The organism is Paenibacillus elgii NBRC 100335 (genome assembly GCF_004000865.1).
Classification (GTDB): Bacteria; Bacillota; Bacilli; order Paenibacillales; family NBRC-103111; genus Paenibacillus_G; species Paenibacillus_G elgii.
In genome coordinates this window covers 1-56,922 of record NZ_BIMB01000022.1, presented here as the reverse complement: position 1 = coordinate 56,922, position 56,922 = coordinate 1, and the positions used below count along the sequence as shown (strand labels likewise).

General features: G+C 56.4%; 51 protein-coding genes. 26 read left to right on the top strand and 25 right to left on the bottom strand.

Annotated elements, in window-relative coordinates; translation table 11 throughout:
• Positions 1-83 precede the first annotated feature (83 nt).
• Entirely contained in the window at positions 84-1,094 is a 1,011-nt protein-coding gene (locus tag PEL01S_RS17740) for a LacI family DNA-binding transcriptional regulator (protein WP_063177544.1), read from the top strand.
• Between the two features lie 567 nt (positions 1,095-1,661).
• Here the strand turns inward: PEL01S_RS17740 and PEL01S_RS17735 are convergent.
• Together PEL01S_RS17735 and PEL01S_RS17730 are read right to left on the bottom strand one after the other, a co-directional pair.
• Entirely contained in the window at positions 1,662-3,317 is a 1,656-nt protein-coding gene (locus PEL01S_RS17735; protein ID WP_127461245.1) for a hypothetical protein, read from the bottom strand.
• A 3-nt stretch (positions 3,318-3,320) separates the two neighbouring features.
• A complete protein-coding gene (locus PEL01S_RS17730) occupies positions 3,321-4,109 on the bottom strand; it encodes an ABC transporter ATP-binding protein (RefSeq protein ID WP_127461244.1) in 789 nt (262 codons plus the stop codon).
• Positions 4,110-4,343: 234 nt separating this feature from the next.
• Here PEL01S_RS17730 and PEL01S_RS17725 point away from each other — a divergent pair, with 234 nt between their 5' ends.
• Positions 4,344-5,024: a class I SAM-dependent methyltransferase gene (locus tag PEL01S_RS17725; protein WP_127461243.1), complete on the top strand. Its 681-nt coding sequence runs from the start codon at positions 4,344-4,346 to the stop codon at positions 5,022-5,024.
• 45 nt (positions 5,025-5,069) lie between these two features.
• On the top strand, positions 5,070-6,164 hold the full coding sequence (locus PEL01S_RS17720; protein ID WP_127461278.1) for a glycosyltransferase family 61 protein: 1,095 nt from the start codon (positions 5,070-5,072) through the stop codon (positions 6,162-6,164).
• Between the two features lie 11 nt (positions 6,165-6,175).
• Here PEL01S_RS17720 and PEL01S_RS17715 read toward each other — a convergent pair whose 3' ends face one another.
• Positions 6,176-6,754 (bottom strand): CatB-related O-acetyltransferase, encoded by a 579-nt coding sequence (locus PEL01S_RS17715; RefSeq protein ID WP_127461242.1) that lies wholly within the window; start codon positions 6,752-6,754, stop codon positions 6,176-6,178.
• Positions 6,755-6,830: 76 nt separating this feature from the next.
• Complete coding sequence (locus PEL01S_RS17710; RefSeq protein ID WP_127461241.1) at positions 6,831-7,310, bottom strand: hypothetical protein; 480 nt, start codon at positions 7,308-7,310, stop codon at positions 6,831-6,833.
• Positions 7,311-7,488: 178 nt separating this feature from the next.
• On the opposite strand from PEL01S_RS17710, the gene PEL01S_RS17705 reads away from it, so the two are divergent.
• The 3 genes from PEL01S_RS17705 to PEL01S_RS17695 all read left to right on the top strand — a co-directional run bounded on the left by PEL01S_RS17705 (position 7,489) and on the right by PEL01S_RS17695 (position 12,547).
• Complete coding sequence (locus PEL01S_RS17705; protein ID WP_127461240.1) at positions 7,489-9,927, top strand: O-antigen ligase family protein; 2,439 nt, start codon at positions 7,489-7,491, stop codon at positions 9,925-9,927.
• A 53-nt stretch (positions 9,928-9,980) separates the two neighbouring features.
• Entirely contained in the window at positions 9,981-11,009 is a 1,029-nt protein-coding gene (locus PEL01S_RS17700) for a phosphotransferase family protein (protein WP_127461239.1), read from the top strand.
• 299 nt (positions 11,010-11,308) lie between these two features.
• Entirely contained in the window at positions 11,309-12,547 is a 1,239-nt protein-coding gene (locus PEL01S_RS17695; protein WP_127461238.1) for an aminopeptidase, read from the top strand.
• 45 nt (positions 12,548-12,592) lie between these two features.
• Here the strand turns inward: PEL01S_RS17695 and PEL01S_RS17690 are convergent, their stop codons facing one another.
• The gene (locus PEL01S_RS17690; RefSeq protein WP_063177534.1) at positions 12,593-13,177 is read right to left on the bottom strand and encodes a thymidine kinase; all 585 of its coding nucleotides are present in this window, start codon (positions 13,175-13,177) and stop codon (positions 12,593-12,595) included.
• Positions 13,178-13,310: 133 nt separating this feature from the next.
• Here PEL01S_RS17690 and PEL01S_RS17685 point away from each other — a divergent pair, with 133 nt between their 5' ends.
• The gene (locus PEL01S_RS17685; RefSeq protein ID WP_127461237.1) at positions 13,311-15,083 is read left to right on the top strand and encodes a M91 family zinc metallopeptidase; all 1,773 of its coding nucleotides are present in this window, start codon (positions 13,311-13,313) and stop codon (positions 15,081-15,083) included.
• A 129-nt stretch (positions 15,084-15,212) separates the two neighbouring features.
• Positions 15,213-15,671, top strand: a complete 459-nt coding sequence (locus PEL01S_RS17680) for a GNAT family N-acetyltransferase (RefSeq protein WP_127461236.1) — start codon at positions 15,213-15,215, stop codon at positions 15,669-15,671.
• A gap of 85 nt (positions 15,672-15,756) precedes the next feature.
• Here the strand turns inward: PEL01S_RS17680 and PEL01S_RS17675 are convergent, their stop codons facing one another.
• Positions 15,757-17,589: a PAS domain S-box protein gene (locus PEL01S_RS17675; RefSeq protein WP_127461235.1), complete on the bottom strand. Its 1,833-nt coding sequence runs from the start codon at positions 17,587-17,589 to the stop codon at positions 15,757-15,759.
• A gap of 529 nt (positions 17,590-18,118) precedes the next feature.
• On the opposite strand from PEL01S_RS17675, the gene PEL01S_RS17670 reads away from it, so the two are divergent.
• Entirely contained in the window at positions 18,119-18,511 is a 393-nt protein-coding gene (locus PEL01S_RS17670; RefSeq protein WP_127461234.1) for a hypothetical protein, read from the top strand.
• A gap of 44 nt (positions 18,512-18,555) precedes the next feature.
• Here PEL01S_RS17670 and PEL01S_RS17665 read toward each other — a convergent pair whose 3' ends face one another.
• The 3 genes from PEL01S_RS17665 to PEL01S_RS17655 all read right to left on the bottom strand — a co-directional run bounded on the left by PEL01S_RS17665 (position 18,556) and on the right by PEL01S_RS17655 (position 21,935).
• A complete protein-coding gene (locus tag PEL01S_RS17665; protein WP_127461233.1) occupies positions 18,556-19,296 on the bottom strand; it encodes a hypothetical protein in 741 nt (246 codons plus the stop codon).
• Positions 19,297-19,478: 182 nt separating this feature from the next.
• Positions 19,479-20,027: a hypothetical protein gene (locus PEL01S_RS17660; RefSeq protein ID WP_127461232.1), complete on the bottom strand. Its 549-nt coding sequence runs from the start codon at positions 20,025-20,027 to the stop codon at positions 19,479-19,481.
• Positions 20,028-20,138: 111 nt separating this feature from the next.
• Positions 20,139-21,935, bottom strand: a complete 1,797-nt coding sequence (locus tag PEL01S_RS17655; RefSeq protein ID WP_127461231.1) for an ABC transporter substrate-binding protein — start codon at positions 21,933-21,935, stop codon at positions 20,139-20,141.
• 154 nt (positions 21,936-22,089) lie between these two features.
• Here PEL01S_RS17655 and PEL01S_RS17650 point away from each other — a divergent pair, with 154 nt between their 5' ends.
• From PEL01S_RS17650 to PEL01S_RS17630, 5 genes are all read left to right on the top strand, one after another.
• Positions 22,090-22,443: a hypothetical protein gene (locus PEL01S_RS17650; protein WP_010496009.1), complete on the top strand. Its 354-nt coding sequence runs from the start codon at positions 22,090-22,092 to the stop codon at positions 22,441-22,443.
• Between the two features lie 24 nt (positions 22,444-22,467).
• Positions 22,468-24,015, top strand: a complete 1,548-nt coding sequence (locus PEL01S_RS17645) for a DUF4153 domain-containing protein (RefSeq protein WP_127461230.1) — start codon at positions 22,468-22,470, stop codon at positions 24,013-24,015.
• A gap of 77 nt (positions 24,016-24,092) precedes the next feature.
• Complete coding sequence (locus PEL01S_RS17640) at positions 24,093-27,218, top strand: ATP-binding protein (RefSeq protein WP_371860714.1); 3,126 nt, start codon at positions 24,093-24,095, stop codon at positions 27,216-27,218.
• Positions 27,219-27,361: 143 nt separating this feature from the next.
• A complete protein-coding gene (locus PEL01S_RS17635; RefSeq protein WP_127461228.1) occupies positions 27,362-28,039 on the top strand; it encodes a stalk domain-containing protein in 678 nt (225 codons plus the stop codon).
• Between the two features lie 158 nt (positions 28,040-28,197).
• On the top strand, positions 28,198-29,397 hold the full coding sequence (locus PEL01S_RS17630) for a DUF418 domain-containing protein (protein WP_127461227.1): 1,200 nt from the start codon (positions 28,198-28,200) through the stop codon (positions 29,395-29,397).
• 24 nt (positions 29,398-29,421) lie between these two features.
• On the opposite strand, the gene PEL01S_RS17625 is transcribed toward PEL01S_RS17630, so the two are convergent.
• The 6 genes from PEL01S_RS17625 to PEL01S_RS17600 form a co-directional block, all read right to left on the bottom strand.
• The gene (locus PEL01S_RS17625; protein WP_127461226.1) at positions 29,422-30,864 is read right to left on the bottom strand and encodes a sensor histidine kinase; all 1,443 of its coding nucleotides are present in this window, start codon (positions 30,862-30,864) and stop codon (positions 29,422-29,424) included.
• On the bottom strand, positions 30,861-31,550 hold the full coding sequence (locus tag PEL01S_RS17620; protein ID WP_063177521.1) for a response regulator transcription factor: 690 nt from the start codon (positions 31,548-31,550) through the stop codon (positions 30,861-30,863). The genes PEL01S_RS17625 and PEL01S_RS17620 overlap by 4 nt, the downstream gene beginning before the upstream one ends.
• A 34-nt stretch (positions 31,551-31,584) precedes the next feature.
• Positions 31,585-33,495: a squalene--hopene cyclase gene (gene shc, locus PEL01S_RS17615; RefSeq protein WP_127461277.1), complete on the bottom strand. Its 1,911-nt coding sequence runs from the start codon at positions 33,493-33,495 to the stop codon at positions 31,585-31,587.
• A 108-nt stretch (positions 33,496-33,603) separates the two neighbouring features.
• Positions 33,604-34,362, bottom strand: coding sequence for an HAD family hydrolase (locus tag PEL01S_RS17610; protein ID WP_063177519.1), 759 nt, complete (start codon positions 34,360-34,362; stop codon positions 33,604-33,606).
• A 244-nt stretch (positions 34,363-34,606) separates the two neighbouring features.
• Positions 34,607-35,008 carry a bactofilin family protein gene (locus PEL01S_RS17605; protein ID WP_174806969.1) on the bottom strand — a complete coding sequence of 134 codons (402 nt, stop codon included), beginning with the start codon at positions 35,006-35,008 and terminating at the stop codon, positions 34,607-34,609.
• Entirely contained in the window at positions 35,008-36,018 is a 1,011-nt protein-coding gene (locus PEL01S_RS17600) for a M23 family metallopeptidase (protein WP_127461224.1), read from the bottom strand. The genes PEL01S_RS17605 and PEL01S_RS17600 overlap by 1 nt, the downstream gene beginning before the upstream one ends.
• 126 nt (positions 36,019-36,144) lie before the next feature.
• Here PEL01S_RS17600 and PEL01S_RS17595 point away from each other — a divergent pair, with 126 nt between their 5' ends.
• Complete coding sequence (locus tag PEL01S_RS17595; RefSeq protein WP_174806967.1) at positions 36,145-36,525, top strand: hypothetical protein; 381 nt, start codon at positions 36,145-36,147, stop codon at positions 36,523-36,525.
• On the opposite strand, the gene PEL01S_RS17590 is transcribed toward PEL01S_RS17595, so the two are convergent.
• From PEL01S_RS17590 to PEL01S_RS17575, 4 genes are read right to left on the bottom strand one after another with little or no spacing between them, the layout of a single operon-like run.
• Complete coding sequence (locus PEL01S_RS17590; RefSeq protein WP_063177516.1) at positions 36,520-37,950, bottom strand: GerAB/ArcD/ProY family transporter; 1,431 nt, start codon at positions 37,948-37,950, stop codon at positions 36,520-36,522. The genes PEL01S_RS17595 and PEL01S_RS17590 overlap by 6 nt on opposite strands.
• 30 nt (positions 37,951-37,980) lie before the next feature.
• Positions 37,981-38,214, bottom strand: coding sequence for a hypothetical protein (locus tag PEL01S_RS17585; protein WP_063177515.1), 234 nt, complete (start codon positions 38,212-38,214; stop codon positions 37,981-37,983).
• Positions 38,211-39,392 carry a Ger(x)C family spore germination protein gene (locus PEL01S_RS17580; RefSeq protein ID WP_063177514.1) on the bottom strand — a complete coding sequence of 394 codons (1,182 nt, stop codon included), beginning with the start codon at positions 39,390-39,392 and terminating at the stop codon, positions 38,211-38,213. Before PEL01S_RS17580 ends, PEL01S_RS17585 begins: the two co-directional genes overlap by 4 nt.
• Positions 39,389-41,017 (bottom strand): spore germination protein, encoded by a 1,629-nt coding sequence (locus PEL01S_RS17575; protein ID WP_063177513.1) that lies wholly within the window; start codon positions 41,015-41,017, stop codon positions 39,389-39,391. The genes PEL01S_RS17580 and PEL01S_RS17575 overlap by 4 nt, the downstream gene beginning before the upstream one ends.
• Before the next feature lie 191 nt (positions 41,018-41,208).
• On the opposite strand from PEL01S_RS17575, the gene cls reads away from it, so the two are divergent.
• On the top strand, positions 41,209-42,639 hold the full coding sequence (gene cls / locus PEL01S_RS17570; protein WP_063177512.1) for a cardiolipin synthase: 1,431 nt from the start codon (positions 41,209-41,211) through the stop codon (positions 42,637-42,639).
• A 27-nt stretch (positions 42,640-42,666) separates the two neighbouring features.
• Here the strand turns inward: cls and ligD are convergent, their stop codons facing one another.
• The 4 genes from ligD to PEL01S_RS17550 all read right to left on the bottom strand — a co-directional run bounded on the left by ligD (position 42,667) and on the right by PEL01S_RS17550 (position 45,621).
• Positions 42,667-43,572 carry a non-homologous end-joining DNA ligase gene (ligD, locus tag PEL01S_RS17565; RefSeq protein ID WP_127461223.1) on the bottom strand — a complete coding sequence of 302 codons (906 nt, stop codon included), beginning with the start codon at positions 43,570-43,572 and terminating at the stop codon, positions 42,667-42,669.
• A gap of 101 nt (positions 43,573-43,673) precedes the next feature.
• On the bottom strand, positions 43,674-44,246 hold the full coding sequence (locus PEL01S_RS17560) for a ferric reductase-like transmembrane domain-containing protein (protein WP_127461222.1): 573 nt from the start codon (positions 44,244-44,246) through the stop codon (positions 43,674-43,676).
• A gap of 25 nt (positions 44,247-44,271) precedes the next feature.
• The gene (locus tag PEL01S_RS17555) at positions 44,272-45,249 is read right to left on the bottom strand and encodes an FAD:protein FMN transferase (RefSeq protein WP_163767770.1); all 978 of its coding nucleotides are present in this window, start codon (positions 45,247-45,249) and stop codon (positions 44,272-44,274) included.
• Between the two features lie 18 nt (positions 45,250-45,267).
• Positions 45,268-45,621, bottom strand: coding sequence for a hypothetical protein (locus PEL01S_RS17550; protein WP_127461220.1), 354 nt, complete (start codon positions 45,619-45,621; stop codon positions 45,268-45,270).
• Positions 45,622-45,777: 156 nt separating this feature from the next.
• Here PEL01S_RS17550 and PEL01S_RS17545 point away from each other — a divergent pair, with 156 nt between their 5' ends.
• Both PEL01S_RS17545 and PEL01S_RS17540 read left to right on the top strand, forming a co-directional pair.
• Positions 45,778-46,461 carry a response regulator transcription factor gene (locus PEL01S_RS17545; RefSeq protein WP_063177507.1) on the top strand — a complete coding sequence of 228 codons (684 nt, stop codon included), beginning with the start codon at positions 45,778-45,780 and terminating at the stop codon, positions 46,459-46,461.
• Positions 46,461-47,918: a sensor histidine kinase gene (locus PEL01S_RS17540; RefSeq protein WP_127461276.1), complete on the top strand. Its 1,458-nt coding sequence runs from the start codon at positions 46,461-46,463 to the stop codon at positions 47,916-47,918. Before PEL01S_RS17545 ends, PEL01S_RS17540 begins: the two co-directional genes overlap by 1 nt.
• A 17-nt stretch (positions 47,919-47,935) precedes the next feature.
• Here the strand turns inward: PEL01S_RS17540 and PEL01S_RS17535 are convergent, their stop codons facing one another.
• Positions 47,936-48,877, bottom strand: a complete 942-nt coding sequence (locus PEL01S_RS17535) for an ATP-dependent DNA ligase (protein WP_127461219.1) — start codon at positions 48,875-48,877, stop codon at positions 47,936-47,938.
• Positions 48,878-49,267: 390 nt separating this feature from the next.
• Between PEL01S_RS17535 and PEL01S_RS17530 the strand changes: the two genes are divergently transcribed.
• Positions 49,268-50,803: an ABC-F family ATP-binding cassette domain-containing protein gene (locus PEL01S_RS17530; RefSeq protein WP_127461218.1), complete on the top strand. Its 1,536-nt coding sequence runs from the start codon at positions 49,268-49,270 to the stop codon at positions 50,801-50,803.
• 43 nt (positions 50,804-50,846) lie between these two features.
• Here the strand turns inward: PEL01S_RS17530 and ku are convergent, their stop codons facing one another.
• Complete coding sequence (ku, locus tag PEL01S_RS17525) at positions 50,847-51,707, bottom strand: non-homologous end joining protein Ku (RefSeq protein ID WP_010496053.1); 861 nt, start codon at positions 51,705-51,707, stop codon at positions 50,847-50,849.
• Positions 51,708-51,899: 192 nt separating this feature from the next.
• On the opposite strand from ku, the gene PEL01S_RS17520 reads away from it, so the two are divergent.
• From PEL01S_RS17520 to tsaD, 7 genes are all read left to right on the top strand, one after another.
• Positions 51,900-52,109: a hypothetical protein gene (locus PEL01S_RS17520; protein WP_063177503.1), complete on the top strand. Its 210-nt coding sequence runs from the start codon at positions 51,900-51,902 to the stop codon at positions 52,107-52,109.
• Positions 52,106-52,288, top strand: a complete 183-nt coding sequence (locus PEL01S_RS17515) for an H-type small acid-soluble spore protein (RefSeq protein WP_010496061.1) — start codon at positions 52,106-52,108, stop codon at positions 52,286-52,288. The genes PEL01S_RS17520 and PEL01S_RS17515 overlap by 4 nt, the downstream gene beginning before the upstream one ends.
• A gap of 294 nt (positions 52,289-52,582) precedes the next feature.
• Positions 52,583-53,620 carry a thiamine-phosphate kinase gene (thiL, locus tag PEL01S_RS17510; protein WP_307722007.1) on the top strand — a complete coding sequence of 346 codons (1,038 nt, stop codon included), beginning with the start codon at positions 52,583-52,585 and terminating at the stop codon, positions 53,618-53,620.
• 14 nt (positions 53,621-53,634) lie between these two features.
• On the top strand, positions 53,635-54,111 hold the full coding sequence (tsaE, locus tag PEL01S_RS17505; RefSeq protein WP_127461217.1) for a tRNA (adenosine(37)-N6)-threonylcarbamoyltransferase complex ATPase subunit type 1 TsaE: 477 nt from the start codon (positions 53,635-53,637) through the stop codon (positions 54,109-54,111).
• Positions 54,108-54,971 (top strand): tRNA (adenosine(37)-N6)-threonylcarbamoyltransferase complex dimerization subunit type 1 TsaB, encoded by an 864-nt coding sequence (tsaB, locus tag PEL01S_RS17500; RefSeq protein WP_174806966.1) that lies wholly within the window; start codon positions 54,108-54,110, stop codon positions 54,969-54,971. The genes tsaE and tsaB overlap by 4 nt, the downstream gene beginning before the upstream one ends.
• Before the next feature lie 16 nt (positions 54,972-54,987).
• On the top strand, positions 54,988-55,491 hold the full coding sequence (gene rimI / locus PEL01S_RS17495) for a ribosomal protein S18-alanine N-acetyltransferase (RefSeq protein ID WP_127461216.1): 504 nt from the start codon (positions 54,988-54,990) through the stop codon (positions 55,489-55,491).
• A 50-nt stretch (positions 55,492-55,541) separates the two neighbouring features.
• On the top strand, positions 55,542-56,612 hold the full coding sequence (gene tsaD / locus PEL01S_RS17490; RefSeq protein WP_127461215.1) for a tRNA (adenosine(37)-N6)-threonylcarbamoyltransferase complex transferase subunit TsaD: 1,071 nt from the start codon (positions 55,542-55,544) through the stop codon (positions 56,610-56,612).
• Positions 56,613-56,922 lie beyond the last annotated feature (310 nt).

Here is a 56,922-nt window from a genome sequence, read left to right as displayed (position 1 = left end):
ACAACTGCTTTTTTTAGCAAATATTTTTTTACGGCTGCCAACAACATAAAAATATAGATTCAAAACGTTTCGGAGGAGAGAACATGGTTACGATTAAAGATATCGCCAAGGCGGCCGGCGTGTCCGTCACAACCGTATCGCGGGCGCTGAACGGGTATGACGACGTCAATGCAGTTACGCGCCAGAAGATCAAGGATATTGCGCAAGAGTTCGGGTACAGCCCGAATATGGCCGCCCGCTCGCTGATCTCGAAGAAAACGAAAACGCTCGGTCTGCTGTTGTCCAACGTGACGAGGGCCAGCTCGAAGGATAATATCGCCTTTGAAATATTATGCGGCATGAACGACCGGTCGGGAGAGCTTGATTACGATCTCGTGCTGTTCAGCACAACGCCGCAAAAGCAAAAAATCAAATCATACAAAACGCTGTGTCAGGAGCGCGGCGTGGACGGCGTCATTATTATGGGCATCCGCTTGGACGACGAGTACTTGAAGGAAGTCGTTTCGTCTCAAATTCCTTGCGTGCTCATCGACATTCCGCTGGAGGGGCCGAACGTCGGGTATGTGACCTCCGATAACGTCGGCGGCGCGAATCGTGCCGTCAGCTATTTGCTGGAGGCGGGCCACCGCAAAATCGGTGTCATCAACGGCCATTCCCAGGCGGACGTCAGCGTGCAGCGGCTGTCAGGGTACAAGCAGGCGCTGGAGCGCTTCGGCCTCCCGTTCGACGAGTCGCTCGTCATGGACGGTTCCTTCTCCGAGGCGGGAGCCAAGGAAGCGGTGTACAGGCTGCTGGCGCAGCAGCCCGACATTACGGCGCTGTTCTGCATCAGCGATCTGATGGCGCTCGGGGCTTTACAGGCCGTCCGCGGCTTAGGGCTTCAAGTGCCGGGACAAATTTCCGTCGTCGGCTTCGACAATATCGACGTGACGGCGTACTGCTCGCCAGCGCTCACAACCGTAAACCAGAACAAATACGAGATGGGGTATCAGGCCGCCCAGATGCTGATCGATCTGCTCGAAGGCCGCAAGGTAAGCCACCGGCTCATGCTGGACACCGAGCTGATCGTGCGGGAGAGCGTGAGTCCGCGGTAAGGCAGGGCGATTCTTCGCAGAATCAGGCTGGGGGCTCGACGGTTGAACCTTTTGGACGGAGTCGTGCGGGGGAGATCGATTGCCAATCTTCGCAGAATCGCGCGAACGAATCTCGATTGCCCAATCTTTGTGCAATCAGACGGGGGAAGCCCATCCAATTCCGGCCGGGCCCCGCAGCAAATGCGCAATCGGTGAAGGTCCGAATCATGGGCGGCCTCTGTTCGAGCATAGAGGAACTACGATGCGTAAAGCGGCGTTTTTGGCCCTGGCATCGAAGCATAGCGGAACAAAAGGTGACTTAATCGTGTCGAAAAATGTTCGTGCTGCCTCGGGGGACATCATTAGCGCACCTCAGATCCTCTATGGTCAGAACAAACGGCTGATTGGCTGTAATAGCGCATCACAGTTCCTCTAATTTTTCGGCGCTCCAGATAAATGCATGGCCCCCCAATGTTCGCGCAGCAGCACTAGCAACGGCAGAAATCAAAGAACCTCCGAATCCACCGATATCGTGGAAACGGAGGTTCTTTTCATGCCTGAAGCCGGCTGATGCTCATCATTCATCCCTCATCCCTTGTCCCGTACGTCATCCCACGAGATGGCAAATCCTTTCCGCCAGACCACGACATTCAGCACGACCAGCAGCGCCATATACGCGTAGACCCCGCCGGTGATGAACGTGCTGGCCAGATGCACGCCGGCGAACAGAGCGAGGAGCAGCAGAAGCGGCAAGATCATGAGGCCGTCATTCTGCTTTACCGCCTCGAAGGACTCCGAGAACGGCAGCGCCTTGCGGAAAATCCGGAAGCAAATGACCGTGTACAGCAGCGCGTTCAATGCGACGACGATTAAATCCGGGACGATGCGCACCCCGAACAGCGCGAGAAAAATAACGCTCTCGATCAGGAGCACGGGCATAAACAGCCTGACGAGGAACGCTTTGATCGTTCCGCGGAAAATAGGCGCCGGATTTGGCAAGGGCATCGTTTTATAGAGCCACGAGCCCTTGTGCTTACCCGAATATCGCAGCATCATAACGACGGTCGGAATCAGCAGCGCGCAGAAATAAATGTTCAGATACCATTTGCTCGCTGCGATTTCGCTGAAGGACTGGGTCCGCAGCACGTTGAAAAAGAAAATGAACGGAAACACGATCGAGAAGCCAAGGGATGGATATACCTTGAGCTTGAACTCCCTTTCGTTGCCCATCATTAGGGAGCCGAACCGGAAAAAGGTGCGCTCCTCCCGACCGGAACATACAAACCTGGAAACAACATCCAGCCATCGGCTATGTTCTTTGCCTCTTTTCGAGCCGTCGTTCGCCAGCTTCTGCAAGCTGCGCTCGAAGAAGGGCATCAGGTTCGTGTAGATCAGAATCGAAACGATCGGCGTGACGAACGCCAGCAGCGTAAAGACGATGAAATGCGGGGCCGCCTGACCGCGCAGCAGCCATTCGAACGGCGCGCCAAACCACAGGGGAGGGAGGAAGACCTGCCACCATTTCGGTTCGAACGCGATGTGAAGCTGCATGAGGTCGAATGACCGTCCGACGAATTGGTAACCGACGGTAATCGCGATAGATAGCGCAATTTGCACGTTATTGATCATGTCCTTCAGCTTTTCCCCGTCGAAAAACTTCAGAATCAGCATATACAAAAAGGCCGTCACAGCGACAATCAGCACGTCCGTCAGTACGATTTCGACCACAAACAAGAGAAAAAACAACACGCCATGCTTGACGATTGCCGCAATCATCGGCGCTGCGCAGAGCGCTACGGTCAAAAAGAACAAATAAAGCAAAATATGCAGCGTCTTCGCCATGCCGATCGTCCGCCGGTTGACCGGCTTCGAGGCGATAATGTTCCGGTCCCGGATATCGAGCAGAACGGTAGAAAAGTCCGAGATTAAGGAAGTCATGACCAGGAACATTAACAGGCCGAACACAAAGCTCATCTGAAACATATAGTTGTCGCCCATCACGACGAAAGGAACCATAGTCAGCCCCAGCAAGGCGTACAAGCCGAGGGACTTCACGAAATTGTTCTGATCGGCCGTCTCCTGCCGGTTCTTTTTGGCAGACTGATTGAAAATGGTCGGCATCCGCCGTCCGTCCATCGTCAGCTTGATCTGCAAAATTTTGCGCATCAACGGGTAATCGACGCCGAGCCTCTCGAACAGGGCCCTGAACCGGTCCAGCACCTTAAGCGATACGAATTCCATCATCGCCTACACCTCTTGCACGACGGAGACGAATCGTTCCGCAATCTCTTTATGCTCATGGAAGCCGGTCAGCCGGTTGAAGATCTCTTCGAGCGACCCTTCCCGGCTCTGCGCCTTCAGCTCGTCGAAGCTTCCGTCCGCCACAATTTCGCCGCCGTCCAGCAGGACGATGCGGTTGCTGATCCTTTCGACCACATCCATAATGTGTGAGGAATAGAAGATCGTCTTGCCCTTCGCGGCCAGCTGCGCCAAAATTTCTTTCACCACCATGACGCTGTTGGCATCCAGCCCGCTCAAGGGTTCGTCCAAAAACAAAATGTCCGGGTTGTGCAGCAGGCTGGAGATGAGCAGCACCTTTTGGCGCATGCCTTTGGAATACGAAACGATCCGCGCATTATACGCGTCCTCCAGCCCGAACAGGTCGATCAGCCGTTTGGCTTTCCATTCCGCCTGCTCGTCCTCCAATCCGTACAGATTGCCGATAAAGGTCAAATATTCTTTCGCCGTCAGGGCGTCGTACACTTCGGCCGTTTCGGGCACATACCCGATCCGCTGCTTATAATCCACGCTGCCGTCCGAGATGTCCTTGCCGAAAATACGGATTTCTCCGGTGTAGCCCTCCACGAGGCCGAGCATCGTTTTGATCGTGGTGCTTTTGCCCGCGCCGTTCGGCCCGATATACCCGATGATTTGTCCCGGGTATACGTCAAGATCGATTCCTCTGAGCACGTAGCGGTCTCCATACATCATTCGCAAGCCGCGAATGGACAGGATCGCTTCTCTTGCGGTTTCCATCAGCACACCTCTCATCCCTAAACTAAAAAAAGCATGGCCGCTTCCAGGCTTCGGCCGGTTCGGTCATGCAATCCCATTGTATGCTACGGTCCGTTTCAAGTCAATGAAAGGGAAATCGGTTCAAAATGTGCCTTTCCCCTTATTTACCTGCCCATCCCGGCCGGATGAGTTGGACATAGAATAAGACATACCCGCAGGTTAGATCGGGATTTCCTTAAGGCGGTGGTTTATTCGATGGATTGGGAATATCATCCTGTACGATTTGCCGCGGATCACGCCCCCGAGCTGCCGTTAACCTATATGACGAACGGCGCATGGTCCGGCCACCGGCGTTTCGCTTACGATCTTGTGCGCTTTGCCAAGCCGCGTCTTATAGCGGAACTGGGCACGCTTTACGGCACTTCCTTTTTCAGCTTTTGCCAGGCGGTCAAGGACGGGAATTTGCCCGCCCGCTGCTTCGCTGTCGATACGTGGCAGGGCGATATGCATACCGGGTACTATGGCGGCGATCCTATCTACGAGGCCGTCCAATCCGTGACGCTCCGGGAGTTTCCGGGGATCGGTTATCTGGTTCGCAGCCATTTCGACCAGGCCCTGGCCGGTTTTCCCGACGGTTCGGTCGATCTGCTGCACATTGACGGTTACCATACGTATGATGCGGTGCTGCACGATTATACGACATGGTACCCGAAGCTGGCGGAGAACGGCATCGTTTTGTTTCACGATATCGTGGTCAGGCTGGGCGATTTCGGCGTGTACCGTTTGTGGGAGAAGCTCAGCGGCGGGCATCCGCATCTCCAGTTCCCTCACTCCAACGGCCTCGGCGTCCTCTTCCCGAAGGGGTGCCCCCCGGCTTTCCAGGCGCTGTTGGCGCATAAGGATGAGCTTGTCGCGCATTATATTGACCGGACTTGACGAGCCGCCATCCGCAAAATAACGAGGAATAGGAGGCGGAAATTGATGTACGCAATCCCCGATCAAGTCTACAACAAAACCATCGATTGGGTGATGGACTGCACGGCCTTTGACCGGAGCCTCATGCCGGAATTTTACAAGATCATCCATCCCGGGGAGAAGCTTCATCTTGAGGCTCCTGGCGGATTCGATCCTCCGCGCTGGGCAAGCGAGTGTCATTTCGATCCGGCCTTCGTCGCCGTCGTCCCGAACGGGCGCGTCATGACCGGGAACGGCTACGTGGTTACCTCGAACAACAAGCGGCTGCTCGATGTGGAGCTGTATTGCCCGGATCATGACGGAATGCTGCTGCCGCCTCCGGAATGCACGGCGGAAACGGTGGCTACCTTGATCTGGGGATGGAATATGCCGGAGAAAGGCATCTTTACCCAAGCCGTGTACGGCCATTGGTTCTACGATATCCTGCCGCGCATTCATTTGCTTGAGCAAAGCGGCATCCCGATCGACAAATATTTGATCGGCATGCTGCATCATCCGTTTCAGTACGAGTCTCTCAGCATGCTCGGCTTTCCGATGGATAAGCTGGTTCAAGTCAGCCGCAGCGATTATCACCTGATGGCCAGCAAGCTTGTCGTGCCCGCAGTTCCCTTAATGGTAGGCAAAAGTCCGAGGTGGGCATACCAGTTTCTCCGCCAGCGGCTGGGAGAGGGGCAGCCGGTCGGGCAAGTCGGCGGCTATGAACGGATATATGTCAGCCGGCAGGACGCTGCGGCGCGGTTCGTCGTCAACGAGGATGAAGTGATGCGCGTTCTGAGCGAGAAAGGATTTACGAAGATCGTTCCGACGCCGCTGACGATGCAGGATAAAATTGCGATCTACTCCTCCGCCAGCGTGGTCGTCGCTCCGTTCGGCAGCAGCAATATCAACATTACTTTCTGTCCTCCCGGAGCAAAGCTGATTGAGCTGTCGCCGCGTACGGTCGTGGATAACTATTTTTGGAAAATATGCCACCATGCCGGCGTCGATTATTACGAGGTCGTGTGCGACATCGAATACCCGCCTAAGCCCGCCGTCGGCGCGGACAATATCGTCGTCGATATCGACAAGCTGCTGAACGTGCTCAAGCTGGCCGGAATTTGATCCGCCAGCGGCTAGGGGACCGTATCGCCATAGCGGAAAAAAGCATCCATGTCGCCCGACAGCAGCAAGGGGACGGCCCGTTCGATTTTGTCCAGCGGCCAGTCCCACCATTCGATGCGGAGCAAGCGCTGAATCGTCGCTTCGGGAAACCGGTACTTGATGATCTTAGCCGGGTTTCCCGCCACGATAGCGTAGGGCGGAACGTCCTTGCTGACGACGGCACCCGCTCCGACAACCGCTCCGTGCCCGACCGTAACCCCCGACAAAATCGTCGCCCCCGAGGCAAGCCAGACATCGTGCCCGATGGTCACGTTTCCTTTGCTCTTCGGATGTCCTGTAATGAAGGAGTACTTGGGCATCAAGGAGTTGAACGGATACGTCGTTACCCAATCGGGCCGGTGCTCTCCGCCGAGAAAAATCGTCACTCGGTCCGCAATGGAGCAAAACTTGCCGATGATCAGAATGCTGCTCTCGCCCCAAGACCGGATATCCGGATGACCGTAGGTGAATTCTCCGATGTAAATTTTGTTCTCCACCGTTCGCGAAGGCAGTTGAGTCCGCAGCGACTCGATCGGCGATTGGTTATCCATCTGCTCAGGCATCTCCTTCCGGGTCATGATATGCTAGGATATTCATGCTCCGCTGGCCTTGGCACATTGCCTGAGCTTATTTGGGCGAGTCGTCCCCCGATTTGCCGCCGTTGCCGCTTCCGTTAAACAGCGCCTCCGTCAGTGTCCGCAGCTTATCCATCAGCTTGCCGTAGCCGAAACCGACGAGAAACGCGATGCCGATCTTCGCTTCCATCGAGGCGCCGGTCTGGAGCAGCATAATGCCGCTTTTGAACAGCACGATCGTCATCATGGCCGCTCCGGCGCATTTGATCGGGCGAAGCAGGTACCACCAGTACCAGCGAGGGGTCATGCTATCGTAATATTCGAAGAACAGGCGCATGGCGTACATTGTGCCTCCGATGGCTCCGGCAAGCGCATAGTAAGCGTACTCCGTGACGGGAGGAAGGAGTTTGATCCCAAACCACTGCGTGATACGGCCGCTGCGGATGGCGCCTGTCATCCAGAAGCTTCCGATGAACCAAGCGAGCAGATAAACGAGCACTCCGAGCTTGAACCCATGTTCCCGGGTCATCATGGCTTCCGCCCCTTTCGCTTGCAGACTTGTTCTAGTTCAACCTATGCGCTGTCCGGGAAAATGATGAAATGCGGGGAGGATATAGAAACATTATCCAGATTTGGTGCGTCTAATGAATGGGGGAGAATGGGCCTTCGCCGGCCTTTTCCCATCATACAGACGGAGTTGAATTGTCGTAATGAACACGCCTTATGTTTCAAGAAAGCAGTGGCTGGAAAGCCGGGAGCAGGAAAAAGGATCGCTGCTTTTCTATTCGGTGCTCGGATTCGTCCTGTTGTTTCTGTTCATCGCCCCGTTTCACCAGGGATTGTTTCTGATGTTCTCCTACGAAGCCAAGCCGGGGAACAACATCTTCTACAACTTCCCGCTGTACAGCTCCTATATTTTTATTTACATCGCTTTGTTCCTGACTTCGCTGTTTTTGATGACCTCGTTTAAAGCGACCGGCAAGCGGGACATGCTGCTGTTGGCGGTATGGCTCATTCCGCTCGCTTATCTCATTCCCGTGCTGACCCGTCCGGCGTCCATGTATTTGGCCCTTCAAGGATTGTACGCCGAGCTCATGTATGCATCGTTTTTTGTCATCAGCTGGGTGCTCGCCCGGAACAAAAAAGGGGCGGCCCTCGTTCAGCACGGCATTCTGTACTCGGGGTATGCGCTCGTCATCTACGGGCTGCTGGTCTGGTACGGCAACATTCAGGCCCATGGCGTCATTATCGCCGACAGCAACGGCATGCGTTTAACGTCTTCCTTCACTTACGCCAACTCGTATGCCGCCTATCTGATTGCCATCATTTTGGGCGCCCTGTATATGATCGCTTCTTCCTCCAAATGGGCCGCGGCGGCAGGAAATGCCTTAATTTTGGCGCCGGCGCTGCTGTCGCTCATCTTGACCTTGTCCCGCGGCGGTCTCGTGCTGCTGCCGGTGGTGCTGCTTGCTCTGCTGCCTTTTATCCGCTTGTCCGGGCAAATCGTCATGATCCTCAATCTGGGCATCGCGGCGGTCACCGCCTTCATCCTGTCCGGGCCCAGTACGCGGATCGGAGCGGAATTGTTCCACACCTCGAACGCAGCGCTGTCCGCGCAGGCATGGCTGCAATTGGCGGCCGGATCGGTGGTGGTAGCGCTGCTGTCGGCGGTCATTCACAAGTACGTGCCTCCGGCGGTCGGGAAGCTGGAGGAAAAATTCAAGCTTCGCTATGCCCGGCTCTGGTTCCCGCTGGTAATCCTGCTGGTCGGCGGCATCGGTATCGCGGTCGTGTTGAACAGCCAGTGGGTGCTCAACCTGCTGCCGGAAAATCTCCAGCAGCGGATTGCAAGCATCAACTTCCAGCAGCACAGCGTGCAGGAGCGGGGGTATTTTTACAAGGATGCGATGCAAATCGTAAACGAAGCGCCGTTGTTCGGGAAGGGCGGCGGGACATGGGCCGCGCTGTATCAATCCCACCAAAGCTACGGCTACGCTTCGAATCAGGCCCATAACTTTTTGTTCCAGACCTTGACGGATATCGGTTGGGCCGGCGCGCTGCTGCTGTTTGCTTTTATCGGCTGCATCGTGTACTTTTACGTGCGGCATGTGATCAAGCATCACGAGACGGAGGAGGGAAGACGGCATTTCGTTTATTTCATCGTGTTAGTCGCTATCCTTGCTCACAGCTTTATGGACTTCGACTTAAGCTACGGCTATTTGTCCGCTCTTGTTTTTATCGGCTTGGGAGGACTGCTGGCGGGCGCTGCCTTGCCGGGGACCAAGGAGCAGGAGCTGCCGATCACATCGGGAAAAGCGAAATGGATCTATCCGGGGTTCGTCCTGCTGCTCAGCTTGTGCATGCTCGTCGTATCGATTCGACTGCTGAAAGCGAACACCGAAGCGGGCAAGGCGTATAACGAGCTTTCGCAGGAATCCGTCCAACTGGAGAAGTTTATCGGCTTCATCGATAACGCCATGGCGCTTCATTCGACCAATGCGGACTATGCGCTGCTGAAGATTCGCATCCTGAACGACGTGTACAATCAGACGAAGGACAAGCAATATTTGCAGGAGGCCCAGCAGATTGCCGCCCGGTATATGGACAACGAGCCTAACGCGCACGGCATCCACGAGTACCGGTATCAATGGGCGGTTCAGGACAATGCCCAGCAGGCGTTGGCAATCGCGAGCGAGTCGATCCCGAAATACCCGTGGGACATGATGTGGTACGAACGGGTGATGGTGCTTTCGTACGAGATGGGATACGCTGCGGGAGAGGGGAAGAAGCCGGCGGAACGAGACGCGTATTATCAAAAGGCCGTCGGCATTTACCAGCACGTACAGGAAAAACGGGAGTCGCTAAAATCGATTCCGTCTTCGATCAGCGTACCTCCTTTCGAGATCACGAAGCCGATGTTTCTGGTCTTGGGGAGAATTTCCTACGACCAAGGCAAGTATGCGGAAGCGGCGGACATCCTCCGCCCGGCCTTATCGGATAACCTGGATTCCTCGGTACAGCGGTATATCGCGCGTTGGTACGTGGCGGCGCTGCAGAAGCAGGGCAAGACGGATCAGGCGTGGGTGGACAAGCTGGTCGCCAAAGATCCGAACGAAGCCGAGGAGCTTAAAAAGCTGGCGGGTGCTTAAGGCAGCCGATCCGGTCTGCGATGGAGCATTAACGGGAGAGGAGCCGTGGCGGCATGGAGGATACGCGGCAGAACGCTGCACCGGGAGAAGACGAGTGGCAGGAGAAAGCCGGTTGGGAGCGAGGAGAGCCGTTCGTGCGCTTAAGCTTGGCGGAGCTGAACGGGCTGCTGGAGTCGGCGTTCCCCGGAAGGTCCGTCGAATTCGCGCAGTCGCTCGGAACAGGGCTGAGCAATTCGAATTATAAAATCCGCATGCACGGGGAGGAGAGGTCTTATGTGCTTCGCATTTATCGTGGCGATGCGGACGTTCTTCGCAAGGAGGAGGCCATTGCCCGGCTGGTCCGGTCTGTCGTTCCGGTCCCGGCCTTCCTCTACACGGATGCTTCGTGCGCTCGCTTTCCGCGGCCTTGGGCATTGCTTGAATGGCATGACGGGGAGCTGCTGTCGTCCCTGCGGACGACCGTCTCCCAAGAAGAGCTCGCTTTCGCGGCGGCGGCACTCGGCAGAACGCTGGCACGCGTGCATGCTTTTCCGTTTCAGAAGGCCGGTCTCCTCGGCCCGGAGCTGGAGATCCGCACGCCGATGCGGCTGGATGAAGCGATGTTCACCGGCTTCGCGGAGCAGAGCTTGATGCACGGCGAGGCCGGCCGCTTGCTCGGTTCCTGCCGGACCGAAGCGCTATGGGCGATGTGCAGGCGCCATGCCGGGCTGCTGGAAGAGCAGCCGAAGGTATACTCCTTGATCCATTCCGACTTTAACGGACGGAACGTGCTGCTGGCGCCGGACGGTGCCGGAGGGGCCGAGGTAACGGCTGTGCTGGACTGGGAATTTGCCTTCGCCGGTCCGCCGCTGGTGGACATCGGCAATATGCTTCGCTATGAACCGCCGGGCTCCGAGTTCGGGCGTCATTTTATCCGCGGCTACGTGCAGGGGGGCGGGGCGCTGCCCGAACGGTGGGAGCTGAAGTCCAAGCTGGCCGATCTGATCGCGCTGCTCGACCTGCTGAACGGGGCGGCGGATGCGCCGAACCGGGCTGCCGATCTCGTCCGGTTAATTGACCGCTTGTTGGCGGAGTGGGCCTAGTGCACGTTTTCATGTATGGCTGCCGGGCGGATCGGACACACTACGGGCGATCCCAAATCCCGGAAGGAGGCGTCCTAATGTCCCGAGACAATGCCAACAACAACGGCAAAAAGTCCCAGCCCGGCAATAATCAGGACTCGGAAGTGGCGGAGTCCAAAACGAAAAAATAACGGAATTCGCAGCCAGCCGTTCGCGGCTGGTTTTTTTGGGTTCATTTCGGTATACATCATTTGGTAAAGTGTGGCGTAAAGCGTTATACTGGGAACGTAGGACAACCTTTCATTTGTGGAGGAATTTTAATGAGCACATTTGCCCAAAAAATGGAAAAATATGCAACGCTGGCCGTTCGGGTAGGCGCCAATGTACAACAGGGACAAACGGTGGTTGTCATGGCCCCGGTCGCCGCCGCAGAGCTGGTCCGGCTTGTCGCCGTCAAGGCTTATGAAGCCGGCGCGAAGAACGTCATGGTCGAGTGGAACGACGAGGAGCTGACGCGGATCAAATACAAGATGGCGCCGATGGAAGCGTTTCACGAATATCCGATGTGGAAGGCGCAGGGCTTGCAGGAGCTGGCGGAGAACGATGCGGCCTTTATTCAATTTTACGGGCCGAATCCCGATCTGCTGAAGGACGTCGACCCGGAGCGGGTCTCCACGGCGAACAAAACGGCCTCTACCGCTTTGAAAGGGTACCGCAGCCAGTTGATGGCGCACCGCGCGTCCTGGACGCTGATGGCTTACGCAACCCCGGAATGGGCACTGAAAATATTCCCCGATCTCTCGCCGGAGGCTGCTCTCGACGCATTGTGGGAGCGCATTTTCGAAGCGACCCGCGTGAACGCGGACGATCCGGTCGAAGCCTGGAAGGAGCACAATGCCCGCCTGGCCCGGACCGTGAGCTATTTGAACGAGAAGCGGTACAAGCAGCTCGTCTACGAAGCGTCGGGCACGAGCCTGACCGTGGACCTGCCGGAGAAGCACCTCTGGCTCGGCGGCGCGAAGGAGAATGCCAAGGGCATTTTCTTCAACCCGAACCTGCCGACGGAGGAAGTGTTCACGATGCCCCGGCATGACGGCGTCAACGGCGTTGTCCGCAGCACGAAGCCGCTGAACCACGGAGGTCAGCTGATCGACGGATTCAGCCTGACGTTCAAGGATGGCAAAGTCGTCGATTTCTCGGCGGACAAAGGCTACGAGATGCTGAAGCGGCTGCTTGATACGGACGAGGGAGCTCGCAAGCTTGGCGAAGTCGCCTTGGTTCCGCACGAATCGCCGATCTCCAATACGAATCTGATCTTTTACAACACGCTGTTCGATGAGAACGCATCGAGCCATCTCGCTCTCGGACAAGCGTATCCGGTCAATATGGACGGCGGCACGGAGATGAAGGAAGAGGAATTGTCCCAACACGGGGCGAACAGCAGTCTTGTGCACGTCGATTTCATGATCGGTTCAGCCGACATGAACATCGACGGGATTACGCAGGACGGCGTACGGGAGCCGGTATTTCGCTCCGGCAACTGGGCGCTGCCCGTCTAAAACGCAAAACGGAGCAAGGCGCCGAGGCGCTTTGCTCCGTTTTTTTTATTCATGATGGGGTTGCGTTTGGCTCTTTTGCATGGAGTAGCATTTGCGGCATACCGGCAAATAGCTTTCGTTGCCGCCGATTTGAATCTGTGCGCCCTCAAATACCGGCTTGCCGTCGGCAAGGCGCATATTCATCGTCGCTTTGCGGTCGCAGTACCAGCAGACCGTCTTGATTTCTTCGATTTTGTCCGCCAGCGCAAACAGATGGTAGCTGCCTTCGAACAGCTGGCCGAGAAAATCCGCCCGCAGCCCGTACGCAATGACGGGGATGCCAAGCGTATCCGCAATTTCCGTAAGCTGCAGCACCTGCTGCTTGTTCAGAAACTGCGCTTCGTCGATCAGAATGCAGTTCGGCCGCTCGGCCGCCGCCATCCCGACCATGTCCAGGCTGTCGTCAACGACGATGCCGTCCTTCTGCATCCCGATGCGGGAAGCCACGACGCCGACCCCGTCCCGGTTATCCACCGCAGGGGTAAAGAGCAGCACTTTCTTTCCTTGCTCCTCGTAATTGTGTGCGACGCGCAGTACTTCGATCGACTTGCCGCTGTTCATCGTTCCGTAACGAAAATATAGCTTGGCCACGCCTCTAGTCCGCCTCTCCCTGAGAAATCACGAAGTTTATCATAGCATAAGTTGAGGGGGAGGTACAGGTTATCCCTTTTGGATGGGTAAATATGGTACAATGTGACCAACAAAGCTTGGGGAAGCGGTGATCTTGATGAAAAGCACAGGAAGTCCTGTTCGGAAACCAATGCCGGGTCTTGAAATGCTGGAGCGGCATTCCCTTCCGCCGGAGCCTCTTTATACGCAGCGCCTGGGCAGCTCCAACAAGGCGCGGCAGCTTGCTTCCGTCCCCGCCATCGTCGCTCAAATGCAGCGACGTTTCGGGAATCAGGCGACGATCCGTTACTTGACCGGTTCCCAGCATACTTATACCCGTCCGCCGGTCCAATGCAAAATCAACATGTCCCCCATGATCATCCGATTGGACGACGACTTTAAAGAGCGCATTGCCGAGTACAACAAATTAGCGGAGAACGCCCCTCTTTCTACTAAAATCAACATGCTCTCCGCACTTGAACGGGCTTGCTTCCACTGGTTTGTCCATCGGCAGTCGGACGATCTCCAAGAAGACCCGGAAGCCCCCGAGATGAGAACGCTCATGGATCTGCTTCATGACGAACGTCAAGCTTTGGTTAAGCAATCGGTGACGGGTGGCAGGCCTACAGCCGAAGACAGCGATCTCCCCATAGCCGGATTTGAACAGATGGACAAAGATAGCCAGCGGAAGGTACGCAAGATGTGGGACAAGCTGATCCAAGGCAGCGGAAGTATCCGAATCGCGGAGGAGGAGGGGCACGGAGACTTCAAGATGAAGATGCTGACGGAATTCTCGCGAATATTGGAGAGCCATTTCGGCCGGGAGCTGATGGAACGAATCAACGAATCGGATAAAAAAATTGAAATCTCCCCTTTTTCCATCGCCAGGGATGACGGAGTGACTGCAGCCGCCTCGCCGGTAGGCGATAATAAGGAATACGCCAAGCTGAAAAAGCTGTCCGAACAGCCACGAGAGAGGGACAAATACAAGGAAATCAAACTTGACGGCTTGACCAAGCAGGAACGAATTTCCGCTCTGAACGACATGCGGAGGGAAAGGTCAGATCAGTTGGGTGTGGTGCTGATTTTGCAAGGGCGGCCGGAGCAGTATTACGCTTTTGGGGAAGGCACCGACGTGAAGGTGACGATGCCGTCGGACGTAAAGGAATCGTCTTTTTACTATGGGAATCGGCTAGTCGATACTGCGGGGAAGGAGCTGATTGCTCCCACATTCTCGACGTTAACCCATGAGCTTGGTCATGCTTTTCATATGCAGCAGGGGACGAAAACGGACAATGCCGGCGAATTAATCGAATGGATCGACGATCAGGACAATTTGGATGCATGGTCCAATATGGAGGAGTACATGAATATCCAGGGAACGGAAAATCCGTTTCGAAGCGAGTACGGCTTGGGCGAGCGGCACGGGCACGAGAATATCCCGCTTCTTCTCATGAACAAGCTGCAAGGGCGGCTTTTGGAAGCGGTTCGTTGGTTGGATGGGAACACCGATCTTGACAGCGAGTACAAACAGGGGATGGATAGCGAAATTACGAATCTGTCCGCCTTTGTCTACGCGAATTGGACGGACGAGCATAAATTGAAGCAGGCCAAGCAGCAAGTGGGGAATCTGCCCTTGCTTTTGAAACAAATGCACGCTGAAGCGTTAGAACGGCAGCGTCTTGACCGGGTAGCATCGGACGAAGAGTCGATAGGAATACGTCGATCCGCCCCAATAGCTATCCCGGGGTCGGACGAAAGGGAGCAGGATTCCTTCCGCCCGGGCGGGCTGGTTGAAAGTAACATGGACCGTTATGCCGAACAATTCGAAAGGCAAAAACAGCAGCATAATTTGCGAGCCAAATATTACAATAAACTGGGAATTTAAATTGACTTCCGCACGCTTGCTTTCCTCAAACGTAAAACCGAAAAAACGGCTTATACCCGAATCTTCCCTACGCTTCCGGCGGCATGTCCCGTATGATGGGTCTATAGACCAACGCGAGGAGGAACCGCTTTGAGGAACGCACCGACGGTAAGATTCGAAGCTATTACTGAGGACAATTGGGAAGATTGCGTGAAGCTGGAGGTGAAGGAGGAGCAGCGGAAGATGGTGGCTCCCAACTGGTATTCGATTATTCAAGCCGCCTACGATAAATCGTACACGCCGCTTTCCATTTATCACGAAGACAAGATGATCGGCTTTTTCATGTACGGCAAGGACCCGGAAGACGGGCTGTACTGGATCGTGCGGCTGATGATCGACAAAAGGTTTCAAGGCCGGGGCTACGGTGAGGCTGCGATCCGGCTGGGTCTGGAGCTGATCAAGCGTCAGGAGGATTGCAGTCCCGAGATCGTCATCAGCTATGTGCCGGACAATGAGGCGGCCGGGAAGCTGTACGAGCGTGTCGGCTTTATGACGACCGGTCGGATCATCGATGGGGAAACGGAAGCGAGATACAAGGTTTTGAATTAAGAAATGCGAACGTTCGTGCGCACAAAAAGGCCCCTTTATCGCCATGGTAAAGGGGTCTTTGGCTTGTGGAAGATTCTTACACGCTTTAAACCGGTAACGTTATTGTCACGGTCGTTCCCACGCCGGCTTCGCTTGCGATGGCCATGCGGCCTTTGTGCTCGGTGACGATTTTTTGGCTCACCATCAGACCGAGGCCCGAGCCGTTTTCTTTTGTCGTATAGAAGGGCTCGCTGATCCGCTGAAGCAGCTCGGCGGGAATGCCGTCGCCTTCGTCCCGGAAGGTGATCGAGAGCATGCCCGGCTCGGCCAAGGCCGCCACAATTTCCACGGTTCCGCCCAGCGGCATTGCTTCGACGGCGTTTTTGACGATATTGATGAACAGCTGCTTTAACTGATTCTCTTCACAGCGAACTGCAGGCAGGTCCGGCTTGATCCGCGTCTTGAAACTGACGCTGTTCAGATTTGCTTGCGCTTCCAGAAGGGAGAGGACATCGGCGAGAATGGGGCCGATCCGCTTATAATGAAAGGTGGCCGGTCTTGGCTTGGCCAGCAGCAGCATTTCACTGATGATGTGCTCGATGCGCGTTAGCTCCGACGACATGATGTCCAAGTAATGCTCCTTGTAATGCCCGGCCGCCTTCATAAACTGCGTAAAACCTTTCAGCGAGGTCAGCGGGTTACGAATTTCATGGGCAATGCCGACGGCGAGCTGCCCGGCGACCGACAGCTTCTCCGAGTTGCGCAGCAGCTCCTCGGTAGCCTTGCTCTCGCTGATATCCCGCCCGATAATACAGATCCCGGAAATGTCCTGATCTTTGCCGACAACGGGCGAGATGGTGAGGCTCATATCGAGCGGCGTGCCGTCTTTGCGCTTGCGCTTCGTTTCGAAGCTGGGGATTTGCTTGCCCTGCAGCGCTTTGCGGAACAGCAGCTCCGACTCGATCCACAGCTCCTCCGGTATGTTTGGCGGACGCTCGCCGAGCAGCTCCGCTTCGCTATAGCCGAACAAGTCGATGAACGCTTTGTTCACCTTGGTCAGCCGAAGGTCCGCGTCGAGAATCGCTATGGTGTCCGCGGCATGCTCAATCATGGAATCAAGCTGCTGCTTGGTTGCGCGGAGCGTCTCCTCCTGCTCTTTGTGCCGGGTAACGTCGCGGATAAAGACGGACAAGCCGGGCTTGCCCGGATAGCAGCTGACTTCCAGCCATTTTTTGACCAATGGATAATAATCCTGATAAAAGACGGGAGCCGATTCTTCTATCGCCCTCCAGCATGCTTTGTAAAAGCTTGCGCCAAGCCAATCCGGCACCGTGCCCCGAATGCCGTGTCCGAGCATATCCTCCCGGTTGAGCTGCAGGAGCTGCTCGGCGTTCCGGTTCACATAGACGAGCTGTCCGCTTCGGTTCAGCATAATGTAAGCGTCGGCAAACGTTTCGAGCAGGGAAGTCATGCGGATGAGCGATTCCTGAAGCGCGCTTTCGGCATCTTTTTGCGCGGTGATATCCTGGGTTTGCATGTATATGTAAGCTGGTCCGTCGCCGCTGTCCTTAAGTTCGACCGCATAAACGCTCATCCATAAGGTTTGTCCGTCCGCGCTGAGCCAGCGCATCTCGGTTTCGTAGCGGGAGAGCTGGCCCGATACGAGCTGGCTCATATGATGCATGCACAGGAGAAGCTCCCCGGGATGCACTAAGGTCTGAAGATTCATCCGCTCCAGTTCTTCCGTCCTATAACCGAGCTTCTTGCCGAGCGATTCGCCGGCCATCAGCAGGTTGCAGTCCCGATCGAGCAAGAGGGAGCCGGTGTGGGGGCTGGCGAAGCTTTTCAGCGCCAGATCGACAAACATTCGTGAAAAAGTCCCATCCGCTTTGGTTTTCAATTGCTCCGGGACGAATGGCGATACGAGCAGATCGTTCATGAATGAGACTCCCTCCACTTTTTTAGGCTGAGAGTTAACATTCGTCAAAAATCAACACAATCCCTTTTTTCTGCAGGTCCCGTTTTTTTACGAGCGGCAAAAATGGGACGAAAGTCTCCAAATTTTTGAATTGCTATAATAAGATTGGGATGGTAAGATTAAACATAATATTTGCCAGCAATTTCATGGAATTGCCACACCTGGGGCGTAGGCGGATGAGCTGTGCCCCGTTTTTTGTATACGAAAGTACAAGATCGTGTAACGAAGGTTGCGCGAGGCGGCGGGAGAGGCGGACCGGTATTGGATGAGGTCCGACAATCTGCCATGAAGACAACGAAATAAAGGGCGAACGGCGTCGATGGACGCAGTCGCCCTTTTCGCAGCTTTATGGCAGGTGTCGCTTTGATGTCCGGACATGTCGTTTTTAGTCATTTGCAAGGGTGGGAAATATTCAAGTGTAACTTTCGTTTGGCACGTCACGTCCAAAGGTATAATCGCGTTAAGGTAAATCCAAGGAGGCGGAACCGAAATGGTAGGAAAGGACCTGAAAAGCTTGTTGTCGCCGCAGGAGCTTGAAGCATTGACGCATAACCCCGAAGGAGACGGTTCGGGAAGCAGCGGGCGTGCGGAGCCGGAGAGCGAACTGGAGCCGAAGCTGGAACTGGAGCGGCTTCGGCTTGAGACGGCCAGGCTGGACTTGACGATCGCCCGGCTTATCGAAAGGGTGGAGCAGCTGGAGCTCCGGCTGGAAAGCCGATCCGCCTACGAAGAGGTCGGGGGCATTCCCGAGGCGTTCGCGGCAGGCGAATGGAATGCGCAGGAAACCGCAGCCGCGAAATCCGTTACGGTCCCGCCCGCTCCGGATGAGCCCACACTTTCCCGGGTGAGAACGTACGGCCGCAAAAAGCGGGACCGCTCTTAGGGAAGGCGGACTGCCTTTTCCGGCCGATCCGGAGAGGAGCGTCATCATGACTGCGGCATCCGCGTTGTCAGGAACCGGCCGATTTCTTCCGGCAGCACCTCCGTGTCCGACGGATGGAAGTAGTAGTAGTTGTCGTCGCGGAACAAGCTCTGCTTATGCGCGACCGGCTCGCCGGTTTGAAACACGATGCGGTACTCTTTCGGGTCTCCGCCGGTCATGGCCGGCCAGTAGTTTTCTTTCTTTTGCCCGTGTCCGAGCAGCTCCATGAACAGCCCGGTGTCGGCTCTTTCAAGCGAACGGAACCGCTGCCAGGCGCCCGCTTGCTTGGAGTAGACATACACGTCGATTCGCGTCACCCGCTCGGCCGGAAGGTCCTTGTAGCTCCAGGTATGGGCAAGGTTTCCATCTGCGTTTCTTGCGCTGTACAGCTTGTAACCGCCCACTTCGTTGTCCGCCTTGGCGGCAATCAGCGAGTGGTCCGGGTACCCTTTGACGGCATAAAGGCGCGTGCCTTCCTGTAAAAATGCCGCATCCCCGTCCTTCGTCGCATAGCCCGGGTTGGTGACGGCTCCCTCGACCCTGAATTTCACGATGCCGACGACCTCATCTGTCACGGCGTCCAAGGAGGCGGCCGCCGCTTCATAGACCCCGCTATATTCCTTTCCGTTCAGCTTGACGAAATCCACCCAATCGATAATAGTGTTTTCTGTCTTCAATGGGTCCGTTTTGGCATTGCAGGCAGGCAGTACGAGCAGCAGCAGGCAGAGCAGCAAACGCCAAACCATCGTCGTCACTTCCTTTCGCCGGGTTAACCGGGCAGGGTCTGTGTAACGTAATGGACGCACGTCTTCGTTCGAAAGTTGCGCAGCGGCAAGAACGAAGGGGTCCCCTATGAAACCCTTACCCGGCCGTGACCGCAATAAAACCGGCCGGGACCTCGGAAGGGAGGCGCCGGCCGGCGAGTCGTTCAGTGGCGGTGGGAGGCGGAACGCTTTGTCCCCTTCCGGCAGCGCTGCTTGCCTCGGGGCCCGGTCCGGGCGGTACAAACGTGCTGCGCACGGTAGGGAACCGAGCGGGCCGTGTTCGCCTGAGGCAGGAAGCGGATCGAACCGGCGATGCGGGGAGCGTCCTGATTGACCATTCGCTTGAGCAAGCGGATCGCCGCCCCATACCTTTTGTAATCGTAGTCGTTCGTCTTCGGATCGTAGAAAGCTTCCGGAAGCTCCTCCGGCGTCATATAGGCGAACACGCGGCCGCCGTGCTCCGCAAGGAAGATGAGCGGCGAATCGTCGTAGCCTTCGCGGTTCCATTCCTGGCGCGTCATGTGGAACACCATAATGGCCAGCGCATCGTCATACACTTTGCCTTTGTACCTGAACCGGAAATGCAGCTCGTACTCCGTATCGCTGCTTTGTCTCCGCCGGTCGATGACCGCATACGTCCTCCACCACGCCGGGAAACGGAGGGTAAATCCGTATCTCGCGTTGCGATACACGAAATGGCTCGGCTTCTTCACGTCGCTCGGGTCCCCTTTCGAACCAAAGGTTGTGATACTACTGTCTACTGTATTCGCAGAAGCCCCGGATTATAATCCCGCGTTGTCAAAGCCCCCTAAAGCACCTCGCTATCACGGCTTAAACCAGATGTTTTTGAACTGCACCCAATCCAGCGCATCCAGCGAGATCCCCTTGACGGACTCATGGTAGATCGTTTTCAGCCGTTTGAAATATAAAAAGTGAAGCACCTGTTTGGCGGTCAAATGCGCTTCAATTGCCTGAAGCAGCGCCGAACGGCGGTTGGACGACGGCTCATGCAGTGCCTCCTCCATCAGGGCGGAGACCTTGGCTTTGACCGCGGGCTCCAAATGCCGCTGCATGCTTTTGTACAAGTCGATGAGCCGGAGCTCCGCATCGTTGTCGAGCATAATGGAGAACAGCAGCAGATCGGCGTACAGCCGCTGCTCGCTCTTGAACTCCTCCACGGACAGCAGCTTGAGCTCCACGGCAAAGCCGGCTTCCTGCAGCAGCGCCTGCACATGCAGCGCATCCGGCTCATAGTGCGTGATCGTGCACAGCGTCAGCCGCTGGCCGTCATAGGCGGAGCGCTTGAGCAGCGCGCGGATGCGGGCGGTTTCGTAGGCAAGCGGCTCCGCTTCCGGCGCCATGCTTCCATGCCCGTGGCCGATGAAGCTGTCGGCCGTATAGATGGCGTCGCCGCCGATTCGCTCAAGCAGCTTGCGGCGGTTCAAGGCGGCGCATACCGCGCCCCGCAGTGCAGGGTCGCTGAGCGGCCCCTGCTTCAGCAGGTTGAAGGTCAGGAACCGGCACGTCGACCCCGGCTGCTGCACCTGCTGCCACGTTTCCGAAGCTTCGTCGGGCAGACGATAGTTGTGGATAATCTGAAAGCTTTCCAGCGTCCGCTCGCTGTCCTGCACCTGCATGTCGGGAATATGCCACAGTTCCACACGGTCGAGGTGCGCCCGGCCTTGGAAATAAGCGGGGAAGGCGTCGAGCACGCACATGGACGCATCGAGATGTGTCAGCTTGAACGGACCTGTGCCGACCGGAGCGAGCGCGAACCGGTCTCCCAGCTCCTCGCATAGCTCGGCCGGGACGATGGAGGCACGGTTCGTGCCGGCGTATTGAAGCAGCAGCTCGCAAGGCTCGGATAGCCGGATGCTGACCGTGATCGGGTCCACCGCTTCCACGGTGTCGATTTGCCGGTGTACCCAGCTGTACAGCGCGCCGGCCGCCAGCCGCTTGAGCCTCTCGAACGTGTACTTGACGTCGGCGGCGGTTAACTCTCTTCCGTGGTGAAACTGGATGCCTTTGCGCAGATGAAACGTCCAGACCGTCCGCGCTTCATTTACCTCCCAAGCGTGAGCGATATGCGGCTCGATCGTTTGGGTCAGCCGGTTGTAGCGCACAAGCGGATCGAACAGTTGATGCACGAGGTGCGCTTCCGTTCGGAAATTGGTCGTGGCGGGATCGAGCGACAGCAGCGCCTGGGTGAGCGGGAACCGCAGCGTATCGAAGCGCTTGCTGCCCTGCATTTCGCTGCTGTAGCCGAAATAGCCGGTCAGCCAGCGGTGAAAGCTGTCCCTGAGCGAGCCCTCAGGCGAAGAGACGTTCAACTGCTCCAGCGCGCCCCGCAAATCTTTGCGCTCGACAAGATCTTGCGCAATCGAGAGTATGAGATCCTCGGCAGGTTTGTAGAACGTCAAGGCGGACTTTTGGCCGCGCCCGCGCTTCGGCAGCCAATCGAGCCAGGCTTCGCTTTGCATTTTTTTGAGCAGCAGCACGACATTGCGGTGCGTGCAGCCGAGAACGGCCGCCAGTTCGTCGAGATGGACAAGGTGCGGCTGCTGCTCGGCGATATGCGGGTACTGTTCGCGAAGGCGGATATAGTGGTTTGCCAGCTTCATAGAGCAACCTCCGGGGTTTTTGATAAAATATGAAATTTATATTTCAAAATTTACTCTTTTTATTCGTGTTTTTCAAGTTACAATAAACGTGGATAGGCAATTCGACAAAATTATAACGAAATGGAAAATAGTTCAATTATGAGGAGGAATACGGATGTACTGTCCTTCATGGTCCGATCAAGAGCAAATTCGAGGGGTAAAGCGACTTCCGCTTACGGTCGCCTGGGGCGACCAACTGCTGTCGGAGGCCGAAGCGGCCGTGAACGCGGCGCATACCGACGAGGAAATGCGGAGGGCGGTTTTCGCGCTGGCCCGGCTCGCCTACGGGCGTATTCACGGAAAGGACCTGCTCGACCTGCTGCAAGTCGACGACGAAGACATTTTACGAGACCTCGCGGGGGATATCGATCCTATACACCAAGCAAGTCCTTACGAATTGCGGCAATGGGCTAACCGATGGAGCCGGCAAATCCGGCGGAGCAAGCATGAGGCCGCTCTGCTGCAATAAGCTTAGAGGAGGCTCGGGAAGCTCATGAAGACGGAATCCGTTCCGGTCAGGTACGAAGGAAAGCTGCTGCTTGCCGCGCTTGGCTGCGCAGTCATCCATCACTATTTGTTTTATGGAAAAGCGTGGGGCGTCTCGTTTCCGCTGTTCGTGATATTATTTTACGTTTATTATTACTGGGCTGTCCGGGAGAAGCGGGAGCTCCGGCTGGAGCCGTCCATGGCGCTGGCCGTTCCCGTGCTCTTGCTGTCCTTTACTTATGTAGCGCATTCGAACCTGCTTCTGCTCGTTTTTAACGCTTTGGCGGTACCGCTGCTGATTGTGGCGCACACGACGTGGCATATGGCGGAGGAGCGGCCGAAGACGCCATTCATCCTCCGCCTGTTTGATCAGGTGTTCGTGCAAACGATCAGGTACATGCCTCGGCCGGTCATCGTCGCTTATCGGGCCTTATCGTTCAAAATGAAAGCAGGCCGCTCCCAAGAGCTGATGAAGGTGCTGATCGGTCTGATCGTCTCGATCCCGCTGCTTCTTGCGGTCGTCGCCTTGCTGGCTTCGGCCGATTCCATGTTCGATCGCGCGCTGGCCCGGCTTCCGGAACTGACAAGCGGCCTGAAGCTCGGCCAGACGCTGTTTCGCGCCATATGGATCGCCTGCATCGCGACGGGACTGTTCGCTTACGTACGGGGCTTGCTTCAACCTAAGCGTTGGCCGCCCCGGGCCGCGGAGGAGGATTTTGACACGGGCTCGGTGTCTCCAGAACCCAATCAGGCAACCATACCGGCAACCACTCCCGCGGTAGCCGTCGCGCCATCGGCGGTGCCGCGCATCGATGCGACCGTCGCAGCCACCGTCCTGATTGTGCTGAACGCCGTGTACCTGCTGTTCGCCTTCGTGCAGTTTTCGTACTTCTTCGGAGGCGGAGCCGCCGAGCTGCCGGAGGGCATTACTTACGCATCCTATGCGCGAAAAGGCTTTGCCGAGCTGGTTGTCGTCACGCTGATCAATTTGACCGTTCTGATGACCATGCTGTACGGAGTGAAGCGCCCGGGTCCCGCCGCTTGGCGGTTTCTGCGTTCGCTGCTCGGGGTGCTCGTCGGCTGCACCGGCATTATGCTGAGCTCCGCCTACTTGCGCCTCTCGATGTACGAGGAAGCCTACGGCTATACCGTGGCCCGGCTGCTCGTGCACGCGTTCATGCTCTTTTTGCTTGTGCTGTTTATATTGGCTCTCGTCAAGCTGTGGCGGGAGCGGCTGCCGCTGCTTCGCTGCTATGCGGTCGTCACCGTAATAGCGTACGTCATCATCAATTACTTCGGCATTGATGCGGCGGTAACGCGGGGCAACATTCAGCGCTACGAGGCGACAGGCAGGCTCGACGCCGCCTATTTGGGCAGCCTGGGCTACGAGGTCGTACCGCTGCTGCTGGAGCTGAAACGAAAGCATCCGGACGCCGAAGGGGTAGACGAAGCGCTTCAGAGCTTCCGAAGCCGCATCGAGAGCGGGAAGGCCGCCTCGTGGACGGAATTCAACTGGCCCGAATGGAGAGCCGCGAAGGCGTTGGAAGGAGCATAGGTCTCAGGCCCCGGAGGCGTCGAAATTTATTCGACGAGGCAACAGGAAAGCGAGAACGTTTGTCGAAATTTACACCTATGATGCAGACATCCAACAAAAACGCTCTCAAAGTGAGTGCCGTTATTTTATTGTTCCTGTCCGTTCTCTTTGGCCTTCGCTGGTTTTGGTTTCTGGCCTATGGCTCTCCGGAGCATCCCCGTGCGGTTCAAGGCGTGGTGGATCTGCGGGGCTGGAATCTGGAGCATTCCCGAACCCTTATGCTGGACGGCGAATGGGAATTTTACCCTGGCGCCTTCCTTTCCCATGAAGACCTAAGGAGTCCGTCCGCGGGTCGTCCGAATGTCGTCCAAGTTCCCGGGGATTGGAGCAAAGGGATGTCGGAAGGCACGAAATCGTCGTTCGGCTACGGGACGTACCGGCTTCGCATCCTGATCGATCAGCCGTTACGCCAGCCTTACGGCTTCTGGATTCAGGAGATCATGGCTTCGTCCGTTATCGAAATTAACGGTCGGATTGCAGCCGAAATTGGTCGGCCTGCGGAGAACGCAGAGGCGTACGAACCGAGAAAAGTCTCCTACACCGCAACGTATGAGCAAGACGATGTGAAAGAAATCGAACTGCTCGTACGTACAGCCAATTATGAAAGCCCGCTGAACGGAGGTATTTTAAAGCCGATTCGTTTCGGCTCGCAGGCGGCCATTGACTATGAACGCTGGTATTCCATCGGGTTTCAGCTCGTGGCCTTCATCGTGCTGCTGCTTCACGGCTTGTACGCCATTATTTTGTATTTGTTCAACCCGCGGCATAAGGTGCTTCTGATCTTTTTCCTGCTGCTTGCGGTTGCGGGCATTTCTGTCGTTTCCGATAACGATAACCTGCTGATGATCTGGCTGCCGCTTAACTTCGCTTGGGGTTTGAAAATCAGGCTGCTATCCTACTTGTGGCTGCCCTTCTTCATGGTGCTTCTGGCCAGAAACTTTGACGGCCATGCCTCCGGTACCCGATGGTTTCGCGCTTATGGCGCCTTGCTGGGGCTCTACTCGGTGTTTGTGCTTACCGCCTCCCCGCCGCTCATTTACGAATCGATGTACGTAAGAGTGTTTTCTTTGCTTTATTTGGCTCCCGTAGTCTGGTTTTTGTATTTGCTCGGCCGCAAGGTGGCCAGAAACGATCAAGACGCCTTGTTCCTGCTGTTTGCCGCGATGAGCATTGGCTCCAGCATTGCTTGGGGATATACCGCAGCGGTGAGCGTCTACTATCCTGTCGACATTATCGCCGCCATTATTTGTTTCTCGGCTTACTGGTTCAAGCGGTTTTTCCGCAATGCCGAGGAGAACGCCAGGCTGAACGAGCAGCTGCGGGCGTCCGACAAGTTGAAGGACCAGTTCCTAGCGAATACGTCGCATGAGCTGAGAACGCCGCTGCATGGCATTTTGAATATTGCCCGGACCGTTGCGGCCAAAGAGAAGCATGCCATGGACCGCGCCAGCTTCGAGAACATGGAGCTGCTGATCACGATCAGCCGCCGAATGTCGCAGCTGCTGGACGACCTGCTCGACGTAGCGCAGCTTCAGGATAAGCGCATCGTGCTGCAGAAGGAGCCGCTGCGCATTCAAGCCGTCGCCTCCGGCGTCGTCGGAATGCTGCGGTTTATTACCGATTCCAAGCCCGTTCAGCTAAAGATTGAGATTGCGGATACGGTGCCGCCGGTATGGGCGGATGAAAAAAGACTTGTGCAAATTTTGTTCAACCTGGTGCATAACGCCCTGAAATACACGGACGAAGGAACGGTGGCCATTTCCGCCGAAACCAGCGGCGAGTTGGTAGTTGTTCAAGTCTCCGACAGCGGCATCGGCATGGATGAGGAGACGCAGGCGCGCATCTTTTTGCCGTATGAGCAAGGGCCTCACGGACGAAGTGGCAGCGGGGGAATCGGCCTTGGCCTAAGCATCTGTAAGCAACTGGTGGAATTGCACGGCGGCAAGCTGACGGTCCGTTCCGAACCGGACCGGGGCTCCGTATTCAGCTTTGCGCTCCCGCTGGCCGTTTCGCCGGACGCTCCGCTGAAGCACACTTCGTTATCGCACCATGCTGAAGAGGACAAAGCGGAGGGCGGCTTAAGCCTATCCAAGGACCTAAGCGCCGTGTGGCCTGACTTGCCGTCCACAGCGCCTTCCTTTGCCGGGGACAAAATGAACATTCTCGCGGTCGATGACGATCCGGTCAACCTGAAGGTGCTCGTCGGCATCCTCTCTACGGAGCCCTACCATATCAGGGCCGTCTCGTCGGGCCAGGAGGCATTGGAATTGCTTGACACAGAGCCTTGGGACTTGCTGATTGCCGACGTTATGATGCCGCATATGTCCGGCTACGAGCTGACACGACGGGTGAGGGCTCATTATTCCATTTCGGAGCTGCCGGTGCTGCTGCTGACCGCCCGGAGCCAGCCAGCGGACATTTACACCGGATTTTTGTCTGGGGCCAACGATTACGTGACCAAGCCGGTTGATGCGCTCGAACTGAAATACCGCATCTGGTCGTTAACGACGCTGAAGCAATCCGTCAACGAACGGCTGCGTATGGAAGCCGCTTATTTGCAGGCGCAAATCCATCCTCATTTTCTGTTCAACACGCTGAACTCGATTATTGTGCTGAGCGACATCGATCCGGACAAAATGCGCGATTTAATCGACGCCTTTGCGTCGTATTTACGGATTAGTTTCGATTTTCTTAATTCGGGCAGACTGGTGGGGCTTTCCCACGAGCTGGAGCTTGTTAAGTCCTTCCTGTATATCGAGCAGGAACGTTTTGGCGACAGGTTATCCGTCGTGTGGGAGGTGGAGCCCGATATGGAGTTGATGCTTCCTCCGCTGACGATTCAGCCTCTTGTCGAAAATGCGCTCAAACACGGCCTCCTTCGCCAAGGGAAGGGCGGTATGATAATGATCCGGATTGTCCGCCGCGAGGACTCCGTACTTATTGAAATCAAGGATAACGGTATCGGGATGGAACAAGAACGGGCCGATCAGTTGCTGAATCTGACGATGAAAAGCCAAGGCGGAATCGGGCTGTCCAATACGAACCGGCGGCTGAAGCAGCGATATGGGAAAGGCTTGTCCATCCACAGTAAGCCCGGCGAAGGCACGACGGTATCGTTCGCGATCCCGGAAAAAAGCGGAAAAAGACCCGAAATAGACCAATAGTTCTCTTTTTTTAGGGCCTTTTTCTGAGAAAATAAAGTTTGGAAAATAGTGGGTCAAGTCGGTATTTTCATAGAACATGACATCATGGCCTCGCTTCGGAAGACCGGTCTTGCCTCTGACAACCCGGAGGGAGAATAATCCATATGAACAAGAAGATCACCGCATCGATCGTCGGCCTTTCCCTGCTGCTTACGGCGAGCGCAGGCGTGTACGCTGGAGCGAACCTTCAAGAAATCAAAGCCTACCTGAACGGCGACCTGAAAGTGAAGGTCAACGGCCAGCCGGTACAGCTGAACGACGAGCAGGGCAATGCCATCCTGCCGATTACCTACGAAGGCAACACGTACCTGCCGGTACGGGCTGTAGCCGGCGCTTTGAAAGTCGCCGTCGACTACGACAAGGAAACAAGTACCGTCCTGCTTGGCGAAAAAACCGAGGGCGTGGCGATCAAAACGCAGAGGTTCTCCGATTCGGGCTACTCCAAGGATAAAAAGCAGACGACCTATGCCAACAAAGATTATCAGGAAGTCCTGTACGATGTGCGGGATGCTCTCCGTTCGGGCTCGTTCATGCTGTTCCCGGATAAAAAATATCAAAAGCTGGTTTTACAGATCGGCGCGGTCGGCGCGGATATTCCGAAGATCAAGATCGAGGACAGCCAAACCAAAGCGCTGCTGAAAGAAGAGTCGGTTGCCGTAAAAGACGGCATGAAAACGATCGAAGTCGACATCAGCGGGGTAAAAGAGCTGTTCATTTACTTCGAAAAGCTGCAATCGGATGCCGGCTATGTCGTTCCGTTGACGACGTCGTATTATAAATAAGGCTTGTTCTTTTCCCGAACCCCCGGGTCGCTATTGCGATTCGGGGGTTTTTCACGCTTACCGCCGCCCGGCTTTATAAATTTCTTAGAATTGGCCGCTATGATAAGAGCAAGCCGGTCATCCGGCAGAACGATCGGATTGACGAAAGGAGCCTTATCATGAAACCAACTTCAGCCAACGAACGAATCGTTCTTCTCGATATCGTCCGGGGGATCGCCATTCTCGGCATCCTGTTGGTCAATATGACCTTTTACAGCAGCTCGCTGCAGGCGATTCAAATGCAGATCGAGCAGTGGCCCGGGGTTTGGGACCAAGCGGTGAAGATGCTGGAAAGAATTTTTGTCGACGGAAAATTTATGGCCATGTTTTCCTTCCTGTTCGGGTACGGGATGATGCTGTTTAAGGAACGGGCGGAGCAGAAAGGGAACCGCTTCGGCCGGCTGTACGCTAGAAGGCTGCTGGCGCTTCTTGTTTTCGGGCTGATCCACGCCATCCTGATCTGGTTCGGGGACATTCTGGTGCATTACGCGCTGCTCGGACTTATTTTGCTGCTATTCCATAAACGCCGGCCAAGGACGCTGCTGATCTGGGCCATCGGCCTCCTGCTGCTGCTTCCGGCCGTCTTGGTTGCGACGGGAGCGCCGGCTGCCCCCAAGCTCTCGCCGGAAGTGACCGCACGCGTACAAAAAATGATCGAGCACGATCAACTGGTCTACGGCAGCGGCACGTTTGCCGAAATTAGCAAGCAGCGGCTCGGTGACTGGATCATGAGCTTTTTTAACCAGATTACGTTTTATCCGCAGATTCTCGGTCTGTTTCTGCTCGGCGCTTATTTTGCCAAACGCCGCGTATTTCACGACATTCCGGCTCATGCCGGTTTGCTGCGCAAGCTGTGCTGGTGGGCGGGCGGCTTCGGGCTGATCACGAATATCGGGGCTGTCCTGCTGCCGGATCAAGCCGCCTTCGCCGGGGCGAAAAACTTGTTTGTCTTGCTCGGGGTGCTGCTGGGCTCGCCGCTGCTCGGCTTAGGCTACATCGCTTTGGTCGCTTTATGGTTCAAGCGGTCTCCGCAGCATAGCCCGTTGTCGTTCTTTGCTCCGGTCGGCCGGATGGCGTTTACCAATTATATCCTGCAGTCAGTCGTTTGTACGCTGCTGTTTTACGGGTATGGGCTGGGGTGGTACGGGAAGGTCGGACCCGCAGTAGGCTTGCTGCTGGCATTGGCCGTGTTTGGGGCGCAGATGGTGTGGAGCCGCTTATGGTTCAAGCGGTTCTCGATCGGACCGCTTGAATGGCTCTGGAGAGGATTTACGTATTGGAACAATCCTTCGGCTTCGGTCACGAAATCCGCACGATAACGAAAAAGAGATGGCCCCGCCAGCTTAGGCGAAGGCCATCTCTTTTAGTGTAACGCAAATCCGTGCGCCCCCTTCGGGCCGGTTGGACGCGGCGACATGACCGCCATGCTTCTCCGCCAGTTTCTTCACAATATACAGTCCAAGACCCGCATGGCCTTTTTCTTCGGAGCGGGATGGGTCCCCCTGGTAAAATTGCTCGAACAGATGCGCGAGGTCGTTCACGCTGAAGCCTCGTCCCGTATCCTGCACCTCGAAGTGCAGCCGCCCGTCCCGATAGCCGATCCGCCAACGGATTTCGCCGCCCTCCGGGGTAAAGCGGAGACTGTTGGCCATCAGGTTGTCCATGATTTGCTCCAGCCGGAGGAAATCGATTCGCAGCGGTTGATCGGGCAGCAAGCCTTCGGTGTCCAGGAGCAAGGCAACTTGCTTGCTTTCGCACAGCAGCTTGTAGTCGTCGCGCTTACGCTCGAAGAACGGAAGGGGCTCGAAGGAGACGGGAGATAACGTGAAATCCGGACGTTCGATATCCGATATCGTCGTCAGCTCGTCCAGCAGGCGGGCGGCCCGTTCCGTATTTCCCTGGATCGTCCGCAAATAGCGGGGGAGTCGGTCCGGGCGCTGGGCCGCCCCTTCCAGCAGATTGTCCACGTGCCCCTGAATGATCGTCAGCGGCGTGCGCAGATCGTGCGTGATCGCGGCCACCATGTCGCGGCGCTGCTGCTCCATCTTCCATTGAGCCGTGAGCGAATCGTGCAGCGCGCGCCGCATCTCCTCGAAAGCGGAGGCCAATTCGGCTAATTCCTTGGAGCCGCCGACATCCGCTAACGTAAAATCCAGATCGCCCTGCTGAATCCGGCGGGCTCCGTCGGTCAGCCGGCTGACCGGAGGCTTCAGCCGGGTTCCTAGCCTTCGGGCGAACAGAAACGTGAACAGCATAATAAAGACGAACGGAGCGGCCAAATTGGTAACGATGAGCAAAAACGTTGCCATCGGCTGGTCCGCGTTGCTCGTGACCAGACTTAAATCGTAGCGGAGCACGAACGCGCCGGCCAGTCCGCCTTGGGCATCCGTTACGGGATAGTACAGCACGATTTTCCCGTTGACGCGCTCATTCGTGTTCAGTTTCGATACCAGCTCTTCCTTGGAAGAAATGTAGCTTTTATCCATCGTGCCGTACAGAAGTTTGCCCCGGACATCGAGGACCTGATATTGGATGCCGGCCGCAGGAATGCGTTCCTCCAGAGCGGTTCGGGAGGCGGGAGTCAAGAGCGCTTCCTTTTGCCCGAGGGCGTATTTGGTAATTTCAGGAAGCTGCTTTTCGTAATAGTTTGCCGGGCGAACGGTCTTCTCGTTCGTGAAAATATAATAAGTGCTTGCGCCCCAGACGGCGATGGAGCAGGCGAAGCTCAGGAGCAGCACGAGCAGAAAAGCGACGCCGAATTGACTGCGGAACGTCAGCTTGCTCATGATGCGCCGGCTCCCATTTTATAGCCGACTCCCCAGACCGTGGCGATATACTCCGTATGCGGATCCGCCTCCGCCAGCTTGGAGCGGATCTTCTTGATGTGCTCGGTCACCGTGGCCGAGTCGCCTTCCGCTTCAAGGCCCCAGACCTTCTCGTAGATGCGGTCCCTCGAAAGCACCTGATTCGGATGCATCATCAGCAGCTGCACGATCTCGAACTCCCGGGCGGTTAAAGGAATCGACCGGTTCCGGTAATGAAGTTGGTAGGCGTCCAAATCCAGCATCAGCTCGCCGAAGTGCAGGATCGACCGGCTTGCCCGCGTCTCGCTGCGGCGCTCCCGGCGCAAATGAGCCTGCACGCGCGCTTTCAATTCCCGGATGCTGAACGGCTTCACCAAATAATCGTCCCCGCCGACCATGAGCCCTTGAATGCGGTCCGTTTCGCTTCCGCGTGCGCTCAGAAACAAAATCGGGCACGTCACGAGCGGGCGTATGGAGCGGCATACCTCCCAGCCGTCGAGCCCCGGCATCATTACGTCGAGAATGATCAGATCGGGCTGCTCCTTCAAGAGCGCGAATACTTCTTCGCCGCCCGAAGCGGTCAGCACGGCGTAGCCTTCGTCCGTTAAAGCGTCCTCCATGAACGTCAGAATGTCCCGTTCGTCGTCTGCGATTAGGATTTTTTCCATGATTGCTGTCTCCTGTTCGTTGGCTTTCGTACGGTCAGGACCCGTATTTGCTCCTGTAATGCGCCAGCGCCAGCAGCGGCCAGATCGCGTTGTAGCTGTGATAGCGCGCGTAAAATTCCCCGGCCAATCCCGCTCCGGTCGGATACTTGGCCGGCCAGGAGGCGTCCCCGGCCTCCAGCATGTCCGTCAGCGCACGCGCCGCCCGGTTGATAGCGTCGGTCGGCGCCGGATGTACGGCGATCAGCGCATCGAGCGCCCAGGCGGTTTGCGAGGGCGTGCTGGCGCCCAGCGGGATGTAGATCTTGGCCCGGTCGCTGCGGCACGATTCGCCGAAGCCGCCGTCCGGGTTTTGGACGCTGGCGAGCCACCGCACCGCATGCTGCAGCTCCGGTTGATCCGGCGGAACCCCGGCGGCCGCGAGTCCGGTTACGGCGGCCCATGTGCCGTAAATGTAGCAGATGCCCCAACGGCCGTACCAGGAGCCGTTCCGCTCCTGATGGTCAAGCAGCCACCGGACGGCGCGCCGGATGAACGGCTGCTCCTGGCGGAGTCCCGCCCAAGTGCCCAAATATTCCAGCACGCGTCCGGTCAGGTCTGCGGACGAAGCGTCAACCGCTGCCTCCGCACCGTCGACGGGAAGGGCGGCGAGCAGCGGGGAATTTTTGTTCCGCTCGAAGGCCGGCCACCCGCCGTCGTCGTTCTGCATTGACAGCAGCCAATGAAGGCCACGGCTTCTTGCTTCGCCATACCCGGCCTCGGGCCGACCGGGACTTCGGCGCAGCGCCCGCAGCGCGGCGGTCGTATCGTCCACGTCCGGCACGATCGTATTGACGTCGGAGAACCCCCAGCCGCCGGAAACGGGGTTCGCGACATCGGTGCTCCAATCGCCGAGCTTCGTGTGCTGGCGCGAGAGGAGATAGGCGTCCGCCCGCCGGATCACCGGATGCGAGGCCGGCAGCCCCGCTTCCTGCAGTGCATGGCTAAGGAGCGCCGTATCCCAGACGGTGGAGGGCGAGTTTTGGATGTGAAGCTGCCCGTCAGATTCACAGGCGAGCGAGATCAGCCCTTGTACCGCTTTTGCGATGACGGGATGCCGTTCGTCGTACCCGAGCGCCAGCAGCGCGTACACCATCAGGATCGTGCTGAGCGCATAGCTGTACAGCGTTCCGTTCGGTTCGATCCGCTCCAGCATATAGCGCTCGGTATGCCGGAGGGCCAGCCGGCGGAGCTCCTGCGGCAGATAGGGCAGCTTATGCAGAGCGCGTTGAATGTCGTTCCACCAGCCGGAGAGGCGCCGGTCTTCCCCGACATCCCTTCCCTCGGCATGCGCCGACCAGCGCTCGCGGGCTGGCAGCAGCTCGGACAAATCGGGGCTCCCCGCCGTGTTGACCGTGAACTGCCTGACGCCCAATATCGCAATGGGGGCCAAATGCACGCGTGCGTAACTGGAGAAACGGTAAAAGCTCAGCGGGAACGACCGGGGAAGCAGCAGCAATTCAGGCGGAAAGGGGAACGGCCGCGGCCAAGGATACTGGCCGATGACAGCCAGCATCGCCTTGGTCAGCAAGCCGCTGACGTTCCGCAGGCCGCCTTTGGACAAAATAAACCTTCTCGCCCGGGTCATTGCCTCGTCGGAAGCATGCAGCCCGGCATACCGCAGCGCTGCATAAGCCTCAACCGTCGCCGACAAATGCCCGTCCCCGTCGTCGTAAAACCATTTCCATGCGCCGTCCGCTTCCTGCTTCGATAAAATCCGGTTTGCTAAACGCCGTATAAGGTTTTCGTCCTTTACGTTTAACGATCTTAATAACAGAATCATATATCCGTCCGTCACGATCCCGTTTTCAAAGCAAAAACGCCACGTCCCGTCCTGCGATTGCCGCATCAGCAGCATCTGCATCAAACGATCGGTGGCGGTTTCGACGATCCGGTGGAGGCTGCCCATTCTCATCACCCTTTCCCCAACATTGTATGGGGGCTCCCGGCAAATCATGCGCGGGTTCGGGAAGAGTCGGGACGAGCATGCGGGCCTCCGGTCCGGTATTCGGCGCGGTTAGGAGCCCGCAGTGATTTTCGCGGTCGTATAGTCGCGAATCGTTTCGGGGATGTACCGCAAGGAAGACAGCGTGAAATAAGCGCCAGCAGGCTCAACGTCCACTTCGACCTGATTGTAGGCCCACTCCAGCTCCGCAGGCATGAAAATGGCGTGAATGCCCGCCTTGAGCGCCGGGATAATATCGGTGCGAAGCGAATTGCCGATCATCCAGGTGTTGTTCCGATCGAAGCCGTTCGCGCGGATGAGTCCGTCGAGGTATTCGGCGTTTTTATGGCGCGTGACATAGATCCGGTTGCCGAAGAACCGTTCCAGCTCCGCTTCTTTCACCTTGCGCATCTGCACCGTCGGGTCCCCTCCGGTGTACAAATGAAGCGTATGGCCGTCCTCCTGGAGCATGCGAAGCGTCTCTTCCATGTAAGGATACGGCTCGATGCTGTGACCGTAGACGGAAGCGCCGAGCTCGATCAGCCGTTTGACTTCCGCGTCATTTTTGGACCGGCCGGTCAAATCGGTGTAATATTCGTACGTATCGACGAACGATTGGGGGAAGTGGTCCGGCGCAAATCCGCTCACCAGCACCCGCTCCAGATCGATTTCCGATTGTTTTTTCTTGATTTCCTCGATGGACAAGCGGTAGCCATGAAACCACGCTTCCATTTGGTCCGCGAATTGGTCGATTACCATATCGAAGAACTTGTTGCAATAGAGAAGCGTATCGTCCATATCAAACAGGATCGTCTGCTGCATTTTAGTCATAGCGATTTCCCCTACTCTCTCTATGCTTTTTGTTGTTTTTTTGAATGCCTTATTCTTGCAAAGGCCTAGAGGCCGTAGAGAAAAAGGATTGCCGCGAGTTTTTTTCACGAATCCCATCTGCTTAAAATGGAATCCAAGGATTCGTGAAAAACGTGTCTGAGTGAAGGCGAGCCTTTTTTCTCGCAGGCCGGAACCGGCCTGAACGAAGGCAATCAACCCCAACAACAAAAAGCTTTTCTCTTCATTATAGCACGGCTATGACAAGAGACGCATCCTCCTGCGGCGTTTGGCCCATCTCGCTCTGGCCTTGGAACACGGCCCCGGGCTCGATAATTAGCGTAGCGGCGCGGACGGTGCCGACCAGGCGCCCCGTCGGGGTGATGCGGACGGTGCCCTCCGCCTCGACGCGTCCGTCCATCCTGCCGGCGATGACCACATCGCGGGCGCGCAGATCGGTGGAGCGAACGATCCCTTTCGCTCCGACCGCCACCTCGCCTGCGGCTTGAAGCACGCCTTGGAACTCGCCTTCAATGCGCACATCGGCCTCCGAGCGGAACGTTCCTTCGAGGACGCTTCCTTCGCCGATCAGCGAGACGGAGCGCCCGGAACGCGAAGACCGGCTTCGCCAACCGTTCATTCGAAACATCACTTTTTCCTCTCCTTTTTTCGATTATCGCTTGACATATAGGGGGCAGGATTGGTGCTTTTGCCGCTAAGCAGCACCTCGTAGTGAAGGTGGGGTCCGGTGCTTCGGCCGGTTGTACCCAGTTCGCCGATCGCCTGTCCTTTATCGACCTTATCGCCCTGATTCACCTGTGCGCTGTTCAGATGCATATACCATGTCCGCAGCCCTTTGTCGTGCTCGATAACGACGTTATGCCCATGCAGCTTGTCATAGGCGACCGAGTGAACGACGCCGCTCGCAACCGCATAGACCGGATCACCCAGCTTGCCCGCAATGTCGATGCCGCGATGGAAGCTGAGCTTTTTCGTAAACGGGTCTCTACGGTAGCCGTAAGGGGAGGTAACGACTTTGGATAACGTAGGCCATATATCGGGCGTGCGCTGCCGCTGCTCCTGCTTCTCCTGAAGCTGCCGCTTCGTTTGGCCGAGCCGGGAGGCCAGCTCCTTCATCTCGGCGTGCAGCTCCGTGTAACGGATTCCCGTAGCCGCGGCCAGCTCGTGCGTCTGCTCCTCGGTGACGGGGAACGCTTCGCCGCCCATCCCTCCTGTGCCGGCAGAGACGGCTGCGGATAGCGGCGGTCCGCCGGCTTTCCTGCGCTCGACGCTGGCGGGAGCCAGCTTGTGCAAATCCTGCTCGAGCCGCTTCATCCGCTCCATTTGGCTCCGGACTTCCGCGGCTTGCTTCGAAAGCGCATAAATATCGTTTTGCAGCCGTTCAATGGCTGCGTTTTTCCGGTGTAAATCTTGCTCCAGCATCGCCGTCTGCCCCTTCATTTCCATTGACATCAGCGAAACGGAAACGATGGAGTGCAGGCTGCGAATAGAAAGCATACAGGTCGTCCCGAACAGCAGCAGCATAAGAGAGGCTGTGCACCATAGGGCGGCGCGGGACAGCTTGAGGCGAATCACGCTTCCGTTCGCCTCGGGAATGATGACGAACGTCAGCTTGCTTTGAAACCACGTGAACTTCATGACGGCTCCTTTCGGTAGATCTGCCTTGGTCCAAGGCGGTTATTCGGCGAGGCCGGTCAAGAAATGCCCTCCTTATACATACACATACCTAATAGTAAAAGTATTGTGGATGATGGAGGGATTCGAATGTCGTTTTTACATACAACCCGCATGGACCTGCTGGAACGCCTGACGCTTCATCTGAAGCAGGACATCGCTCTGCAGGCTGAAGACTTCGACAGCGGAGCGGGCGTGCTGAATCAGGTCGGCAAACGGTTTATCCGGATGGGCGAGCGCTACTTCGTGCCCGGCTCTATGCAGGAAATCGTCCTTTTTGATGTCCAGAAGAAGGGATCTGGCCCCCGCGTCAACGTCCAGACAGCGTATGCCGGCACATTCAAGGCGGTTCTGCTCCGCACCGGAACCGATTTTGTCGAGCTGCTTGTAAACCGGACTGAAGAAGAGGAGGAACTGGTTGTATTGATCCCCCTAAGCCGGATCGTTGGGATCGAGCGTGTCAAGTCATGACGACTGCGCCGAATTGGGGGAGCTCCTCGCTGCGAGGTCCTTGGCTTTCCGCATCTCCATGTGCGTGACGAATAGCAATAACGCCAGGACGAATGCATAGCCGAAGCCGGCCAGCTTGCCGATGAGCGCATAGTTCTGGCTGAAGATAAGGCCCGCGCCGACGAAAACAAATCCGAGCGCGAGCAGCATATTGCCGGCTCGCAGCCAGGTCCGGCCAGATATCGCACCCAGACGCGAGCCGAACCGTTTCCCCGGGTGGCGATTTCCCCCTTTAGATGTTCCGTCCCGGTCATGTCCCTGACTTTTCCCCGAAGATTGTTCCGCATGGCGCTCGGGGCTTCGTTTCGGGAATCTTCGCATGAGCAGCAGCAGCGCCGCCAGCAGCGCCGGCTGATAGCTGAGCACTAACACGGGCGAACTGTAATTGCCGAAGCTGAATACCTCCGGCGTGCTCTTGAAAGCGAGAATCGTGGTCAGCAGCAAAAACAGGCTAACCGGGGAATTGATAAGCGTGTAATCCCTTTGCCGGATCAGGCTGGCGATCCCGATCAGGAAGGCGAGATAGATGAAGATGATCTTGTTGACGATAATCGGGAACCAGATGCTCAGAACAAACAAATCCATCCGGTCCAAAAAGTCCGTAATTTGAATGTGCTGCACCAAGCTGTAATCCGGGTAAATCAGGTTGCCGGGAATGTTCGGCCCGAGGACGGCTACCTCCATAAGGAGAAGAAGCGACAGCAGTACCGTAGCCAGCAGCGAACCGTGCCGAAGGGCGGAGTGAATCTGTCTGGAATTCCAGATCATATGCAAAAACGCCCCCACAATGATGATATCCCCGTACCAGCCGATACTGAGAAGGCCTGCGTATCCGAGCTGCTTAGGCGGAGTCGTCAGGATCGGCTGTAGTAAACGGAAGCTCATTTCGTTGGACAACAGGAACGGCAGCATTAACGTGAGGGCGAAGAAAACGGGAAAAAACAAGTCGTTGACCCGGGAAATCACTTCGGCACTGGTTCGGCCGTAAAACATAAGCAAGACGACGAGGAGCAGAACGAGCATTTCCTCGGGGGTGTTCGGGAGAAGAAGCGTGCCGATGAATTTGCCCAACATCCGCAGATCGCGCAGCAGGATGAACCATAGATGGATCAGCAGCACCATGTTCGCGAGCATGCCGAACCAGCGGCCAAACAAAATAAAGTTGATCTCGAAAAGATGCTTTCCCGGAAGCCGCATACTGAGCTGTGTAAACACGTATGCAATGAAAAGGATATAAACGGTGGGCAGCAAATAGACGAACCAGGTATCCATATGCGCGACCCGGACCAGATCATGCTGGATGCTAAGCAGCCCGCCGCCGATCAGCAGCGATCCGACCTGCCAGGAAAGCTGTCTTTGGTTAATGACTTGCGTGTTGACAGGCATGTGTTCACCCGCTTTCCTCCATCGCTTCGTTTATTGAGGATGGATAATTGAGAAAACCCACGGCGATACCCGCTCGATAAAAAAACGTGTCGGCATCGGGGGCTGATAGCCCGACGCCACGCAGAGAAAGAGACCCACCGTTATAATGGTAATAAATGCGTACAGCCGTGCCGTTGCCTTCGGCTGTCTCGCCCAATGCTTCAGGTTCAAAAATAAATGAAACGCCATCAGCACCATAAACCAGATGAGAAACTGGGAGTTCATCGGGTTCGCTTCGCTTTCGTTACGTTTTCGTAAATCAGCCCTGTTTCCGTAAGCACGCTTTTTACCTGTATGCGGAAAGCGGCGTCCTTCATCCCGGCTGGCCAGCGCGATGCGTACTTCTTCTCCCAGAGCCCCGGATGCTCCCGCCACAAATACGATCCGAATTGCGCGGAATCGGTGCGGTTGGTTATCATTTTGCGAATCGCTTTCCGCATCGCTTGTTCGATGTAACGGTTCATCGCTTCCTCCACCTTTTGGACCTTGCCGGTTTGGCTAAGGTCGTACATGCCCAAAACTTCGGTTGCTTTAGCCTTGGCTTTCGTGCGGATATCAAATTGTAGCTTCCCGCGTTCCGTATAGGCCCGAATCTGGCTTTTCGAATCGAAAATGTTCAGCGTAACCGTATGCCGGTTTTCGATTTTTAGGGTAACGGACGATTGCACAGGCATATTTTTCAGCCAGGCAAGCCCGTCTGCCTCCGCATTCTCGAACACGCCGGTCATTTTGTCTCCGCGAAATTGCGCATAGCCGAGGAACTCGATTTCCTTCGATTTCTTCGTGCTCTTGGAGTTTTTCTCCGATTCTTTCACGCCCATATAGACCGTTATGGCATCGCTGCCGGGGCTGCTGAGCGAGAGGGCGACTTGCTTCATATTAATCTGGATAACGTTCCGGGCCTTCACAAGCTCCCGGATCGCTTCCGAGGGGAAACGCTCGAACTGCGGTGTTGCCTGCAGCAGCTTGTAAGCTTTTCCTTTAGTGACGATCATATAAATCGTCATCCGGCTTTCCGGAGAGCGGGGCGTCGTATCGAAGGCGTTCCGAATCCCGCGTTTGGCATAATCCTCACCGATCAACAAGGTTCTGCGGTGCGCGAAGAACATGCGGCGGGACATCCGCCGCTGCAGCTGGGCCTGCGCCTCCCGAAACGTGGTGCCGACTGCGGAATCGATGTAGTAGCTTTTCGTTCCGGCCGTTCCGCCTCCGCCTCCGGAGGCCCCACCCATACTGCCGGGGAGCGGCAGCAGCACGCTGTACCGGATCTTCCCGTCTTGCTCCACATCCACCGCGGTCGTCAAAATAAAGGCAGTATCGTTGATTTCCACCCGGTCCCAGCACCCGGTCAGGCAGAGCAGGGAGAGCAGAACAAGGGATAGGCGGGTCCGGCGCGATCTCATTCTACGGGCTCCTTTCCTTCCTCTATCGTATGATCGATGGTTTTGCCCCGCTGGCCGGATTGCTCCGTAATTTCCTGCGGCAGCGAATCGTCTATCCTTTTGCTGTCCTGCAGGGGCATAAAGGAAGGACGTTGTTCCATCGCCCACCAAGGCGAGCGGAAGAGAATATCCTTCAGGTCGCCGGAGGATAGCGGTCCGATCGGCGATAAGTAAGGAATGCCGAAGGAGCGAAGGTTGGCCAGATGCCCCATGATCAGCATGATCATAATCAAGATGCCGTACATCCCGAACAGTGAAGCAGCGATCAGGATCGGAAAACGCAGCATTCGTATCGCGATCGCTCCATTAAACCGCGGGATCGTGAACGAGGCAATCCCGGTAAGCGATACGACGATCACCATCGGCGCCGATACGATGCCTGCCTGCACCGCCGACTGTCCGACCACGAGCGCGCCCAGAATACTGACCGCCGATCCGATCGCTTTAGGCAGCCGGATGCCCGCTTCCCTCAGCGCCTCGAAGGTCACTTCCATGATCAGCGCTTCGACGACGGCCGGGAACGGGATCGCTTCCCGGGCGGCGGCGACCGACAGCAGCAAGGACGTAGGGAGCAAGTCCTGATGGTAGGTTGTAATAGCGACGTATAAGGCCGGTGTCAGTAGTGACAGCACCATGAACGTATACCTCAGCCAGCGGATCAGCGTGGCTATCTGGTACCGCTCGTAGTAATCCTCGCTGGCCTGCATAATTTCGGCAAAGACGAACGGCACGACCAGCGTAAACGGCGTCCCGTCCACCATAATGCCGACGCGCCCTTGGAGCAGGGCGGCCGCGACGACATCCGGCCGTTCGGTATATTGAAGCTGAGGGAAGGGCGAATACGTCGAATCTTGAATGAGTTCTTCGATATAGCCCGATTCCAGTACGGCATCGATGTTTATTTTTTCGAGACGTTTGACAACTTCATGGACGACGCTCGGGTCGGCCAGATCGTCCAGATAGGTAACGACCACATTGGTATTGCTTTCCCGGCCAAGGATCATCGGCTTCATTTTTAAATGCGGCGTTTTCAGCTTGCGGCGGATCATGGACGTGTTGGTCCGGATATTTTCCACGAAGCCCTCGCGGGGGCCGCGTACGACCGACTCTGTATCGGGCTCGTTGATAGATCTTTTTTCCGCCCCCCTCATGCCGAGCAGCAGCGCCTTGTTATTATGCTCGACGATCAGCCCCGTGTCGCCGCCCAGTACGGAAAGCAGCATATCCGCATAATTGTCCGCCTTCTGAATCTGGGAGACAGGCAGCGTCATATCGGAGATGTTGTCGATAAGCTCCTCTCCGCCCTCCAGAATCATCAGCGATTTCATCGTTTCGTTCACAAGCTCCGTCTTGGTCATGCCATCGACAAAAAACAAAATCGCGGGCAAGCTTTGCTCGATGCGGAACTCGCGAATGACGAAATCGGAGCAGTCCTTGAACAGCTCCTCCAAATAACTTTTGTTTTCTTCGATGCTCATAAAGACAGGCACAGAGCGCAGCTCGTCGATAAAACGGTATTCCGCCTTCCGCAGCGGGTGTTCCGGGGCGTCCTGTCCTTTTTTCTTGCGGTTTTTCGGATGGATCATGACACTCCTTCCTGCCCGCGGCATCTTATCCAAGCATTGCCGGAGCGTGTCTTGTATATTTTCCACCATTTGCGAAATTTTATGACAAATCGTTTGGTGCCTGTGCCATAATGAGGAATAGGCGGGCGGGTAGAGGTAAAAGCTAGGACAGATTGGAAAGCGCCTGTTGTTTCAAAAGGAGGAATGGCGACGTGCTTTGGCTCGTCATCGCACTGACCTTATTCATCATTCAGATTCTCACGATTCTGGTCGGGGAGTTTCGCCGCCCGGCCAAGGCGATGGCGTGGCTTTTCGTTTTGTTTCTCATTCCGGTCATCGGCTTTGTCATGTATTATTTTTTGGCCAAAGAATACACGCAGCGGAAAAAGGTGAAGCGCAAAGGGCTGCGGCTCGTAAACGATATACGGCATCTCGGCAAAAAGCAGCGTTCGGCGGATTTTCAGCCCGAAGAGGACCGGCTGAATGGCTGGCGGCACGAGCCGAGGCTGTTCTCGCTGCTCAATAACATTCCCGGCGCCCTCATTACGATGCATAACGAGGTACGGGTGCTGACCGACGCGACTGCGGCGTATCCGGCGATGCTGGCTGCCATGGAGCAGGCGAAGGGACATATTCATTTTGAGTTTTACACCATTCGTAATGACGGCATCGGCCGACAGTTCCACGAACTGCTGATCCGCAAGGCGCAGGAAGGCGTCAAAGTGCGCTGCATCTTCGACGGCATCGGCAGCTACCAGCTCGACAGCCGGTTCGTTCAAGAGCTGAAGCAGGCCGGGTGCGAGGTGTACTTCTTTTTGCCGGCGGTGATTGCTTTTTTCGACAAGCGGATGAATTACCGGAACCACCGCAAAATCGTCGTCATTGACGGAATCCGCGGCTTTCTTGGGGGAATCAACATCGGAGACGAATATCTGGGGGCGAATCCCAAGCTGGGGTACTGGCGGGATACGCATTTGGAGCTGGAAGGCGATGCGGTGTATTCGCTGCAGTATACGTTTCTGACCGACTGGATGTTTGTGAGCGGAAAGCGGCTGGCGGACTCGGAATTTTTCCCCGAGCACGATTGCCCGGGCCGCAAGCCCGTACAGATTATTTCAAGCGGGCCGGATGAGCATTGGGATGCCGTTCTGGAGATGTTTTTCGCCTCGATCACGGCGGCCAAGCGAAGAATTTACATTACCACCCCTTACTTCATCCCCGATCCGAGTATCACCATGGGGTTGAAGACGGCGGCGATCAGCGGGGTGGACGTCCGGATCATTTTCCCGCAAAAAGCGGATTCGCGCATCGTGAACTATGCTTCCCTGTCGTATTTGGAGGAGCTGATGCAGGCCGGAGTTCGCTTCTATGCCTACCAAAAAGGTTTTATCCACGCCAAGGTCATCCTGATCGACAATCTGCTCGCTTCGGTCGGCTCCGCAAATATGGATATGCGCAGCTTTTACAACAATTTCGAGCTGAACGCCGTAATGTTCGACAAAGAGACGATTCATCGGCTGGAAACCGATTTCATTCTCGATTTGAAGGAAAGCCGCGAGGTCAAGCTGGAGGCGTTCGAGAAGCGCTCCCGCTGGCAGAAGGGAAAGGAAGTCATCGCGCGGCTCCTGTCGCCGCTTTTCTGAAAAGCGGTGCGGTGTTCGTTTCGAGGGTTAGCGAATAAAGGACAGCACGTGATCCAACTGCTGCGGGGGGACTTGAGCGATCAGGTCTCCTTTTTGCTGTAGGCGCTGCATAATGTTCAGCAGGTGGAAGTCCCGGGGATCGGGGCGGAGCGCAACTTCGTCCCAAGTTAGCGGAGTCGACACCGAGGCGTCCTTGCGGGCCCGCGGCGTATAGGGAGCGGACAGCGTTTTGCCGTACCAGTGCTGGAGATAATCGATGTATATCAAGGCACCGCGGTCTTTTTTGAGCCGCTCAACGGTGAACAGCTTCGGGTATTTTTGCACCGCGAACGTGGCGACGAATTGTCCGATCCGCCGGAGCTGCTCGAACGTATAGCCGCGCTCCCGGGCAATCGGGACGTAGATTTGCACGCCGGTGGCGCCGGACGTTTTCGGTACGGACCGGATATTCATGCCGTCGAGAATGCCACCGATAATCTGGGCCGCCTCCATAATGCGCGGCTCGGGATCGACGCTCGGATCAATATCGATCACCCATTCGACGGGCAGCGTCTCGCCGATCCGGTGAAACGACGGATGGAACTCCAGACAGGCCAAATTCCCTAACCACAGCAGCGTCGGCAGGGAATCCAGATGAACGTAGCGGATCGATTCCAGCATCGCCGTCTTGACGAAATCGGGTGTCGGCTCTGGAGCATTTTTCTGATAAAACGACTTGTCGTTCCAGCCATGGGGAAACCGGATGGTCGTCAGGTAGCGGTCGCGGCAATAGGTCAGCAGGTAGGGGGACAGCTCGGCGAGCTTTTGCAAATACATCGCTTTCGTAATCTTTTTCTCCGGCCACAGCGGCTTATCCGGATTCGTCACCGTCAGCTCCCGGCCTTCGACGATTAGTGTGCCTTTCGTTTTCGGATATTTGGCGGGTGCGGGCATCGGCAATCCCTCCTGTTTGTCATGGGGCGCAAGCGTTCAGTGCGCCGATGGTTTTTTAGTTAGTATATCCCGCCCCATCCTTTTTAACATCCGAATGCGGCCTAAACGAGCCGTTTTTCTTTCTTCGTCGCCGCTCCCGGAGAGGATAGGAACATAAAACGCCCGATCGTGAGAAGCCCGACCAAAATGAATGAACCGATATAGATCCAACGGATTGCGGCCATTGCCGAATCCGAGCCGAGAAAAGAGCCATGTACCGCGACCAAAATAAAGATCGGATAAGACAGCAAATGGAGCATATGCCAAAGTTTTTTGCCGATGGCGTTGCGAAGATCCGTCGACAATAAAACGATGAGCAGCCCATAAACGGCCAGCGTGCCGAGTCCGTTGAGGACCGGCTCATGCTGCGCGGCAAAAGGCAGCAGCACTTCCTTCCAGGAAAACGGCATGTAGGTGCTGATCACCGGAAAAACGGCGTGCAAAAGCATAAGTCCGATGCCGGCATGGTTGAAGAACTGGTGCAGCTTGTATAGGTTCACTTTGCTTTTTGCCGGCCATACCGGGTAACTATACATGATACCAAGAGCGATCCCCAGCGACAGGCAAATGAAAGAAACGATGCCTGTCACCCGAATGATCTGCCAAACGGGCCAATCGACGATCCATTGAATCATGTCGGAGCCTCCTTTAATCGTTTTTTCAATGTCTAAGCGTTGCTGTCGGAAGCTGCCAGCGGACGGCCGGCGAGGCGTCGGCTCCAATGAAATGAGTGCGTCCGTCTCTTAAAAAGACAAGCGCTTCACAGCCTGCGGCTTCGGCCCGAAACAGGGACAAGCCATGCTCAAGGCCGGCGATGCATATCGTTTTGGCCCAAATCTCGCATTCGACCGCATCGCTGCCGGCTACGGTGCATTGTACGACGTCGCTCCGGCTCGGGGACATCGTGCGAGGGTCAATCAAATGATGCATGATGCTGTCATGGGTCAGCCACTGCCTGCCCAGTGTACTTGACGTCGCCGCCGCGCCTTCCTTCAAGTGCAGTACCCCTGCGTCTTCACCCGGATTCCACGGATTCTGGATTCCGATAAGCCAGCTTTGTTCCTTATTACGAGGGCCCGCGCCCCAGACGGCCAAGTCGCCTCCGGCGTTGACCATGCCGCACGGTACGGCCCAAGCTTCCCGCATCCAGCGCGCCAAACGGCTGACGGCCCAGCCTTTGACGATGCCGCCCAAATCGATCTCTGCCTGCAGCGGGAGGCGAACGGATTTCATCGCGGGATCGAGCTCCCAGGCTCCATCCATACAGATGGAGTCAGGCTCGGATGTACTCCAGTAACCCGGCCGTTGACGGACTTGGTCGAAGGTAGCATCGTATCCTGCCGCTCTCAAGGCTTTCAAAATAAGCGGATTGAACATGCCGTCCGTTCGTGCACGGTATGAATCCGCCAACCGCAGCACCTCCAGCATCGTCTCCGAAACCATACAGATTCGTCCGGCCGAACGATTGAGATAAGAGAGCTCGCTTTGCGGCCGGAAACGGCTGAACCGCTCTTCTACGAATTCGAACCAATCGCGGACCTGATCTTCCAGATCGAAACGTTCCGAGTCGTTGAAGTACGCTACCTCAATATCGGTATTCATTGCCCGAAAGGCTGTATGATGCAGGTTTTCTTTCACGGAAATCATCTCTTTTCCTTACGAACGTCCCGTTTTCGTTTGCATTCTGCCGCCCGGCGTTGCCGCTTCCGGCGAGCTGGAGGAGCTGCCGCCCAAATTCCCGGTATCCGAACGATTCGAACGGCCGTGGCGTTTGGCGGAACCCGAGTTGGAACCCGAATCGTTGGCCCGGCTCCGGCTTTGGTTTCTCCATTCCTGCATCACAGGGTCCTGCTGCTGCTCTCCTTGAGCGGCGAGCGTCTTGTCTTGCGGTTGATGCTGCTGCGCGGCGAGTGCAAAATTCGGACTATCCTTAATTTCGCGGAACAAAAAAGCGATCCCGACGGCGCCTATCACGCCGAGCTGCCATTTCGTCCATTTCGTTGTTTTCATAGCGTTCACTCCCAAGGAGACGGTTTAACGGAATACGTTTATTGTAAAACCCGTAGATGAAAGGAGCATAAAGATAAACTGAAAGTTCGCTGAATCATCCCGAACGCTTCCATCAATGAGGCGGGATTGGTGTACAATACATAGAGAGGTGACACCATGCAACCAATCAAAGGCGTGAAAATATTAATCGTTGACGACGAACCAAATATTGTCCAGTTTTTGGAACTGGGCCTGCAAAACGAAGGGTTTGAAGTTTTTACCGCGCCGGACGGATTTACAGCCGTCACGCTAGCCAAGCAAGCCCGGCCACATATCGTCATTCTGGACGTCATGATGCCCGGGATGGACGGCTTTGAAGTATGCCGGATGCTGAAGAAAACCGAGCACGTCGCTATTATTATGCTGACGGCCAAGGAAGAAGTGGAAGACCGGGTCAAAGGGCTGACGCTCGGGGCCGATGATTATATGGTTAAGCCGTTCAGCTTCGAGGAACTGTTGGCCCGGATTTATGCGCGGCTGCGCAACCAGTTTCCCCATTTGTTCGCGGAGGTGGCGTACGGGCCGTTCCGCATCGACGACCGCCGCAAAGAAATCCGCTACGAAGACCGGGTGCTGGAGCTTTCGCCGACGGAATACGAGCTGCTGTCTTTTTTGGTCGTCAATCACGGCCTGGTCCTGAGCAAAACGGTCATTTTGGACAAGGTCTGGGGGTACGATTTCGGCGGGGAGGACAATATCGTTGAAGTGTACATCCGCTCACTCCGCGATAAATTGAGCGACAAGGAGCACCGGATCATTCGGACTCTTCGGGGATCGGGCTACCGGGTAGATCTCGGATGATGCGGGGGTGGGAACGTTTCCGGCGTGTCTTTGCGCCCCGTTCGCTTCGCCTTCAGCTCCTCTCCCGTTCCTTGTTTATTTTGGCGGGGCTGCTGCTGTTGATCGGCGTTCTGCAATATGTGTTCATGGAGCAGTTTATGATTAAAAATAAGGTTGCCAGCGTCCAAAGCCAATTTTTTTCCATTCCGCTGGATATCTGGTTGAATCCGAATATCGACAACGGCAGAGTGAGGGGGCCTTTTCTGCCGGAAGCTTCGCTGGCGTTCGTCGGGCCGGGTGACAGCTTCCGGATCGTCACGAACAATCCCCGCGCCGGATCGGTACCGCGGCTTTCCGATGAAGAGTACGGGGAGGCGCTTGCCCGGGAGCAAAAGCAGCCGCACTATCTCATTGTCAAGGACGACAAGGGGATGGAGCAGCTGGTCGTTCTGCAGCGCATAGCTCCGCGCGGGCGTCTGGCGCAGATAAGTACGAGCATGGGGCCGATTCGGGACGTGCTCCTCAGTCAGCTTTGGACCTTCCTGGTTTTGGCTGCGGCCGCTTTGGGAATGGGGGTTGCCGCGTTTCTTCCCGTTCTGCGCAGAACTCTTGTCCCGCTTTCCAACATGATCGAAACTGTGGAACAGATCGATGCGGGAAAGCTGGACGAGCGGCTGCCGGTGCATCAAGGCCAGTTGGAGATCGACCGGCTCTCCCGGTCGTTCAACCGCATGCTGGAGCGGCTGGAAGCTTCGTTCGAAACGGAGAAGGAAGCGAAGGAGCAGATGCGGCGCTTTATTGCGGATGCCTCGCACGAGCTGCGAACGCCGCTTACATCCATCCACGGATTTCTGGAGGTGCTGCTGCGCGGAGCGGCCCAGAAGCCGGATCAACTGGACAAAGCGCTCAGAAGCATGTACGGTGAGTCGGAGCGGCTAAACAAGCTTGTCCGGGACCTGCTGCTCCTGGCCCGCTTGGACCGTCATCCGACCGTAGATCTGAAGGAAGAATCGCTCAGCGATATCGTCGATGAAATGGAGCCGCAGCTCCGGCTGCTGGCAGGCAGGAGGAACGTGGAGTTCTCCGTTCAGCCTGACGTGTCCGCCTGCATCGACAAAGACAAAATCAAGCAGGTGCTGCTCAATTTGTTCCACAACGCGGTCCAGCATACCGATCCCGCTGAGGGAACTGTCCTCGTTTCGCTGGAGCAGACGCGGGAAGAGGCTCTGCTGTCGGTTCAGGATAACGGCAGCGGCATCCCGGAGGAGCATGTGCCGCGTTTATTTGAACGGTTTTACCGGATCGACTCGTCGCGTGCCCGCATTTACGGAGGGGCCGGGTTAGGGCTATCGATTACAAAATCGATCGTGGATCTTCATGACGGAACGATTGAGGTGAGCAGTCGGGTTGGCGAGGGGTCCAGATTTACCATTCGCCTTCCGGTGCCTGCCGAAGGCGGTCAGCAAGCGGACGAGTAAATCATCCGCTTGCTTTTTTACGAGGTGGAGAATTTGCACTCGCTTGGGTTCATCTCGACGAACGCCTGAATACTGGGGTGCCTCATCGTTTGCCCCGGAGTCCATTCCATAAACTGCACCTTCACCACGATTTGCGGATCGATCCAGACCGCGTCTTTGCTCCGCTTGGGTTCGTTTACGAACGGCTTCGCTTTCGTCCTCATGGACGCTACGCGTGCCGTGAGCTCCCGCCATTCCTGCTGCGTTACCTTCCCGGTGCCTGCGTGCCCGATATAGTAGAGGTTACCCTGCCCGTCATACAAGCCGAGCAGCAGCGAATTGACGATATTGTCCCGGTACGTGACGCCTCCTACGACGGCCAGCAGATCGTAAAATATTTTGCGCTTCTGCCACCGTTTATCCTTGCCGCCGATCATATACGTGCTGTTCAGATTTTTACAGACGACGCCCTCCATCTGATGCTTGATCATCACCTGCAGCAGCTCGTCGGGATTGGTGAAGTTTTGCACCGTTTGCACATCGGGCTGCGGGATGACAATCTCCTGCAGAATGCGCTGCCGCTCCGTAAGAGGCTTATCCGTCACCCATTGTCCGCTGCAAAACAAAACGTCGAAGATCATGTACGTGACCGGGGTCTGCGTGACGCCGAGCTCAATGTTTTGCTGCTTTCTTAGACTGTCCCGTTTCATGATCTCGTGAAACGACGGCTTGTGATGGTCAAAGGCGATGAATTCGCCGTCTAATATGAACGAAGTGGCGGAACAGTAGCGGGAAGGGGACAAAAATTCGGGATACTGCAAGGACCGATTGTTCAATCTTCGGTTGACGAGCTGGACCTTGGAGCCGTCGCAGTAGGATAGCATGCGCACGCCGTCCCATTTGATCTGCGCGATCCATTCGCCGCCTTTGGGAAACGAGTCGGTGCTTATCGGTTCGAAGGGAACGATCGGATTCAACATGGTAAAGCCCCCTTATCCATTGGATTTGATTAACAATTGTTCCCACTTGCCGCTTGACATAACGGGCAGCGGCTCGATATAGTTAAAGATGCAACACAGTTAACTTTGAGTATAACGAGGTGGAAAGGAAATGTTTTTCTTGTCGACTGTTCTGAAACGGAATTTGGCTTAAACGGGAGAAGTCTGCCCATTTTTCACCTAAGCCAACCGAGAACAGTAGATAAAGAACTCGATTCCTTTCGTTCAAATGATACAATTTGCAACGGGTCAGGGCGTGTTCGCCTTGCCCGTTTTTTGTTTTCCATCCAACTTAAGCTAATTGAATAGAGCTTTTTGTCCGGCTGTTTCTCCGGTTGGCTTCGAACCTGAAGCGAAAAGGAGAGAGCTTTCATGAGTATGTTGAACGTCGAACAGCTTACCCATACGTATGGGGATAAAAAAATATTCCAAAATATCCAGTTCCGGCTGCTCCGGGGAGAGCATGCGGGGCTCGTCGGCAGTAACGGGGCCGGTAAATCGACCTTGCTGCGCGTCTTGGCGGGGCAGTTGCTTCCCGATGCGGGCAAGATCGAATGGCTACCGCAGGCACGGCTCGGTTATTTGGAGCAGCACGCCGACTTACAGGCGGGAATGACGATTATGGATTACTTGCGGGGTGCTTTCGCTCATCTGTATGAGCTCGAACGGGCCTTGCATCAGGTCGCGGAGCAAATGGCCGCGGCGGACGTCGACCTCGAACCGCTGTTAACCCGGTACGGCGAGCTGCAGAGCCGGCTGGAGCATGCCGATTTTTACGGCATCGATGCCAAGATCGAAGAGGTGGCTGCGGGATTAGGCATTCTTGAGCTCGGCAAAGACCGGGAGGTCGACACGCTGAGCGGGGGGCAGCGTACGAAGCTGCTGCTGGGTAAGCTGCTGCTGGAGGAGCCGCACGTTTTATTGCTCGACGAGCCGACCAACTATTTGGACGACGTGCATATCGAATGGCTGACCGGCTATTTGAAGCGTTACGAGCAGGCGTATCTTGTCGTCTCGCACGACGAGGCCTTCCTGAATGAAATTACAACGACGATCTTTCATTTGGAGCATCAGACGATCAAGCGCTACGCCGGGAACTATGCCGCATTCCTCAAAAGTTATGAACTGAACCGGTTGCAATGGCAGGACGCGTACGAGCGCCAGCAGAAGGAAATCGACCGGCTGGAGAGTTTCATTCAAAAGAACCGGAACCGGAAAGCCAAGCAAGCGAAAAGCCGAGAAAAGGCGCTGGAGCGAATGGAGCGGATCGAGAAGCCGTCGTCCGGGTCCCGGCCCCGCTACAGCTTTCACGTTCATGTGGAACCCGTGAACCGGATCATGGAAGCGAAACAGCTGCAATTTGGCTATGCGGAGCCGCTATCCGTTCCCGTCAACCTGCAAATGAAACGTGGGGAAAAAGTGGCGGTCGTCGGGTACAACGGCATCGGGAAATCGACCATGCTCAAAACGATGCTGGGCCTTCTGCCACCGTTATGCGGCACAGTACAGCTCGGCGAGCGGGTCAAACCGGCTTATTTCGCCCAGGAGCAGCTGCCTTCGGACGAAACGGCGCTGGAGCGGCTCTGGTCGCTGCGCCCGGATAAGACCCAGAAGGAAATCCGGCAGACGCTGGGCATGGCCGGCCTGACCGAAAAGCATATCCGGCAGCCCCTCAGCTCGCTTAGCGGCGGGGAGCAGGCGAAGGTCCGCCTGTGCGAGCTCATGCTGACGGACAGCAATCTTCTCGTGCTGGATGAACCTACGAACCATTTGGATGTCCGGGCGAAGGAAGCGTTCAAGGAAGCGCTGAAGGCGTACAAAGGCACCATTCTGCTCGTTTCCCACGAACCGGAATTCTATGAAGATTGGATTACTCAGGTTTGGCGTTTGCAGGACTGGAGCAAGTAAGCGCGGAGAGGGAACTCTCCCGGCACAAAGAAACGATCGGCGCTCAGCCGATCGTTTCTTTCGTTTTCGCCTTGCCTTTTCTTGGTTTCGCGGCTTTGGCTTTCTCGGTCGTCCCTGGCGTCGGCTCGGTCACGACCGGTTTCACCGCTTCGAGGCTCGCCTGCAGCGCGGCCATCAGATCGATGACGTTCGCTTTATGCGGCTCCGGCGCGATGCGGACCTGCTGGCCGGAAACCTTCGACTCGATCGCTTGCAGCACGGCCGAGCGGTAATCGTCCTTGTATTTTTCCGGCTCGAACGTCGTTGCCAGCTGGCCGATCAGCAGCTTCGCCATTTCGAGCTCCTTCTCGTTTACATTGTTCTGCTCCGGGAGGTTGGGCACGTGCTCCACCGAGCGGATTTCATCCGGGTAAAAAATCGTCTCCATCGCAATGCACCGATCGATAATGCGGATGGCGGCCAAGCTGCTTTTGGACCGGATGGACACTTTGGCTATGCCGATTTTGCCCGTTTGCCGCATCGCTTCGAGTAGCAGACTATAGGCGCCGGCGCCGGTTTCGTTCGGAGCGAGGTAGTATGTTTTCTGAAAATAAACCGGGTCGATGTCCGACAAGTCGACGAAATCGAGAATCTTGATTTCTTTGGTGACTTCGCCGGTCAGCTTCTCCAGCTCGTCCTTCTCGAACAGCACGAACGAGCCCGGCTCGTACTCGTAGCCCCGGACGATTTCCCCCCACTCCACTTCACGATCGCAGTGCTGGCATTTGCGGACGAAATTCAGCGGCGTGTTGCAATCCTTATGAATCATGCGCATCGAGATGTCTTTGTCTTCCGTCGCCGAGAACATCTTAACGGGCACGTGCACCAAGCCGAAGCTGATGGCGCCTTTCCAAACCGTATGCATGGCTGTACCTCCCGGAGGCCTGAGCTGGCCGTCTACTTTCTATACAGTATACGCAAAATGGAAGCGTCCCATTACAACGCGCGCGAATGTCGGCGCAAGAAAATGGGACATGCTACAGAAGAAGGCTGCATGAATCGCCAAAAAGCATCGTCATGCCGGCCCGAACATTTCGATCGGAGGAGGAAAGGAATCATGAGCGAAGCAAATACGTCCGGCGGCAAGTTTACGGATGATGCGGCCCATGAAGGGCGGGACTCCAGTTTTATGGACATCGACCGGATGATCAACGAAGGTCTTGGCGGCGGGCAGGTGACGATCCATAACGGACTGATCGAGGAGTCGACGACCGATACGATGGATCATCCCGAATCGGTTATCAGCGGGGAGGACAACGGGCAATGAAAGTATACCGTGCTCAAGAAATTATGAAATCCGAAGAAAAGGTCGGCGTGGAGTTGAACGGCGTATCCGTATGGATCGACAGCGTAGACCCCAAGCAGGAAACGGCCAAAGTGCACGTGGAAGACCGTCCTGCCGACGCCCGCGTCGTTCCGGTCGACGAGCTGCAGGAAGTCCAATAGCTCCCGCAGGGATCGTACCTTTAGCAAAAGCTTTCCGAAAGCATGCAGGCCGAGAGGGCCCATGGCTGGGGGAAGCTTTTTTTGCTGTGGTAAAGCGGCTTCAGGTCTCCTGCAAGCAGGCAAGCCGATAGTCAGTCATGGGGAATCGGTGGTATGATATACCTGAAAGATCCGGGAGCAACGAGCGTTTCGAACGATATCCGGCGCTCCGAAACAATAGCAAAACGGCATGTTTGTCTAGATACAAAGGAACGGCTATAATAATTGTCAATACGAGAGCGGAGGCGGATAGATGTGAGCTCGGTCGATGAATTTACGCTGATCGACCTGCTGAACGGCGGGCAGCAAACGATCGCTTTTCAACGGGCCGGCGGCGTGGAGACAGGGATCGGCGACGATGCGGCCGTCGTTCGCGCCTCTTCGGATAGCCGGTGGATTCTCACTTGCGATACGATGACGGAAGACATTCATTTCAAGCGAGTGACGATGCGCGATTCGGATATCGGGTACAAAGCGATGGCTTCCGCCGTCAGCGATATCGCTGCGATGGGAGGAACCCCGCGGTACGCCCTCGTGGCGCTCAGCATGCCGAAGTCGACGCCGGTGGAGCGGGTGCGTGCGATGTACGACGGGTTGTACGAATGCGCGAACCGCTACCGGGTCGTTGTTGCAGGCGGAGATACGACTTCGTGTATCGGGGGCGTCACGCTGACCGTAACGGTGATCGGAGAGACGGAACCGGACAGAGCGCTGCTCCGCTCGGCAGCCAGACTGGGAGATGTCGTATTTATTACCGGTTTTACCGGGGATTCGGCGGCCGGATTGGAATGGCTTCTGGGGAAAAATAAGCCGTCGGAGGAATGGGACGACGATCCGGAGCTGAAGCAGTATCCCGGGCTTATTCAGGCACACTGTCGTCCGGAGCCGCAGATCCAGGCCGGTGAGCTGTTGCGGCGGTCCGGCTTCTGCCATGCGCTCAACGACGTCAGCGACGGGATCGCCAGCGAAGCGTGGGAGATTGCCGCGGCGTCGAATATCGGAATCGATCTGATCGAAGATCGGATTCCCGTATCGGGCGAGCTGCTGGACTATGCTTCGAAGCAAGGGAAGGACCCGCTCGATTACATGTTGTACGGCGGCGAGGATTACCAATTAATCGGAACGGCGCCCGCCGAGCACGCCGTCGAGCTGCAGATGAAGTTTAAGGAAGCGGGGCTGCCGCTCTATCTGATCGGATATGTCCACGGGGAGCATTCCGGCGTACGGCTTGTGCGCAGCGACGGCGGTGCGGTACCGCTTGCCAAGCGCGGCTATAATCATTTTACCGGATGAAGGGACGATCCTGCATGGCCACTTATGCATTTCAAGCCCGTCATGTCGCCGATACTTCCGTTTTGGCGGAACGCTTGGCCTCGTTGTTTATCCCGGGAACCGTCATTACGCTCGACGGCGACCTGGGGGCGGGCAAGACGACATTCTCGCAAGCGGTAGCCAAGGCGATAGGCGTCAAGGACATCGTGAACAGTCCTACGTTTACGATCATCAAAGAATATGAAGGTTCCGAGTTCCCTTTCTACCATATGGACGTGTACCGGTTGTCTTTGGAAGAGGCGGATGATTTGGGGCTGGACGAATACTTTTATGGAAACGGCATTACGCTTGTCGAATGGGCTTCGCTGATCGAAGAGATTTTGCCTCCGCAGCGGTTGGAGATTCGGATTGAGACCGACGGAGAAGACGGGCGAAGCTTCACGCTCAAGCCGTCAGGCGACCCTTATGAAGCGTGGTGCGCGAAGCTACAACAGAACGGATGGTTAAAATGATTCAAAATACGGCATCAGATTCGACTTTATATGGCGACGGCAAGCTTATGCTGTCCGTCGATACGTCAACCGTGTCGATGACGACCGCGTTGACCCGGGGACGGGAAATTCTGGGAGAAATTACATCGAAAGCGGAGCGAAACCATTCGCTTTATCTCGTGCCGAACTTGCAGCGGCTCATGGCGGAGTGCGGCGTCCGACCGGACGAGCTGTCGGCGTTTGCCGTCGGCGTCGGGCCCGGCTCTTATACCGGCGTGCGCATCGGCGTAACGGTGGCCAAAACCTTTGCCTGGACGCGGAAGCTGGCCTTGCTCGGCGTCTCTACGCTTGAAGCGTTGGCGCTCGGCGGAGCCGGCTCCGCTTCGGAATTCGGCGCGCTTCAAGACGGGGAAACCGTGCGGGGCGGTGCGCTTCAGGCGATGGATTCGCTGCTTAACGCGGCGCGCGCGACGGGGGAAACGACATGGGTCGTCCCGCTGATCGACGCCCGGAGGGGACAGGCATTTACGGCGCTGTACGCCGTATCGCCCGAGGGCTGGAAGTGCCGGGTACCGGACGGTATTCGTCTGACCGCCTCCTGGACGGACGAGCTCCTTTCCTTGGGCGCAGAGGCGGAAACCGGACCCGGCCGCGTCGTTTTTACGGGCGAGCTGGAGCTGCATCAGGAAGCGATCCGTTCGTTTGCTTCCCGGTGGGGCGGACCGGTAACGGAAGCTCCGCATGAGCTGCGGGCCCGACATGTCGCCGAGCTTGGCCTGGAGCGGTGGAAGCGGGGGGAAACCGAGGATGTTCACGGATTGGTTCCGAACTATACGCAATTGGCGGAAGCGGAAGCCAAGCTTCTCGCCAAGAAATCTTAGGGGAGGCCTGTCCGATATGGAACCTAAACGCGAGGCGCAACCTGTCTTTGACGGAGCCATGTTTTTTCGCCCTATGCACACGGACGACATCCCCGTGATCTGCGAGATCGAGCAGGAATCGTTTGCGACGCCTTGGACGTCCGGGGCGTTTTACAACGAGCTGACAAGCAATAATTTCGCCAAATATCTCGTTTTGGAGTACGAAGGCGAAATTGCGGGCTATGGCGGCATGTGGCTCATTATGGAGGAGGCGCACGTCACCAATATTGCGATTCGCGAAAAATACCGCGGGCGCAAGCTCGGGGAGCGGCTGCTTGTGGAAATGCAGCAGACGGCTGTTTTTTACGGGGCGCTGCGCATGACGTTGGAGGTGCGTCCGTCCAATTTAATTGCCCAAGGCTTGTATGAGAAGATGGGATTTCGTTCCGCCGGTATTCGCCGGGGCTATTATACCGACAATAAAGAAGATGCAATTATTATGTGGGCGGATCTGCCCAAATCGGAACGGCTCTCCAAATAAAAGAAACCGGCTGCCTGCGAGCGGTTCGAGAACAGACGAGAGGTTTATTGATGATGAACGAACAATCGAACGAAGCGGTGTCCGTTCGCCCTAACCGGGACGGCGGACCCGTTTATATATTGGCTGTGGAAACAAGCTGCGACGAGACGTCCGTAGCGATTGTCCGCGATGGCAAAGACATCTTGACGAACGTTGTGTCCAGCCAGATCGAGACACATCAACGATTCGGCGGCGTCGTGCCCGAGGTCGCCTCGCGCAAGCATGTGGAATCCATCACGTGGATTATTGAAGAGGCGCTGGACAAGGCGAACGTGAAGCCGACCGAGCTGGCCGCCGTCGCCGTGACGCAAGGGCCCGGCCTGGTCGGCTCCTTGCTGGTCGGGATGGTGGCGGCGAAGGCGCTGGCCTGTTCGCTGGAGCTGCCTCTGATCGGCGTGCATCATATCGCCGGACATATTTATGCCAATCAGCTCGTGAATGAGCTGGAGTACCCGTTTGTGGCGCTGGTTGTGTCCGGAGGCCACACCGAGCTCGTCTTTGTGGAAGCCGAGGGGCGCTTCCGCATTATCGGACAGACCCGGGACGACGCGGTGGGCGAAGCTTACGACAAGGTCGCGCGGGCGCTGAAGCTGCCGTATCCCGGCGGCCCGCATATTGACCGGCTGGCGCACGAGGCCGGGGAAGCGGTCGCGCTTCCCCGCGCCTGGCTGGAGCCGGATTCGTACGACTTCAGCTTCAGCGGGCTGAAGTCGGCCGTGCTGGCGGCCCTGAATCAGGCCGCCATGAAAGGACAGCCGCTGGCCCCGGAGGCCGTGGCGAAAGGCTTCCAGGACTCGGTCATCGACGTCCTGGTGGAGAAGGCTCTCCGCGCCGTGCGCGCTTACGGCGCGAAACAGCTCATCCTTGCCGGCGGGGTTGCCGCCAACAAGGGCCTGCGCGCGGCGCTCGAGGCTCGCTGTGCGGAAGCGGGAATACCGCTGCTGGCTCCGCCGCTCAGCCTGTGCACGGACAACGCGGCGATGATCGCCGCCGCGGCTTTTTTGAAATACCGACGCGGGCAATTCGCCCCGTTCGACATGAAAGCCGAGCCGCTGCTGAAGCTCGAAGCGTGGTCGGTTTGACGCCAGTTCTTTGCAAAGCCGCTGCCGCCGTTGACCCGGATGGCCGCGGCTTTGTTCTGGCTTAGAGTCGTATTTATCCTAGCGGAAAAAAATTCAATAAAAAAAGGGTTGCATTCTGTTTGCGGATTTGATATATTACTCCTTGTCGCTTCTGCGGCAGGCTTTAAAAACTTGAGACTTTCGAATCTTGAAAAAAATAAAGCTTGCAATGATAGAGCAGATGTGATACATTAAAGAGGTCGCTTCTGAGAGGTTAAATTAACCGATCGGAATGCTGGGAAATGAAATTGCCCTTTGAAAACTGAACATC

Excerpts from the sequence above, each read along its gene's own strand:
- PEL01S_RS17740 (WP_063177544.1), top strand. The coding sequence starts at position 84 with ATGGTTACGATTAAAGATATCGCCAAGGCGGCCGGCGTGTCCGTCACA.
- PEL01S_RS17735 (WP_127461245.1), bottom strand. The coding sequence starts at position 3,317 with ATGATGGAATTCGTATCGCTTAAGGTGCTGGACCGGTTCAGGGCCCTG.
- PEL01S_RS17730 (WP_127461244.1), bottom strand. The coding sequence starts at position 4,109 with ATGGAAACCGCAAGAGAAGCGATCCTGTCCATTCGCGGCTTGCGAATG.
- PEL01S_RS17725 (WP_127461243.1), top strand. The coding sequence starts at position 4,344 with ATGGATTGGGAATATCATCCTGTACGATTTGCCGCGGATCACGCCCCC.
- PEL01S_RS17720 (WP_127461278.1), top strand. The coding sequence starts at position 5,070 with ATGTACGCAATCCCCGATCAAGTCTACAACAAAACCATCGATTGGGTG.
- PEL01S_RS17715 (WP_127461242.1), bottom strand. The coding sequence starts at position 6,754 with ATGGATAACCAATCGCCGATCGAGTCGCTGCGGACTCAACTGCCTTCG.
- PEL01S_RS17710 (WP_127461241.1), bottom strand. The coding sequence starts at position 7,310 with ATGATGACCCGGGAACATGGGTTCAAGCTCGGAGTGCTCGTTTATCTG.
- PEL01S_RS17705 (WP_127461240.1), top strand. The coding sequence starts at position 7,489 with ATGAACACGCCTTATGTTTCAAGAAAGCAGTGGCTGGAAAGCCGGGAG.
- PEL01S_RS17700 (WP_127461239.1), top strand. The coding sequence starts at position 9,981 with ATGGAGGATACGCGGCAGAACGCTGCACCGGGAGAAGACGAGTGGCAG.
- PEL01S_RS17695 (WP_127461238.1), top strand. The coding sequence starts at position 11,309 with ATGAGCACATTTGCCCAAAAAATGGAAAAATATGCAACGCTGGCCGTT.
- PEL01S_RS17675 (WP_127461235.1), bottom strand. The coding sequence starts at position 17,589 with ATGAACGATCTGCTCGTATCGCCATTCGTCCCGGAGCAATTGAAAACC.
- PEL01S_RS17670 (WP_127461234.1), top strand. The coding sequence starts at position 18,119 with ATGGTAGGAAAGGACCTGAAAAGCTTGTTGTCGCCGCAGGAGCTTGAA.
- PEL01S_RS17665 (WP_127461233.1), bottom strand. The coding sequence starts at position 19,296 with ATGGTTTGGCGTTTGCTGCTCTGCCTGCTGCTGCTCGTACTGCCTGCC.
- PEL01S_RS17655 (WP_127461231.1), bottom strand. The coding sequence starts at position 21,935 with ATGAAGCTGGCAAACCACTATATCCGCCTTCGCGAACAGTACCCGCAT.
- PEL01S_RS17650 (WP_010496009.1), top strand. The coding sequence starts at position 22,090 with ATGTACTGTCCTTCATGGTCCGATCAAGAGCAAATTCGAGGGGTAAAG.
- PEL01S_RS17645 (WP_127461230.1), top strand. The coding sequence starts at position 22,468 with ATGAAGACGGAATCCGTTCCGGTCAGGTACGAAGGAAAGCTGCTGCTT.
- PEL01S_RS17640 (WP_371860714.1), top strand. The coding sequence starts at position 24,093 with ATGATGCAGACATCCAACAAAAACGCTCTCAAAGTGAGTGCCGTTATT.
- PEL01S_RS17635 (WP_127461228.1), top strand. The coding sequence starts at position 27,362 with ATGAACAAGAAGATCACCGCATCGATCGTCGGCCTTTCCCTGCTGCTT.
- PEL01S_RS17630 (WP_127461227.1), top strand. The coding sequence starts at position 28,198 with ATGAAACCAACTTCAGCCAACGAACGAATCGTTCTTCTCGATATCGTC.
- PEL01S_RS17625 (WP_127461226.1), bottom strand. The coding sequence starts at position 30,864 with ATGAGCAAGCTGACGTTCCGCAGTCAATTCGGCGTCGCTTTTCTGCTC.
- PEL01S_RS17620 (WP_063177521.1), bottom strand. The coding sequence starts at position 31,550 with ATGGAAAAAATCCTAATCGCAGACGACGAACGGGACATTCTGACGTTC.
- shc (WP_127461277.1), bottom strand. The coding sequence starts at position 33,495 with ATGGGCAGCCTCCACCGGATCGTCGAAACCGCCACCGATCGTTTGATG.
- PEL01S_RS17610 (WP_063177519.1), bottom strand. The coding sequence starts at position 34,362 with ATGACTAAAATGCAGCAGACGATCCTGTTTGATATGGACGATACGCTT.
- PEL01S_RS17605 (WP_174806969.1), bottom strand. The coding sequence starts at position 35,008 with ATGTTTCGAATGAACGGTTGGCGAAGCCGGTCTTCGCGTTCCGGGCGC.
- PEL01S_RS17600 (WP_127461224.1), bottom strand. The coding sequence starts at position 36,018 with ATGAAGTTCACGTGGTTTCAAAGCAAGCTGACGTTCGTCATCATTCCC.
- PEL01S_RS17595 (WP_174806967.1), top strand. The coding sequence starts at position 36,145 with ATGTCGTTTTTACATACAACCCGCATGGACCTGCTGGAACGCCTGACG.
- PEL01S_RS17590 (WP_063177516.1), bottom strand. The coding sequence starts at position 37,950 with ATGCCTGTCAACACGCAAGTCATTAACCAAAGACAGCTTTCCTGGCAG.
- PEL01S_RS17585 (WP_063177515.1), bottom strand. The coding sequence starts at position 38,214 with ATGAACTCCCAGTTTCTCATCTGGTTTATGGTGCTGATGGCGTTTCAT.
- PEL01S_RS17580 (WP_063177514.1), bottom strand. The coding sequence starts at position 39,392 with ATGAGATCGCGCCGGACCCGCCTATCCCTTGTTCTGCTCTCCCTGCTC.
- PEL01S_RS17575 (WP_063177513.1), bottom strand. The coding sequence starts at position 41,017 with ATGATCCATCCGAAAAACCGCAAGAAAAAAGGACAGGACGCCCCGGAA.
- ligD (WP_127461223.1), bottom strand. The coding sequence starts at position 43,572 with ATGCCCGCACCCGCCAAATATCCGAAAACGAAAGGCACACTAATCGTC.
- PEL01S_RS17560 (WP_127461222.1), bottom strand. The coding sequence starts at position 44,246 with ATGATTCAATGGATCGTCGATTGGCCCGTTTGGCAGATCATTCGGGTG.
- PEL01S_RS17550 (WP_127461220.1), bottom strand. The coding sequence starts at position 45,621 with ATGAAAACAACGAAATGGACGAAATGGCAGCTCGGCGTGATAGGCGCC.
- PEL01S_RS17545 (WP_063177507.1), top strand. The coding sequence starts at position 45,778 with ATGCAACCAATCAAAGGCGTGAAAATATTAATCGTTGACGACGAACCA.
- PEL01S_RS17540 (WP_127461276.1), top strand. The coding sequence starts at position 46,461 with ATGCGGGGGTGGGAACGTTTCCGGCGTGTCTTTGCGCCCCGTTCGCTT.
- PEL01S_RS17535 (WP_127461219.1), bottom strand. The coding sequence starts at position 48,877 with ATGTTGAATCCGATCGTTCCCTTCGAACCGATAAGCACCGACTCGTTT.
- PEL01S_RS17530 (WP_127461218.1), top strand. The coding sequence starts at position 49,268 with ATGAGTATGTTGAACGTCGAACAGCTTACCCATACGTATGGGGATAAA.
- ku (WP_010496053.1), bottom strand. The coding sequence starts at position 51,707 with ATGCATACGGTTTGGAAAGGCGCCATCAGCTTCGGCTTGGTGCACGTG.
- PEL01S_RS17520 (WP_063177503.1), top strand. The coding sequence starts at position 51,900 with ATGAGCGAAGCAAATACGTCCGGCGGCAAGTTTACGGATGATGCGGCC.
- PEL01S_RS17515 (WP_010496061.1), top strand. The coding sequence starts at position 52,106 with ATGAAAGTATACCGTGCTCAAGAAATTATGAAATCCGAAGAAAAGGTC.
- tsaE (WP_127461217.1), top strand. The coding sequence starts at position 53,635 with ATGGCCACTTATGCATTTCAAGCCCGTCATGTCGCCGATACTTCCGTT.
- tsaB (WP_174806966.1), top strand. The coding sequence starts at position 54,108 with ATGATTCAAAATACGGCATCAGATTCGACTTTATATGGCGACGGCAAG.
- rimI (WP_127461216.1), top strand. The coding sequence starts at position 54,988 with ATGGAACCTAAACGCGAGGCGCAACCTGTCTTTGACGGAGCCATGTTT.
- tsaD (WP_127461215.1), top strand. The coding sequence starts at position 55,542 with ATGATGAACGAACAATCGAACGAAGCGGTGTCCGTTCGCCCTAACCGG.